The organism is Prauserella sp. PE36, from assembly GCF_003311655.1.
GTDB lineage: Bacteria > Actinomycetota > Actinomycetes > Mycobacteriales > Pseudonocardiaceae > Prauserella_A > Prauserella_A endophytica.
Genome location: NZ_QEQT01000110.1, coordinates 1 through 56,245, shown reverse-complemented (window position 1 = coordinate 56,245; position 56,245 = coordinate 1). Strand labels below are relative to the sequence as shown.

Sequence of the window (56,245 nt, the reverse complement as noted above, 5' to 3'; positions counted from 1 at the left end):
AACGCGGTCGACCACGGCGAGGGCGAACCCGTGCGACTGCGCCTCGTGGCCAGTGACGACGCCGTCGCGCTGACCGTGCGCGACTACGGTGTCGGCCTGCGGGCGGGGGAGGCCGAGCTGGTGTTCAACCGGTTCTGGCGCGCCGACCCCTCGCGCAACCGGCGCACCGGCGGCACCGGGCTGGGCCTTGCCATCAGTCAGGAGGACGCCCGCCTGCACGGCGGCACCCTCGACGCGTGGGGCGAGCTCGACAGGGGCTCTTGCTTCCGGCTCACGCTGCCGAGGCGGGTCGGCGAGCCGCCGGGGGAGAGCCCGCTGCCGCTGCCGCCCGAGGACGCCGCTCCGGCGCGCGCCCCGGAGCCCGTGCAGCGCAACGGGCACGCCGAGCTCACGGTCACGGTCGTGGAACACGAGGAGGTCCGGTGATCCGGGGCAGGTTCCGCGTGCTGCTCGCGGTGCTCGCATGCGTCGTGACCCTCGGCGGGTGCGCGGCCATCCCCGCGGAGTCGCAGCCTGAGGCCATCCCGCGCGAGCGGCTCGGCCAACCGACCCAGGAGGTGCCGGAGCCGACGCCCGACCTCGACCCGCTGTCGGTGGTGCGCGAGTTCGTCCGCGCGAGCGCGCAGCCCACCAACGACCACGCCGCCGCGCGCGCCTACCTCTCCGGCAACACCCGCAGGGAGTGGAAGCCCGACCAGTCGCTGGCGATCATCGAGGACGAGTTCGGCACCGTATACGGGCCCGGCAGCCAGCAGTCGCCCGACGCCGACGAGCGGCTCGTGATGCTGCGCGGCAACTTCGTCGGCAGGCTCGGCTCGGACAGCGCGTTCATCCCCTCCGACGAGCCGGTGCAGGTGCCGGTGCGGTTGCGGCTGCAGGCCGACGGGCAGTGGCGCATCGTCGATCCGCCCGACAGCATCCTGGTGACCTACAGCGACTTCACCGACAGCTACTTCCGCGTGCCGGTGTACTTCTTCGCTCCTGACTCCAGCGCGCTCGTGCCCGACCTGCGTTACGTCGTCGCGCGGCCGCAGTCGGGCCTGCCCGCTCGGGTGATGGACCTGCTGCTCGCCGGGCCGTCGAACGGGCTGAGCGGCGCCGTGCGCAACCCGCTCGGGGAGTCGGCGACGCTCGAGAGCAACGTGACGGGTGCGAACGACGGGGCGCTCGTGGTGCCGCTGAGCGGCGTCGAGGAGCAGAGCGTGCAGGCCAAGGAGCTCATCGCCGCGCAGGTGGTCCGCTCCCTCCAGTACGTGACCACGAGCCGCATCAGACTGCTCTCCGACGGCACAGCGCTCGTACCGGGCCACATCGACTGGCGGCCGAGCGAGGTGCCCGCGTACGAGGCACAGGCCTCCCCCAGCTCGGAGCTGCCGGGGCTGATGGCGGTGGGCGGCCAGCTCCGCTCGCTCGGCACCGGCGCGCCCATCGACGGCCCCGCCGGTGACGGGTCGTACACCGTGGAGAGCGCGGCGCAGTCGATCACCGGCGACCAGCTCGCGGTGGTCGAGCGGGTCGGGCCCGCCGTGCGCCTGCGGGTGGGCGACTACGGAGCCGAGGACCGGATCGTCGACCTGCCCGGCATGACGATGACGCGGCCGAGCTGGCGGCCCGCGACGTCGAGCGGGGGCAAGTCGGGCGAGCTGTGGACCGTCGTCGACGGGTCCAACGTCGTGCGGGTCCTGCGCGGGCCGGACGGTCGGTGGCTTCCGCAGTCGGTGAACGCCTCCGAGGTGCTCGCGGTCGGGCCCATCACGGGCCTGCGGCTGTCCAGGGACGGCTCGCGGGTGGCGATGATCGCGGGCGGGCACGTGGTGGTCGCCTCGGTGGTGCGTGCGCCGGACGGCTCGTCGGTGACCCTGCGCGCGCCGAGGATCCTGCAGGCAGGGGAGCTGCACAGCGTGGTGGACGTCGACTGGATCAGCCAGGACACGCTCATCGTGGCGACGGGTTCCGACTCGATCCCGGTCGCGCGCGTGCCCGTCGACGGCCTACGGCTCGATCAGTTCAACAGCTCCAACCTCACGCCGCCGATGCGGGCCATCACGGCGGCGCCGGGCAGGCCGATCGTGGTGGCCGACGCGAGCGGGTTGTGGACGGCGAGCGACGTGGGTGACGTGTGGCGCCCGCACCCGCACAGCAGGCCGGAGGCGAAGCCCTTCTATCCCGGCTGAACCGGAACTGTCGGTGGTGGCCCGCATGCTGGCGGGCGTGCTCACCCGTCGACTGTCCTCCATGGGCCTGGCCACGCTCGACCTGCTGCTGCCCTCCACCTGCGCGGGCTGCGGGCGGCGGGGCTCCCCGTGCTGCCCGGAGTGCGCCGCCGCGTTCGGCGCGCCCCGGCCCAGAGGTGAGGGCGTCTACGCGCTGGCCGCCTACGACGGCGTGGCCAGGCGGCTCGTGCTCGGCTACAAGGAGCGCGGGCGTCGCGACCTCGCCGAGCCGCTCGGGCGACTGCTCGCCGGTGCCGTGCCATACCTGCCCGGGGCGCGGCCGGACCAGCACGGCACATGGTGGCTCGTGCCGGTGCCCTCCCGCAGGTCGGCCGCTCGAGCGCGGGGCGGGCCGCACGTGCTCGGCCTGGCCAGGTGCTGCGCGGCCGTGCTCGCGCGGGGCGGCCGCCCCGCTGCCGTGGCCCCGGCGCTCGAGCTGGCGCCTGGCGTGCGGGACGCCGTCGGCCTCGATCGCGCGCAGCGCGCCGCCAACCTGGAGGGCAGGCTGCTGCTGCGGTCCGCGGGAGCCCCGCCAGCGGGCGCTCCGATCGTGCTGCTCGACGACGTCGTGACCACGGGGGCCACGCTGGCGGCGGCGCGACGGACGCTGACCCTCGCCGGGTTCGAGGTAGCCGCGGCGCTCACCCTGACGGCGGTCTGATCGGAGGGCTTGTCGGAAACTTTCACTCGATCGGGTGGGTGGGAACCCGGCGGCGGAGCCCGCGCGTTGGAGGGGTATGAGGCGGCCCGCTGTCACCCCGACGCAGGCATGGGTGAGCCGCGCGCGCCTGGGTGATGCCCGCAGGGGCGGTGCGCTGCTCCGAACGGGGCCCGCGTCCGCCCGGGACTCCATGAGTCCATTGCGGATCGTGACCGCCACTCACCGTTCGACGTCCCCCGCCTCGGGGGCTGTTGTAAGTGAGACAAGCGGGCTAACGTGCTCCGCTAACAGCTATCCCGGCACGCAGGGAGGTGACGAGCCGATGCCCCTAGCGCCGGAGGAACCCTGAAGTTCGCGGGAGCGCGCACGAGGAGTCGTGCCGGCGTGATCCCTTGTCCCCCCGGCGCTTTTCGTCCAGAAGGTAACTCGCCGCAATCAGCGAGGGAGGTCGTGTATGGACATCGTCGTCAAGGGTCGCAACGTGGAGGTGCCTGAGCACTACCGGCTCCATGTCAGCGAGAAACTGGCGCGGCTGGAGCGTTACGACAGGAAAGTGATCCGGTACGACGTGGAGCTCTTCCACGAGCCGAACCGGCGGCAGTCCAAGAACTGCCAGCGCGTTGAGATCACCGGCAAGGGCAAGGGCCCCGCCGTCCGGGCCGCTGCCGCTGCGGGCGACTTCTACGCCGCGCTCGACTCCGCCATCAGCAAGCTCGAGAACCGGCTGCGGCGCATGCACGACCGGCGACGGATCCACTACGGTCGCCGCTCCCCTGAGTCCGTCGCGGAGGCCACGTCCGCGGCCGCGATGGCCGCAGGCCCCAGCGGTTCCCCCACGAGCGGGCGGCGCTCCGCCGCGACCGCCGTGATGGAGGCGCCCGCAGAGCCCGCGACGGCAGTGTCCGCCGAGGAGATCGAGCTCCCAGAGCAGCGCTGGGACGACGGTGTGGCCGACCACGAGCCCGGCCGCATCGTGCGCGAGAAGCAGCATTCCGCGGAACCCATGACCGTCGACCAGGCCCTTTACCAAATGGAGCTGGTCGGACACGACTTCTACCTCTTCAACTGCTCGGACACCGGCAAGCCGAGCGTCGTCTACCGCAGGAAGGGCTTCGACTACGGCGTGATCCGCCTGGGCTGACCGCCCGTCCGCGCTTCGACCATTCCGCCCGACGGCCCGTGCGCGTTCCCGCGCACGGGCCGTCGGCCTGCATGGACGTGGGTGGAGTGGGATGCCCGTTCGCGACGCCGTGTGCACGCGGGTCCCGAGATTCCCTACGATGGGGAGTACTGCGTGGTCTCAGGGCCGCGCGTGTCAAGCTGCCCGGCACCCGCTGGGGTGCTGCGACGACGACCACCGGATACAGCTAGCGAGGTCGACCCGGATGCTTCTGAACCGCCTGCTCCGTGCGGGCGAGGGCAAGATGGTGAAGCGGCTGCGCCGCATCGCGGACACCATCAACACCCTCGAAGACGACGTCAAGGACCTCTCGGACGCCGAGCTGCGGGGCAAGACCGCGGAGTTCCGCAAGCGGCACGAGAGCGGCGAATCGCTCGACGACCTGCTCCCCGAGGCCTTCGCCGTCGCGAGGGAGGGCGCCAAGCGGGTGCTCGGCCAGCGACCCTTCGACGTCCAGCTCATGGGCGGTGCCGCCCTGCACCTCGGCCAGGTCGCCGAGATGAAGACCGGTGAGGGCAAGACGCTGACCTCGGTCCTGCCCGCGTACCTCAACGCCATTTCCGGCAAGGGCGTCCACGTCGTCACCACCAACGACTACCTGGCAAAACGTGACGCGGAGTGGATGGGTCGCATCCACCGCTTCCTCGGCCTCGAGGTCGGCTCGATCCTGTCCGACATGCCGCCGTCGGCGCGTCGTGAGGCGTACAAGGCCGACATCACCTACGGCACCAACAACGAGTTCGGCTTCGACTACCTGCGCGACAACATGGCGTGGAGCCTCGACGACTGCGTGCAACGCGGGCACAACTTCGCCATCGTCGACGAGGTCGACTCGATCCTCATCGACGAGGCGCGGACCCCGCTGATCATCTCGGGTCCCGCCGACCAGTCCTCTCGCTGGTACACCGAGTTCGCCAGGATGGCGCCGCTGATGAAGCGCGACGTCCACTACGAGGTGGACGAGCGCAAGCGCGCCGTCGGTGTCACGGAGCAGGGCGTTGAGTTCGTCGAGGACCAGCTCGGCATCGAGAACCTGTACGAGGCGGCCAACACTCCGCTCGTCGGCTTCCTGAACAACGCGCTCAAGGCCAAGGAGCTCTACAACAAGGACAAGGAGTACATCGTCCGCAACGGCGAGGTGCTCATCGTCGACGAGTTCACCGGCCGCATCCTGGCGGGCCGCCGTTTCAACGAGGGCATGCACCAGGCGATCGAGGCCAAGGAAGGCGTCGAGATCAAGGCGGAGAACCAGACGCTCGCCACGATCACGCTGCAGAACTTCTTCCGCCTCTACGAGAAGCTCTCCGGCATGACCGGTACCGCCGAAACCGAGGCGGCGGAGTTCCACCAGACATACAAGCTGGGCGTCGTGCCGATCCCCACCAACCGGCCGATGGTGCGTGCCGACGAGGCCGACCTCATCTACAAGACGGAGCCCGCCAAGTTCGAGGCCGTCGCCGAGGACATCGCGGAGCGCCACGAGAAGGGCCAGCCGGTGCTGGTCGGCACCACGAGCGTCGAGAAGTCGGAGTACCTCTCGAAGCTGCTGCTCAAGCTCGGGGTGCCGCACGAGGTGCTGAACGCGAAGGCGCACCACCGCGAGGCGCTGATCATCGCCAAGGCGGGCCGCAAGGGCGCCGTCACGGTCGCAACGAACATGGCGGGCCGCGGTACCGACATCGTGCTCGGCGGCAACCCCGACATCATCGCCGACGAGGTGCTGCGCGAGCGCGGCCTCGACCCGGTTGAGAACTCGGCCGAGTACGAGGCCGCGTGGCCGAAGGTGCTGGAGGAGGTCAAGGCCGACGTCGCCGAGGAGGCCGAGGCCGTGCGCGAGGCCGGCGGCCTCTACGTGCTGGGCACCGAGCGGCACGAGTCCCGCCGCATCGACAACCAGCTGCGTGGTCGCTCCGGACGTCAGGGCGACCCCGGTGAGTCGCGGTTCTACCTGTCGCTCGGCGACGACCTCATGCGCCGCTTCAACGCGGCCATGGTCGAGCGCGTCATGACCACCATGCGCCTGCCCGACGACGTGCCGATCGAGCACAAGATGGTCAGCCGCGCGATCAAGAGCGCGCAGACCCAGGTCGAGCAGCAGAACATGGAGATCCGCAAGAACGTCCTCAAGTACGACGAGGTCATGAACCGGCAGCGCAAGGTGATCTACGCCGAGCGCCGCCGCGTGCTGGAGGGCGAGGACCTGCGCGAACAGGTCGAGCACATGATCCGCGACGTGGTGAGTGCGTACGTCGACGGAGCGACCGCCGAGGGCTACGCCGAGGACTGGGACCACGAGAAGCTGTGGACCGCCCTCAAGACGCTGTACCCGGTGGGCGTCAAATGGGAGGACATCGCCGAGCAGGAGGACGACCTCGACGCCGAGCGGCTGCGTGAGATCCTGCTCGAGGACGCCACCAAGGCGTACGAGCGGCGTGAGGCCGACATCGACGGCAAGGTCGGCGAGGGCGCCATGCGTGAGCTGGAACGCCGCGTGGTGCTGTCGGTGCTCGACCGCAAGTGGCGTGAGCACCTCTACGAGATGGACTATCTCAAGGAGGGCATCGGCCTGCGCGCGATGGCCCAGCGCGACCCGCTCGTGGAGTACCAGCGCGAGGGCTTCGACATGTTCAACGCGATGCTCGACTCGCTGAAGGAGGAAGCCGTCGGCTTCCTGTTCAATCTCCAGGTCGAGCAGGCCGACCAGCAGCAGGCACAGGCGCAGCCCGCGGCGGCGGCAGCACCGGCCGCCGCGGCCAGTGCGGGCAACGGCCAGCAGGCGGCGACGGGCAGGCACGCCAGGCCGGTGCCGCAGCAGCCGGACACCGGCAGGCCGGCCGGACGCGAGGCCGTTCCGTCCGCGCTTCGGGGCAAGGGTCTCGACGGCGACGGGCAGCAGGCGCTGACCTACTCCGGTCCCGCCGAAGGTGGCGGCGTCGAGAAGCGCGGTTCCGCCGATGGCGAGAAGCGTGCCGCGGGCGCCGGCGGTGGGGGCACCCGGCGGGAGCGCCGTGCCGCCGCGCGTGAGCAGGCGAAGAAGAACAAGAAGGGTGCTCGCCGGTAGTAGCCGGGCGAGGACCGGATTCGGCCCGTGTCGCATTGTGCGGCGCGGGCCGAACCCGTTCCGGGCTACCGGGGCCCGAGCCTGCCCGGCTCCAGCACGGTGAACGACGTGCAGCGCCAGTTGCCGCGGCGATACTCGAACCGGGCGGTCACGGCCAGTACGCGTTCACCGGTGTCGGCGGTGCCGCACACCTCCACCACGCTCTCCGCGGGCCGGCACGTGTACACCTTGTGCAACGTGTAGCGCGGTCCGGTCATCCGAGCGCGTTCCCGCATTCTCCGTTGCAGCGCAGGCGTAAGCCACTGTCCGAGTTGGACAGCGGGTCTGCGCCCGGCGTGGACCTCCAACATCGCGGCCAGCACGCGGTGCAGTTGCCTCCGCTCGAGCAATGGTCGCGGCCGCCCGCCCGCGCGCTGCGCGGGAATGTCGGCGAGCAGGTCGTCGAGCGTGAGCTGGCCCTCCGGCAACTCGGTGCTCGGCGACGCGTCCCGGCCTTTCGCGGGTTCGTACGGATTGAGCGGTAACAGCCCCCGCAAAGGCGAATGAGTAATCATACTTACCCCCTGGATTCCGGTGGAACGGTAATGCGGGATGGCCCCCTCGGCCACCCTGTGGAAATAGAGGTGAAAAAACCGCGATTCGACTCAAAAGTCGCCCGAGGTGGTGAAAGATGCGATTCCGGTTCCGGGTCGCGTCGTGATGCGCTACGGAAGAATGCGTCTCGTGGCGCCAACGGAATTGTCACAACAGCCGAGGAGGGCCGGTGGAGTGGATGCTGCGGGGAATCGTCGTGGACTACGCGGGCGTGCTGACCGACGTGGACGGCCCGCGGCTGCTCGACGTGCTCGACACCGCTCGTGACCAGGGCGTCCGCACGGCACTGCTGTCGAACGCGGCGGGTGGTGGAGCCGTGCGACGGCGGCTCGCTGGCTGGTTCGACACGCTGGTCTTCTCCGGCGAGGTGGGCGTCGCCAAGCCCTCGGAGGAGGTCTTCCGCCTGACGGCCGACCGCCTTGGCGTACCGGTCTCGACGTGCGTGCTGGTGGACGACTCGGCGGTGAACGTGGCCGGAGCGGTGGCCGCGGGCATGGTCGGTGTGCACCACACGTCGATGGCGGACACCCTCGCTGAGCTGGGCGCCCTCTTTCCCGGCATCGTGAGCGAGAACGCCTGACGGGGGCCGGTACGTTCGGCTACGCTCCTGTACCGGATGGTCACGCGCAGCTTGGAGATGGGGATGGCCGAAGAGCTTTCGGGCGAAAAGCGCCTCGACGACGTGTTCGCGGGCGCCGGAAGCGCGCTCGCGGAGGTCCAGAAGGTGTACGGCACCCAGAACTGGGTCCAGACGGCGGTCGACGTGACGGCCGGCAAGTGGACCTTCGACGCGGAGCAGATCGACGCCGTGATCGGCCAGTGGGAGGACCTGCTCGAGGATCTCGCAACCGACCAGACCGCGATCAGGCTCATGGTCGACAGGCTCACGCCGCCTTCAAAGGATGATCCGAGCGGTAACTTCGTTGATGGTCTCCGCGAGGGGGTCAGGTCGCTGGAAGACTCGAACCTCTCCATGATCGCCTACGTCGAGGATTTCCTGGGCCGACTTCGCGAGGCGAAGACGAAGATCGGCACCACCGAGGAGACCAATGCGGCTCCGATGCAGGCGGCGACTGGACAGACGAACTGATGATTTCCGCACGACGCGCGCCCCGTGCGGCAGCTGCTGCGTTGATGGTTGGCCTGCTCGCTGCGGGCTGCGCGACTGAGGAGCCGGGTACGCCGTCGGCCTCGTCGTGGACCTCGAGTGCCGACAACAGCACGTCAGCCTCCGGCGGGGATGTGCCTCAGGTCTCCAGCCCATTGGATGCCTCGGCGTATCTGGACCGCCCGTGCGACCTCGTCCCGCAAAAGGTCATGAACGAACTCTCCTACACCGAGCCCGGCAAGGCGCTCACCGCCGATGAGAACAGCACTGCGGCCCTGTCGGGACCGGGCTGCGGCTGGAACGTGCGTGGGCATGGGCAATCAGTCGTCGTCGGTATCCAGACTGGGAACCAACAGGACGGCATGGGCGGGTTGCAAGGAATCTACGACGGCTACCAGGACGGACAGTTCGAGTACTACGAGCCGACCACCGTGGACGGCTATCCTGCGGCATTCAGCGATATCTCAGACAATCGCGACCGCGGGAGCTGCGCCATGTACGTCGGCATCGCCGATGATCTGACCTATTCGGTCTACGCAGGGCCCTATGGAGACGAGCCCGAGCAAGCCTGTCCTGTCGTCGAGCAGGTGGCCGGCGCGGTGATCGAAACGTTGAAGGGGGGCGCGTGACATGGGTGGCCTGAGTGGTGCGGAGGTCTTCGACAACTTCAAACAGGGCGAGGGCACCTCGTCGCTGCAGTTGATCGCGAACGAGTTGCTCAAGCTGCAGAAGACCTACGGCGACCGCGCGGAGGCGATCGAGGGCATCCAGCAGTCCATGGAGTCGGCGTGGAGTGGGGACGCCAGTACCAGGGCGCGGCAGGGGGCGGCGCCGCTGATGCCCGCGCTCGAGGAGTCCGCCCGGAACATGGACAGCACGGTCAACTCGATGAAGACGCAGGCCGGTGACTGGCACACGGCCGCCAACTCCGTCGAGCCCGTGCCGCCGCTGCCGGACAAGCCGAACCCTTGGACCACCGGTCTGAAGGCCGCCATTCCCGTCGCGGGGCCGTTCATGGCCTCCAGCGACCTGCGGTCGTACCAGGAGGGCGTCGAGGCCCACAACCGTGCCGCTCAGCACAACGTCGACGTGATGTCCGCCTACTCGAACCAGACGAGCAGCAACTCGAACTTCCCCCGCACCTACGGGGTGCTCGAGCCGGGCTCGTCGCCGATCTCGGTCGCCAACAGCTCCACGCCGAGCGCGATCTCCGGTGACCTGCACTCCGACGTCACGCGCAGCTCCACGGTCGCCGCCCCTGTCGGGACCGGTACGCCCACCACGAGCGGGCCGATGACCAGCGCCGTTCCGCAGGTGGGTTCGCCCGTGTCGACCGGAACGGGCGCGCCCAACACCACGCCGGGGCCGATCACCTCCGGGCCCAGCGGTCCTTCGGGTCCGAGTGGGCCGACGACGGGGCTCGCCGCTGCCGGGCCGGTGCCTCCACCCGCCGGCTCGTCTTCCGGCGACCGGGCGCGGCCCGGGTCCACACCGCCCGGGCGCAGCACCTTCGGCACCACCAACCCGACGAAGCCGGGCGCCCCGCGCGGGCTCAACGAGCGCGCGGGCAGCAGGCTCTACGGCCCCGGCGGCGGTTCCAGCAGCGGCCCCGGGGGCACCGTCGGCCGCGGGGTCGGCGGTGGGGGCGTCGGTGGTGGTGTCGGGAGTGGCGGGTCCGCCGGTGACGCGGCTTCCCGCGCACTTGGCGCCGGCAAGGGTACGGGCGCCGGGCTGCCCGGTGGCGCCGCCTCCGCCGCGGAGTCCGCCGCCGCACGGGGCGCCGCGGGCGCCAGGGGCACCGGCATGGGTGCGATGGCGCCGGTCGGAGCGGGCCGGGCGAACCGCGAGGAGGACGAGGAGCACCAGCGCGCCGCGTACCTGCAGGAGAACGACCCCGACGAAGTGTTCATCGGTGACCTCGGCAAGACCACGCCGCCGGTGATCGGCGAGTGAGAGCCAACAGAGTCGAGCTCCCGCTCGGCGTGCTCGCCGGCCTGGTCGAACGCGAACGGGTGGGCACGCTCCACGTCGTTCTGCAGCCCGAGCCGATGTGGTTCCCGGACGAGGAGAAGGCCGCGCTCGACTCGGCGCTGACCAGGAGCCTCACCGAGGCCGGGCTCGTCGACCGGCGTGGCCGCGTCGAGGTGGAGCTGCTCGACTGGTTGCCCCTGCTCACCACCGCCTCGCTGGAGTACTACGGCTGGTTCTCCCACGGCGAGAGCACCTGGGGCGTGCTCGCCGCGGCACGCGGCGTTCAGGGCCTGCTGGCCGTGCGGGCCGGCGACCTGGTGACGCTCACGCCGGTCGGCGTCGTCGAGCTGGCCGACGCCTTCGTCGAGCAGTTGCCCGAGCTCTATCCCGGCGGCGGCACGCAGTGGTCGGTGCGGATCATCGACCTGGAGGAGGCCGCCAGGCGCGGCGGGCCGCGGAACCGGCTGCCCGCCGACGTGCAGGAGATCGTCAAGGTCGTCCAGCGTCCGGTGACGGGCGGCGGCGAGCTGTACGTCGCCGAGCGCGACGAGCTCGGCCGCTACGGCAGGCTCGACTCGCCACTGCACTATGTGGACACCGACTGGGGCCGGTATCTCAACTACACCACGGGATCCGGGGCCGAGGCCGAGATCCACATCGCCCCGGGGAGCCCGTCGGCGATCGCCGCGACGCTCGAGAAGCTGCGCGCGACGCTACCGGGCTGATCACCCTCGCCGCACGACCTCGAAGCACAGCACGGCGGCGGCCGCGGACACGTTGAGCGACTCGACGTCACCCGGCATCGGGATCGACACCCACTCGGCCACGTAGCGGGCGACCTCCTCGCTCACGCCCTGACTCTCGCCGCCGAGGACGAACGCCGCGCGCGATGGCAGGTCGAGGCCGAACAGCGACGCCGAGCCCGAGGCTCCCAGCGCGTAGACGGCGTAGCCGGCCTCGGTGAGCTGCTCCACCGCGTCGAGAGCGGTCACGCAGCGCAGCACGGGAGCCCGGAACGCGACGCCGGCCGATGCCTTCACCACCAGCGGGTCCAGTGTCGCGACCCCGCGCCGGGGGACCACGATGCCGCCGAAGCCCGCCGCCGTCGCCGTGCGCAGGATCATCCCGACGTTCGCGGGCGTGGTGATGCCGTCCAGCACGAGCACCCTCGACGGTGGCCGCTGCTCCGCCAGCGCTGTGGCCAGCGGGCGCATCCTCGGCGCGACGACGTCGGCCAGCACGCCCTGGTCCTGCTTGCCGTTTCCGGCGAGCACCTTCACCCGGTGCGCGCTCGCGCGCTGCACCGGCACCCCGGCGGCCTTGGCCGCGCGCTCGATCTCGGTGACCGCCTGCCCTCTGGCCACGTCGGCGAGTATCACTTTGTCGACATCGAGCGCAGGGTCGGTCAGCGCCTCGAGCACGGGTTTGCGCCCGTAGACGGTCAGGAAGCGGTCCTTCGGGGACACCGCGGAATCGTCACCCACGGCGGGAAGTCTCCCACCTGTGCCAGGATCACCACATGTCCGACCGTCTCTCCGCGCTGGACGCATCGTTCCTGTACGTGGAGGAACCGGCCACCCCGATGCACGTCGGCAGCGTGGCCATCTTCGACCGGCCCAGGACCGGCTTCGACTACGGCGCCCTGCTCGCGCTGGTGAACCACCGCCTCGGCTACCTGCCGCGCTACCGGCAGCGCGCACTGCCTGTGCCGGGGCACCTGGCCAGACCCGTGTGGGTGGACGACGTGGACTTCGACCTCAACTACCACGTCCGCCGCTCGGCACTACCCGCTCCGGGCAGCGACGAGCAGCTGTTCGACCTGGTCGCGCGGCTGATGGCTCGTCAGCTGGATCGGGAACGGCCGCTGTGGGAGGCGTACTTCATCGAGGGGCTCGCCGACAACCGCGTGGCACTGGTCACCAAGACCCACCAGTCGCTGGTGGACGGCCTCGGCACCGTCGACCTCGGCCAGCTCATCCTCGACGCGGGTGCCGCCGAGCGCGATCCCGGCGAGGACACCTGGACGCCGCGCCGCCCGCCCAACCGCGCGCAACTGGTGCTCGACGCCGTGGGCGAGGCCGTGCAGCGGCCCGGCGAGCTCGTCGAGAACGCCCGCTCGGCCGCGCGGGACCTCGCCGCCACGGCCGAGAAGACCATCGGCGCCGTTGGCGGTCTCGCGTCGGCCCTGCGCAGCGTGATCCGGCCCGCGCCGGCGGGGCCACTGAACTGCCACGTCTCCGGGGGCCGCGTCTTCGTCGGCCTGCGCACCAGCCTCGACGATTTCCGCAAGATCCGCGCCCAGCACGGCTGTACCGTCAACGACGCCGTGTTCGCCGTGCTCACCGGTGCGCTGCGGTCTTGGCTGGGCTCGCGCGGCGAGCCGCTCGACGACTCGGCGACCGTTCGCGCGCTTGTGCCGCTCGCGGTGCTGGAACCCGACGCGGCCGAGTTCTCCACGGCAGGCCTGGTCAACAACCGCGTCAAGCCGTACCTGGTCGACCTGCCGGTCGGCGAGTCCGATCCGGTGCTGCGGCTGCAGCACATCGCGCACGCGATGGCCGAGCATCTCGACGCCGAACGTTCGGTCGCCGCACGGGCCATGCTCAAGGTGGGCGGTTTCGCGCCCGCGACCATGCACTCGCTGGCCGCGCGGGCGGCCGGGTCGTTCTCCGGGCGCATCTTTAACGTGCTCATCACCAACTCGCCGGGCCCCCAGGAACCCGTGTACGCCGGGTCGGCGAGGATGGCCGCGATCTATCCGGTGATGCCGCTCGCCCGCGACCAGGCGCTGGCGATCGGGGTGACCTCGTACCACGGCGGTGTCTACTTCGGATTGAACGGCGACCGCAAGGCGTTGTTCGATGTGCGCCTCGTGGCGGAGATGATCGAGGAAGCGCTGGAGGAACTGAAAGGGACGAACTGGTGAGGGTCTACCTGCCCGCGACGATCGGCATTCTGCGGCAACTGGTCGAGGACGGTGAGTTCCGGCCGCTCAGCGGCACCGGCTTCGCGCTCACCCCGGCGCTGCGGGAGTCCTACGTCAGCGGTTCGACGGAGGAGCTGGAGTACGCCGCGCTGCTGGACGCGGCGCGGGCCTCGCTGCGGCTGATCGCGGCCGCGCAGGAGGACGCGCACGACGCCAAGGAGCCGCCGAGGCGGGTGGTGGTGTCCGCCGACGTCGAGGACGTGACGCTGCGGCCCGACCTCGACCACGCGGTGGTGCGCCTCTCGGGGCCGGTGCGGCTCTCCGACGTGGCGGCCGTGCACGTCGACGCCGCGGAGGCCGAGCCCGCCGTGCTGGCCGCCGCCGCCGTGATCGACGCCGCCGATCTCGGGGACCCCGACGCCGAGTTCACCCTCGGGGACGTCGAGGACCACGAGCTCGCCTGGTACGCGCCTCAGGAACTGCCCTTCCTGCTCGAGCTCATGTAACCATGAGGTCAGACCGCCCACGAAGCGGAGCGATTCCGGGAGGCGAGACTGACCCATGGACGCCGTCACATCTGTTCCGGTACCGAAGAACGAGCCGGTGCGCACCTACGCGCCGGGCACCGAGGAGCGCTCGTCGCTGCAACGCAGGCTCGCCGAGCTGAAGGGCGACAAGCACGAGCTGACCCAGACCATCGGCGGCAGGCGCGCGCTCGCGGGCGGAGAGCCGTTCGACGTCGTGCAACCGCATGATCACGGGCACGTGCTCGGGGTGAGCGCGCAGGCGACGCCCGAGGACGTCTCCGAGGCGGTGCGGGCCGCGAAGGCCGCGGCGCCAGAGTGGCGCGAGCTGCCCTTCGACGAGCGCGCCGCCGTGTTCCTGCGCGCGGCCGACCTGCTGGCGGGGCCGTACCGCGACACGATCAACGCGGCGACCATGCTCGGGCAGTCCAAGTCGGTGCAGCAGGCCGAGATCGACGCGGCGTGCGAGCTGATCGACTTCCTGCGTTTCAACGTGAGCTACGCGCGCCGCATCCTCGCCGAGCAGCCCAACTCGGTGCCGGGCGCGTGGAATCGCATGGAGTACCGGCCGCTGGACGGCTTCGTGGTCGCGATCACGCCGTTCAACTTCACCGCGATCGCGGGCAACCTGCCCAGCTCACCCGCGCTGATGGGCAACACGGTGGTGTGGAAGCCGACGCCGTCGCAGCAGCTCGCCGCGCATTTCACGATGCAGGTGTTCGAGGAGGCGGGCCTGCCCCCTGGCGTGATCAACCTGGTGACCGGCGACGGTCACGCGGTCAGCGACGTCGCGCTCGCCGACCCCGGGTTCGCCGGCCTGCACTTCACCGGCTCCACGGCGACGTTCAAGCTGCTGTGGCGAAAGATCGCCGAGAACCTGGACGGCTACGCCTCGTACCCGAGGATCGTCGGCGAGACCGGCGGCAAGGACTTCGTGGTGGCGCACTCCTCGGCGGACCCGGACAAGCTCGTGCCCGCCCTGGTGCGGGGCGCGTTCGAGTACCAGGGCCAGAAGTGCTCGGCGGCGTCGCGGGCGTACCTGCCCCGCTCGCTGTGGGAGGGCGGCGTGCGCGAACGGCTCGCCGACGTCACGAAGAGCGTGAAGTACGGCGACATCTCCGACTTCTCGCTCTTCGGCGGCGCGGTGATCAACGCCAAGGCGTTCGCCAAGCACCGGGAACTGCTGTCGCGTGTGGACGGTGACTCGGCACTGGAGGTGCTGGTCGGCGGCGGTTGCGACGACCAGATCGGCTACTTCGTCGAGCCGACCGTGCTGCTGACCGACGACCCGGCGCACGAGGTGCTCTCCACGGAGTATTTCGGCCCGATCCTGGCCGTGTACGTCTACCCGGACGGCGAGTACGAGCGGGTGCTGGAACTGGTGGACACGAGCGCTCCGTACGCGCTCACGGGCGCGGTGTTCGCCGACGACCGGGCCGCGATCCAGCAGGCGCACCGGGCGTTGCGGTTCACGGCGGGCAACTTCTACGTCAACGACAAGCCGACGGGCTCGATCGTCGGCCAGCAGCCCTTCGGCGGGTCGCGGGCGTCGGGGACCAACGACAAGGCTGGCTCCATGTTCAACCTGCTGCGCTGGACGAGCCCCAGGTCGATCAAGGAGACGTTCGACGCGCCCACCTCGATCGCCTACCCCCACATGGAGTAACGAAAAAGTCCCCCAAGGCCACCTTTGTTGCGTTCAACGCGGCAAAGGTGGCCTTGGGGGACGTTGGCTCAGCTCAGCCGAGGGCGGGCGTCAGCCCATCGGCATCTCGCCGACCTGGTCGGCGGGCGGGGCCTCGACGGTGACCGGGGTGCCCCAGTCGCTGTACTTCATCGTCATCTTGGCCTCCTGACCACCGGCGCCGGCGGCCTCCATCATCTTGCCCATGTCCATGACGACCTGGACCGGCAGGTTGTCGCTGTTCAGCCACAGCTCCATCGGCAGCTTGGCGGGCAGCTGCTCGGCCTGCTCGGGCGTGATGCCGGACGCGGCGCCCATCTCCGAGGCGACCTTCTTGAAGTCCAGCTCGATCGTGTAGTGCGTGACCTCCTGGCCGTCCAGGGTGGTCTTCTCGCTGTTGGTGATCTCGCCGGCTTCCTTGATGTACTCGAGCGTCTTGGTCGGGTCGCTCTGCTCCATCGAGCTGCTCAGCTGCTGCGACATCGGGTCGGTGCCGTCGAGCGAGATCTTCGCCCACGGCTTGCCGCCCGTCTGAGCCTCGAGACCGGCCATCTTCATGTACATCGCCTGGTCGACCAGGCGCATCTCGATGGACTGGCCCATCATCTCCATGTTCATGGACATCTTGGTGTTGGCGCCGTCGTAGAGGCCCGCACCTTCGGCCGTCATCTGCATGCCGGCCATGTTCATGTCCATCGAGAACTTCGACGACTTCGACTCAGCCGTCTTCTCGGAGGCCGCCGCCGCCAGCTGCTGTGGGTCGCTGAAGAAGCTCGAGCCCGCGTCACCGCCCGGGTTGCCCCCGAACGCGTTGCCAGAGTCACCGTCGCTGCCACAGGCGCTGAGCGCGATGACCAGCGCAAAGCCGCTGGCCGCCAGAGCCGTCTTACGCATGAAGATCCCCTTGTGAGTTTGATCGTGTGAGCGGTTCGCCCCTCTTCTGCTCGGACGGGCGATCCCCTATGAGGGTTCCATGCTTACCGGATCGGCTTCACATCGGCTTAACCAACGCGGCGTGTCAGGGCTGCTCGAGACCCGCTCGTGACGCCAGCAGCCTGCGCAGTGACGCGAGCCTGCCCGGTCGCGCCTGCCCGTCCTCGACCACCTCGTCCAGCGCGCAGTCCGGGTCATCCGGCGGGCCGAGGTGCCCGCAGCCGGACGGGCACTCCTCGGCGGCCTCGGCGAACTCGGGGAACGACATGACGATGTCGTCGGCCGTGACATGGGCCAGGCCGAACGAGCGCACCCCGGGAGTGTCGATCACCCAGCCGCCGTCGGGCAGCGGGAGCGCGATCGCGCTGACCGACGTGTGCCTGCCCTTGCCGACCGCGCTCACCTCGCCGGTCGCCAGGCGGGCGTCGGGCACGATTCGGTTGACCAGCGTCGACTTGCCGACGCCGGAATGGCCGACGAGCGCGGACACCCGCCCCTGCAGCTGCTCGCGCAGCCCCTCCGGCTCCTCGTCGTAGCGCGTCACGACGGCGGGCACGTCCAGGTCGGCGTAGGACGCGAGCAGCTCGCCGGGGTCGGCGAGGTCGGCCTTGGTCAGGCAAAGCACCGGTTCGAGGCCGCCCGTGTAGCAGGCGGCGAGACACCGGTCGATGAACCCCGTCCTCGGTGGTGGGTCGGCGAGCGAGGTGACGATGAGCAGCTGCTCGGCGTTGGCGACGACCACACGCTCGTACGGGTCAGTGTCGTCGGCGGTACGCCGCAGCAGGCTCGTCCGCTCCTCGACGCGCACGATCCGCGCGAGCGTGTCGGGTTTGCCGCTGACGTCGCCGACCAGGCCCACCCGGTCGCCGACCACCACCGGTGTCCGGCCCAGCTCGCGGGCCCGCATGGCCGTGACCGCGCGACCGGGATCGGCCTCGACCGCGCAGGTCCAGCGGCCACGGTCGACCGCCGTCACCATGGCGGGTGCGGCGTCGGCGTGTGCCGGCCGGCGCTTGCTCCGTGGACGGGTTCCCTTGCCAGGGCGCACCCTGACGTCGCTCTCGTCGAGCTTGCGCCAGTCACTGCGGGCCAAACCGTCACACCCTCCACTCGCGGGGATACCTGCACTGATGATCCCCCATGGTGCTCGCCAGGGCCCAGCAACCGTGCCACGATGGCGCTCTACAGCCACGAACAAGGGGAGGGCCGATCTCATGTGCGGCCGATACGCCGCCACCAAGGACCCGGCCACGTTGATGAAGGAGTTCGACGCGGCCGACGGCACCGAGGGGCACGCGCCGACCGAGAACTACAACGTCGCGCCGACGAAGAACATCGTCAGCGTCGTCGAGCGGCACCCGCGCGACGAAGAGGGCAAGGTGCAGGAGGACGAGCCCGCGGTTCGCAGCCTGCGCGTCATGCGCTGGGGCCTCGTGCCGTTCTGGGCGAAGGACGCGGGCATCGGCAGTCGCATGATCAACACGCGTGCGGAGACCGCGACCGAGAAGCCGGCGTTCCGCAAGGCGCTGTCGCGGCGCCGCTGCCTGATTCCCGCCGACGGCTGGTACGAGTGGCGGGTCGCCGAGGGCGCGGGCAAGAAGGCGCCGAAGGAACCGTTCTTCATGACCACGCGGGACGGGTCGTCGCTCGCGTTCGCCGGCATCTGGGAGACCTGGCGCGACCCGAAGGGCGAGCCGGACGCGCCGCCCCTGATCACGTGCTCGGTGATCACGACCGACGCGATCGGCCAGCTCACCGACATCCACGACCGCATGCCGCTCGTCATGCCGAAGGAGCGGTGGCAGGACTGGCTGGACCCCGATCGCACCGACGCCTCCGGGCTGCTCGAACCGCCGGGCCTCGAGTGGGCCGACTCGCTCGAGCTGCGGCCGGTCTCCACCAAGGTCAACAGTGTCCGCAACAACGGGCCCGAACTGCTCGAGCGCGTCGAGACCGAGGCGGCGAACCTCGACGAGAGCGGCACCGGCGCCCTGTTCGACCTGCCCAGCCGGAAATGACCAGCAAGCAGATCGACACCCCGCACGGCCCGGCCCGTGCCGAGCTGCACTGCGCAGAGGAGGGCGCGGCGGGGCTGCTGCTCGGGCACGGCGCGGGCGGCGGGATCGAGGCGCCCGACCTGGTGGCCGTCGCCAGGTCGGCGCGCGACGCCGGCGTGCACGTCGCGCTCGTCGAGCAGCCCTATCGGGTCGCGGGCAGGCGCGCCCCCGCGCCCGCGAAGCAACTCGACGCGGCCTGGCTGGCCGTGGCCGAGGACCTTTCCACCACATGGTTCGACGGGCTCCCGCTCGTGTTCGGCGGCCGCTCGTCCGGCGCCAGGGTCGCGTGCCGCACCGCTGCGGAGGGCCAGGCCGTCGCCGTGCTCTGCCTCGCGTTCCCGGAGCACCCGCCGGGCAAGCCGGAACGGACGCGCCAGCCCGAGCTGGACGGCGTCGAGGTGCCGACGCTGGTCGTGCAGGGCGAGAACGACCCCTTCGGCAGGCCGGAGCCGGGACCGCACCACGAGGTCGTGGTGGTGCCCGGCGACCACAGCCTCAAGGCCGACCTCGACGGAGTGTCGCGGGCCGCGGCCGAGTGGCTCGGCCGGGTGCTGCGCCCCCTCGTGACGTGAGCCCGCCGTGAGCCTCAGTCCGCGATGGGCGCCACGGTCGCCGTGGTGAGTGTCACCAGGTCGGCGGGGGCCAGCTCGATCTCCAGCCCGCGTCGCCCGCCCGAGCAGAGCACCGTGTCGAACCGCTGCGCCGACTCGTCCACCACGACGGGCAGGCGCGAGCGCTGGCCGAGCGGGGAGATGCCGCCGAGGACGTAACCGGTGGCCCGCTGCGCGGCCGCCGCGTCCGCCATCTTCGCCCGCTTGCCGCCGACGGCCGCCGCGAGCGCCTTGAGGTCGAGCTGGCCGGTCACGGGCACGACGCCCACGGTGAGCTTGCCGTCGACCTCGGCGACCAGGGTCTTGAACACCTTGGCGGGATCCACCCCGAGGGCCTCGGCGGCCTCGGTTCCGTACGAGTCGTGTCGCGAATCGTGGTCGTACGTGTGCACCGTGTGCGCGATCTTCTTCTTGTTGAGCAACGCCGTTGCGGGAGTGCCTTTACCAGCCACGGCAGCGCATCCTATCCGGCCAGGAATTCGCGACGAGGCCCTCGCGTTACACCCGTCGTGCCGACCACTCTGACCAGACCAGCCAGCCGTTCCCGCGTATCCTTGGAGCCGACGACCGAGCCGTCGGCAGCGGGCACCACACGCCGGCGCCACAGCGCCGATCTGGAAGGGAAAGGTTTGCCGAGCACGCAGAACTCCGCGGAGCCCACGGCCACCCCGGCCGACACAGAGCAGGAGCAGGAGCGAGCCGAGCGCTTCGAACGCGACGCGATGCCCCTGCTCGACCAGCTCTACTCGGCGGCGTTGCGCATGACCCGTAACCCCGCCGATGCCGAGGACCTGGTGCAGGAGACCTACCTCAAGGCCTATGCGGCGTTCGCGTCCTTCAAGAAGGGCACGAACCTCAAGGCCTGGATGTACCGGATCCTCACCAACACCTATATCAACGGCTACCGCAAGCGGCAGCGTCAGCCCCTCCAGCAACCCACGGAGGAGATCACCGACTGGCAGCTGGCCCAGGCGGAGAGCCACACGTCGAGCGGCCTTCGCTCGGCCGAGGTCGAGGCCATGGACAACCTGCCGGATGTCGACGTGAAGGCGGCGCTGCAGCAGCTGCCCGAGGAATTCCGGCTCGCCGTGTACCTCGCCGACGTCGAGGGCTTCGCCTACAAGGAAATCGCAGAGATCATGGATACGCCGATCGGCACGGTGATGTCGCGCCTGCACCGGGGCCGTAGCCAGCTGCGCGGCCTGCTCGCCGACGTTGCCAGGGAGCGCGGGTTCATCCGTTCCGCCCAGCAGGAGGTGGCCGGGCGATGAGCACTCACGGTTCCGGCAAGTCCGACAAGGTCCATTGCGAAGAGGCGCTCGCCGAGATCTTCCTGCTGCTGGACAAGGAGTGCAGTCCCGAGCGGGACGCCGAGCTGCGCAGGCACATCGATGACTGCCCGCCGTGCCTCGAGGAGTACGGCATCGACGAGCAGCTCAAGCAGCTGCTGGCCCGCAAGTGCGGCGGCGACCACGCTCCGGCCGAGCTCAAGAACCGGTTGCGGGCCTCGATCCGCAAGACCGTGGAGGAGCACGGCGGGCTGCGGATCTCCGAGACCGAGGTGACCGTGGAACGCGTCACCGAAGGCAGCGACTGACGCCACCCGAACAGCGGCCCCGGCACCATTCCGGTGCCGGGGCCGCTGTTCGTCGCCTCGCCTGCTCAGGCGTTGGGCTTCTTGCCGTGGTTCGCGCCGTTCTTCTTCCGGTCGCGACGCTTACGGGCACGCTTCGACATGTTCACTCCTCCATGACTGGCTCCATCTAGTGTGTCATGGGGAGTGACGCTGCCCGCCAGAGGTGTGCCGAGGGCACCACGCTCTGGTTGTATTGCGGACGGCGGTGCGTGGCCTGCGCACCGTGATCGAGGATGACGTTCGGTGGTCGAATAAGCCATGTCCACGCTAGCCGAGCTGCTCGCGGAGAACACCGGACTGCCTGGTGAGGCGGTCGACCATCTGCAGATGGTCGTGGCCGAATGGCAGCTGCTGGCCGATCTCTCCTTCGCGGACTTCCTGATGTGGGTGCCAGTCGAGGAGGGCGAGGGCGACTTCGTCTGTGTCGCGCAGGTGCGCCCGACGACCGGCCCGACCGCTCATCCAGAGGACGTCGTTGGCACGCGGTTCACGAACGGGGAGCACCCGCAGCTCGGCAGGGCAATGCGGGAGGTTCGGCTCTGCCGCGAGGAGGACCCGCATTGGTACCGCGACCTGCCGATGCGCAGGGAGGCCGTGCCGGTCAAGTTCGGCGAGCGCGTGATCGCGGTACTCAGCCGGGAGACCAACCTCGCGTCGCCGAGGGTGCCGAGCCCGCTGGAGATCGCCTACCTGGGCAGCGCGGCGGACCTGTGCCAGATGATGGCCGACGGCACGTTCCCGAGCCCCGACGGCGGCACCGACGTGCACACCAGCCCCCGCGTCGGCGACGGGCTCATCCGGCTCGACCAGAGCGGCACGGTGGTGTTCGCGAGCCCCAACGGGCAGTCGGCCTACCACCGCATGGGCTACGAGTCGGACCTCATCGGCACGCGCCTCGCGCCGCTCACGCGGTCGCTGATCCGCGACCCGTTCGACGCCACCGAGGTCTCGCACCGCATCCTCGACGCGCTCGACGGCAAGCCCGGCAGCCGGACGGAGGTGGAGTCGCGGCGAGGGGCGGTGGTCCTGTTCCGGGCGCTGCCGTTGCGGCCCGCGGGGCGCCCGGCCGGCGCGCTGGTGCTGGCACGCGACGTCACGGAGGTGAAGCGGCGCGATCGGGCGCTGCTGTCGAAGGACGCGACGATCCGGGAGATCCACCACCGGGTCAAGAACAACCTGCAGACGGTGGCCGCGCTGCTGCGGCTCCAGTCGCGGCGCACGCAGAGCAACGAGGCGCGGCAGGCCCTGAGCGAGTCCGTGCGGCGCGTGTCGTCGATCGCGATGGTGCACGAGGCGCTGTCGATGTCCGTCGACGAGCGCGTGGACCTCGACAAGCTGCTCGACAACGTGCTGCCGATGGTGGGCGAGGTCGCGACCGCCGAGGCGCACGTGAAGCTCACCCGCTCCGGCTCCTTCGGCGTCGTCGTGGCGGAGATCGCCACGCCACTGGTGATGGTGGTCGCCGAGCTCGTGCAGAACGCCGTGGGTCACGCCTTCGTGCCGGGACGGCCAGGGCAGGTCGAGATTCGGGTGACCCGCTCGGCGCGCTGGCTCGACATCATCGTGCGCGACGACGGCAAGGGCCTGCCCGCCGGTTTCTCGCTGGAGCGGGCCGATGGTCTCGGACTGCAGATCGCGCGGACCCTGGTGGAGTCGGAACTGCGGGGGTCCCTGTCGCTGCGCGGCGTGCGGGACGGCGACTCCTCCGGCCGCCGGTCCGGCGGCACCGAGGCCGCGTTGCGCATTCCACTGAGCCGCCGAGTCTGACGCCCGGCCCCGGAGCCTCGCCGACCGCAGTGAAGGCCACCTTCACTGCGCCCGCCCGTCTCCCCCCACCGCCCAAACGGAGACGCTGACGCGCCGCTGTGCCTGATCAACCCGTCTCCCTCCACCACCCAAACGGAGACGCTGACGCGGCGCTGGGCCTGATTCCACGCGGGCATGGTGGCCTTCACTGCGGTAGGGGTGCGCGTTGCGGCAGGGGTGCCGCGCATTAACGGCGACCAAACAACCGCACACACGCTTGAGGGCCGGCACCCGAGACGGATGCCGGCCCTCAAACCTTTTGCCGCTGTTTGAATTGCGTTAAAGCGTTACGTGGCAAAAGGCATTCGCTTGAGTGCGATCAGAAGTTGCTGCGCGTGCCGATCTGGGCACGGCGACGCTTGAGCGCGCGCCGCTCGTCCTCGCTCATGCCGCCCCACACGCCGGCGTCCTGGCCGCTGGCCAGTGCCCAGGCCAGGCAGTCGGAAGCGACGGTGCAGCGGTGGCACACGGACTTCGCCGCGGTGATCTGCGACAGAGCAGGACCACTGGTCCCCACAGGGAAGAAGAGTTCCGGGTCCTCGTCTCGGCAGGCCGCGCGGTGGCGCCAGTCCATTTCCTTGAGCTCCTTTTAAGGGCGCGGCGTTCCGCGCCAGTCGTCATGGCGGTCGTTTCTTGGGGTGCTTGTGAATGCTTTCACGAGTCACCGAGTTCGACAAGTGTTTTCTGGCAATCGGTGAGTCAGCTCACCCGCGCGAGCGACTAGCCTGACCTGCGGATATGCGCTTGTCAGTTCCGCCCGTCGCGCAACGTCTTGCGGTGAACGGAGCTTCTCCGTCGCTGAGCGGCACCATGGAGTTTGCCGGAGGCGATCAGTCGATGTTGCTGACCGACCGCAACCACTCATAACGCAACCGTGAGCGCCCTCGGCACGCTGATGAACTCCACCCGGGTCCGCTGCCCGACCAGATCGCCATCGACCTGCAAGTTTACCGGGACTTCAGACGTCACGCTGACTATCGGCAGATCGTCGTGACGCAGTAACTGCCTGCCACGGTGCCTGCTGCGGCTGCGCAGAGCCTGGCGGACGTGCCGCAGCACCGTGGCGAGCCCCATGCCCCGCAGCGCGAACAGGCCGAGTCCGGTGTCGAACGAGCACTCCGTGTTGAGATGCACCGGCCGCGAGCCCAGATAGCTCCACGGGTCCGTATTGGACACGAACGCGGTGTGAACCTCGACCGGCTCCTCGCCGGGCATCCGGACCGTCAGGGCCGGCCTGCCGTTCGGCGGCCGCAGGTAGCAGCGCACGGCCGTCCGCAGGTAGAGCGAGGGACTCGTTCGTTTGCCGCGCCGCTTCTCGACCTCGCCGACCACGTCGGCGTCCCAGCCCATCCCGGCGTTGAAGGTGAACCAGCGGTCGCCGGCGAGGCCGAGGCCGACCTGTCTGCCGCTCTTCTCCTCGAGCCCGTGCAGCAGCCGGTGCGTGGCCTCCACCGGATCGCTCGGCAGCCCGAGGGCCCGCGCGAAGACGTTCGCCGAACCGCCCGGCACGACGCCGAGCATCGGCACCGGGCCGTACCTGCCGGGCTTGCCGTCGGTGTCGGCCAGCAGGCCGTTGACGACCTCGTTGACCGTGCCGTCCCCGCCGTGCGCGACCACCAGGTCGACCTGGTCCCGCGCCGCGGCGTGCGCGACGGCCATCGCGTGACCGCGGTAGTCGGTCTCGACGACGTCCAGTTTCACCTGGCTGGCCAGCGCGTGCGCGAGCACGTCGCGACCACCGGGAGTGGTAGCGGTTGCCTGCGGATTCACGACGAGAACTGCACGCACTACCGCAGAGTAGGTGAGTTCACGCGTCACGCGGCCCGGTTGCCCGAACTAATACTTGCGAAACTCGTCACTGCGCCGCGAGCTGTCGTGAGCGGTCGTGGACCCGCGATCCCGTTTGCCTCAGCCGGTCGCTGCCCTCCGTTCGTCCTACCCCGAACGACAACTTCCGCCGTGACGAGTGCACCCCGGCCGACCGCCGGCTCATCGACGACAACCAGATCTTTGCTCGTGGCCCGGCCGCCCGAAAACGGCCGTCCGGGTGGCATACCATCGAAAGTGTTCACGCACGGTCATCTGACGGGAAGGCGTCCCGTGTCGCTCGCCGACAAGTTCTCCCCGGCGCCGCGCGAGGTGCGCCTCGCCGGTGCCCTCACCGCGCTGCCAGGACTGGCGCTGCTCGCGATCGGCGTGGTGCTGGTCGTGGAGTTCCTCGGACAGGCGCCCGTGGCGGGCAACAACGTCTACGCCGAGGTCGCCTACTACCTCGTGCTCGGGTTCGGTGTGCTGGCGTGCGCCGGGGGGCTGCTGCTCGGCAAGACGTGGGCGCGCTCGCCCGCGCTGGTCATCAGCCTGGTGCTCGTCGGCGTGGGGTGGTACGCCGCCGGGCCGTCCAGTCAGCCGGGCTTCGGTGTGCCGATCATGATCGCCGGGGCGGCGGTGGTGGTGCTGCTCTTCCGCAGGCCCTCGCGCGCGTGGGTGCTCGGTCAGCAGGAGGGTGAGACCGAGGAGGAGGCCGCGCGGCGCGGCGGCCTCGAGGGCCGCGCCGCCCAGCGCGAACCCGACCAGGACTAGGCCGCCCTGCGAGGGCCTTGTCCCGCCTGGCGAGGCACCACGCTGACCCCGCTCGCCGGCAGAGGATCGTCAGGCATGGCTTCGCTCTTCGCCAGTGTGCGCAGCGGCTCGTCGGTGAGGCGGTAGACCGGCCACTCGTCCCGCGGCCTCGCGCGAGCACGCCGACCTTCCGGCGCTAACGCGGGTGTGGGCCGAGCAACCCGTTGACGATCAGATCCGCGAGTTCCCGCGCGGTGCGTGTCTGGCTTTCCCTGGTGACCGGTTCGGCCCGGCCGAGCCGATGTGCGAGCGGCAGTTGCACCAGGCCGGCAACCGGGCTGATCACGGCGAAGAACAGCACATCCATGGGCACGGTGGGCAGGCGGCCCGCCGCCATGAGCCGTTCGACGGCCGGAACCAGCGGCCCCAGCGTCGGCGCCACATACCTCTCGTACAGGTAGTCCAGGCGCTCTGACTCGCGGGAGAACTCGTCGGCGAGCAAGCGGCCGAGCAGCGGCGCCTCGACGGCGGCCTGATAGAAGTGGACGATCACAGCACGAACCCGCTCGGCGTCGTCGACGTCGGCTTCGAGTAGCCGCTGACGTTCCCGCTGGTCGCGTTCGAGGAGCGAATCCACCACGGTCCGCCAGAAGTTGGCCTTGGATCCGTAGCGGTCGTTGATGAAGTTGTGGCTGACGCCGAGGCGTCTCGCGAGCTCTCTGGCCGAGGTTCGGTCGTAGCCGAGTTCGGCGAAGGCCTCCATCCCCCGTCGAAGGATCTCGGCCTCGTCGGGCACCGGACGCGCGCCCGCCCCGGGTCGCCCCGGTCCTCGCGCCGCGCCGGTCACCGACTCCTCTGCCGCCATGCGGTCATTCTCCCCACGACTCCGGCTCACCCACCCGGGGACAACGCTTGACACTTGTCAGAATACACCTAATCTGACAGGTGTCAGGCAGTGTCCGGATGGACTTGCCATGGTCAGGGCAGTGCCCGGCGTGAAGCAGTGGGAATGGCCGACCGCCCACGACTCGAGGCCGGGCATCCCCGCCCGGTTCGGAGGCAAGTCCGGCCTCGAACTCCGAGCCACCACGGACGACGCCAACCGGCAGGAGGAAGAACGATGGCAAAGACCACGCCGGACATCCCGGTTCCCGATCTCACCGGCAAGCTCGCGGTGGTCACCGGAGCAAGTGACGGCGTCGGCCTTGGCCTGGCTACCCGGCTCGCCGCAGCAGGTGCGGAGATCATCATGCCGGTCCGCAACCCGCGCAAGGGCGAGGCCGCGATCGCGAAGATCCGCCGTGAGCACCCCGACGCCAGGATCTCCCTGCGTGACCTGGATCTGTCCTCGCTGGCGTCCGTCGCCGCGGTGGCGGACCGGCTCACCGAGGAGGGACGGCCGATCCACATCCTCGTGAACAACGCCGGAGTGATGACGCCGCCCGATCGGCAGACTACAAAGGACGGTTTCGAGCTGCAGTTCGGCACCAACCACCTCGGGCATTTCGCCCTGGTAGCCCGGCTGCTTCCGCTGCTGCGCGCGGGTAAGGCCCGGATCACCTCGCAGATCAGCATCGCCGCCAACCAGCACTCCATCAACTGGGACGATCTCCAGTGGAAAGGGAAGTACAACGGCAACCAGGCCTACAGCCAGTCGAAGATCGCGTTCGGCCTGTTCGGCCTCGAGCTCGACCGGCGCAGCCGGGACGGCGACTGGGGCATCACGAGCAACCTCTCCCATCCCGGGGTGACCCCCACCAATCTTCTCGCCGCGCGGCCGGAGGTCGGCCGCGAACGCGATACCACGCTGGTGCGGTTCATCCGCGCACTGTCCGCGCGCGGCATCCTGTTCGGGAAGGTGGAGACGGCGCTGTTGCCCGCGCTCTACGCCGCGACGTCACCCAGCGCCCAAGGCGGCCTTCTCTACGGGCCCAGCGGCTTCCGGCACCTCTCCGGCCCTCCGGCCGAACAGAAGCTGTACTCGCGCTTGCGCAGCGCGGACGACGCCCGCCGGATCTGGAAGGTCTCCGAGGAATTGGTCGGCTTTCGCTTCCCGGCTGGGCGCGCCCAAGCACCGGCCTGAGGCAGGACAGGGTCAAGTGAGGTTCGTCGTCAGGACGGCGGGACGTTCAGGTGCTGGATCTGGGGGCGGCCGCGCTCGTCGCCGAGCACCGTGATGCTCGCCGGATCGAACTTGAAATGGACGCCCGCGCTCGCTTCGAGGCCGAGCCAGCGGGCGATCAGCACACGGCTGAAGTGCCCGTGCCCGACAAGTACGACGTCGCCGCCCGCAAGCGCGGTCCGGACGCGATCGAGGACCTTGTCGGCCCGCGCGGTGACCTGCGCCGCGCTCTCTCCGCCGGGCATCGGGTGCGACCACACGGTCCACCCCGGCACGGTTTCGCGGATCCGCGGCGTGGTGAGGCCTTCGTAGTCGCCGTAGTCCCATTCGGCGAGGTCCTCGGTGGTCTCGTCGACGGCGAGCCCGGCCAGCTCGGCCGTGCGTACGGCCCGCGTGCGGGGGCTGCTCAGCACGAGCGCCGGTGACGTGCCGCCGTGCATGAGCGCGTAGGTGCGGCCCGCCGCGTGCGCCTGGCGTTCCCCGACGGCCGTGAGCGGAAGGTCGGTGCGGCCGGTGTGCCTGCCCGCGGCGGACCACTCGGTCTGGCCGTGACGGAGAAGGAGGAGCACATGCTGGTCCACGCCTGCGAATATAGCGGCGCCCCCGACCGGTTACTCATGAGTAATATGGCGCCCATGACGACTTCGAACTCGACATACGCGGCGTGGCGCAAGCTTTCCGGGACCACGGCGGGCCGGGCGCTCTTCTCCGCCGCGGTGTGCCTGCGTGCCCCGTACTTCCGCACCGTGCTGCCGTACGTACGCGACCTGCGGCCCGGTCGCGCGGAGGTGAGCGCGCCCAAGTGGTGGGGTGTGCACAACCACATCGGGACCTTCCATGCCATCGCCGCGTGCAACCTCGCCGAGGCCGCGTTGGGCATGCTCGCCGAGGCCACGGTGCCCTCGACGCACCGGTGGATCCCGAAGGGCATGACGGTGTCCTACCTCGCGAAGGCCGAGACGTCGCTGGTGGCGGTGGCGGAGCTGGCCGAGCCGCTCGACGTCGGCGGCGCCGGTCACGAGGGTGTCGAGGTTCCGGTCCCGGTGACGGTCACCGACCGCCGCGGCAAGGCCGTGGTGACGGCGACCATCACGATCTGGGTCACACCCAGAAGGAGTCAGCGCTGACTCCTCCAGGCGAGTGAAACTTAACGGTGTTTACCCAGTTGACGTGAACGCCGCTCGGGTTTGAGCTTGTGGGGGTGATGGCGTGCCCGGCAGCATGCGCGCCATGCCTTCCCCGCTGTCCCGCAGGCGCTTCCTCGGGCTGAGCGCGCTGAGCTCCGCCGCCGCGTTCGGGCTCACCACGATCTCCGCGAACGGCGCGTCCGCATCGCAGCGGCGCACCGACTTCTCCCCGGCCGTCGTCATCGGCACCGGCTACGGAGCCGCCGTGACGGCGCTGCGCCTCGGCGAGGCGGGTGTCCCGACGCTCGTGCTCGAGATGGGCAGGCTGTGGGACACGCCCGCCGACGACGGCAACGTCTTCAGCGGCATGCTCAGGCCCGACAAGCGCTCCATGTGGCTCAAGACGCGCACGGAGGCTCCGCTCGCGTCGTTCCTGTGGATCGACGTCGTCAACCGCGACATCGAGCGCTACACCGGTGTGCTCGACCGCGTCGACCACGGTGACATGTCGGTCTACGTCGGCCGCGGCGTCGGCGGCGGCTCACTGGTCAACGGCGCCATGGCGGTGACCCCCAAGCGGCACTACTTCGAGGAGATCCTGCCCTCGGTCGACGCCGACGAGATGTACGGGAAGTACTTCCCGAGGGCCAACGCCGCGCTGGGCGTGAACCACATCGACCCGGCGTGGTTCGAGACGTGCCGTTCGTACAAGTACGCGCGCCTTTCGCGCAAGCATGCCGACAAGGCCGGGCTGACCACGACGTTCGTGCCGAGCGTCTACGACTTCGACTACATGCGCCTCGAGGAGGCGAAGGAAGTTCCGCGCTCCGCGCTGGCCTCCGAGGTCATCTACGGAAACAACCACGGCAAGCGCTCGCTCGACAAGACCTACCTGCCCGCGGCGCTGGGCACCGGCAACGTCACGATCAGGACGTTGACCGAGGTGCGGGCCATCCACCGCCAGTCCGACGGGACCTACCGGCTCACCGTGCGCGAGCTCGACGAGGTCGGCAACGTGGTGGCGACCAGGGAGATCGGCACCCGCTACCTCTTCCTCGGCGCGGGCAGCCTCGGGTCCACCGAGCTGCTGCTGCGGGCCCGCGAGACGGGTGCGCTGCCGGAGCTGAGCGGCGAGGTCGGGCAGTGCTGGGGCACCAACGGCAACGTCATGCTGGGCAGGGCCAACCACATGTGGGACACCACCGGCACCGTGCAGTCGGGCATGCCCGCGCTCGGCATCGACGCGTGGGACGACCCCGAGCACCCGGTGTTCGCCGAGATCGCGCCCATGCCGGCGGGGCTGGAGCTCTGGGTGAGCCTGTACCTGGCGATCACGAAGAACCCCGAGCGCGGGCACTTCACCTACGACGCCACGAGCGACTCGGCCAGGCTCAACTGGACCGCCGACCAGGGGCAACCGACGATCGACGCCGCGAAGGCGCTGTTCGACCGGGTCAACAGGGCCAACGGCACGATCTACCGGCACGACCTGTTCGGCGACACGCGCCCGTTCGAGAACCGGTTCACCTACCACCCGCTCGGCGGGCTGGTGCTGGGCAGGGCGACCGACCTCTACGGCCGGGTGCGCGGCTACCCGAACCTCTACGTCAACGACGGCTCGCTCATCCCGGGCAGCACCGGCGTGAACCCGTTCGTGACGATCACGGCGCTGGCCGAGCGCAACATCGAGCGGGTGCTCGCGGAGGACCTCCGCCAGCGAGGGTGACCGCAGTGAAGGCCACCTTCACTGCGTTCAACGCAGTGAAGGTGGCCTTCACTGCGGGTGGGTCTAGCCGTTCGCGCGCAGCTGGGCGTAGCGGGCTCGGCAGGCGGAGTAGTCCGGAAGCAGTCCCGCGTCCCTGGCCTCGGCCAGCGTGGGCGCGCTGGAGTCCTTTTCGGACAGAATGAACTCGAGCTCGGCGGGCCACGGCAGGCCCAGCTCAGGGTCGAGCGGCGTGATGCCGTGCTCGCCCCCCGGGTTGTAGCCGGTCGAGCACAGGTACGCCATGGCCGTGTCGTCCTCGAGCGCGACGAAGCCGTGGCCGAGGCCCTCGGCGACGTAGACGGCGTGGAACCCGGTGCTGTCGAGGCGGACGGCGTCCCACTGCCCGAACGTGGGCGAGCCCACCCGCAGGTCGACGATCACGTCGAGCAGCGAGCCCCTCGGGCAGTAGACGTACTTGGCCTGACCCGGCGGTGTGTCGGCGAAGTGGATTCCCCTGATCGTGCCCTTCCTGGACACGCTGTGGTTGGTCTGCGCCACCGTGAGCGGGTGCCCGACGGCCTTGAGGAACGCGGGCTCCTGGAACGGCGCGACGAAAAGTCCGCGTTGATCAGGAAAACGAGGGGGGACGAACTCGTAGGCGTCCCGCACCGCCAGCTCGCGCACATCCATGCCGCGCAGCTTAGCCGCCACATCCCAAGCCGGACGGTCGTCTTGCTATTACCCGTCTGACCAGGGCAGATCCGGCAAATTCTGTGATCTAAACCGCACCCCTGCGCCCATGACCCGGTCCGGCCTGTCACACTGAGCGAACCGCCGCGTCCGCGGCACAGCCTCGACCACGGGCCTCGACGGACGCCTCGCCCGGAAAGGCGGCGCTACCGCGCCGGTCAGCCGGGACCGAGGAGCCCAACACAGCTGGGGACGCCGTGCGGCGATCCCCTGAATTTTCAGCCCTGGAGATTGACGTGTCCCAAGCTCAGGTGAGCGACGACGAGATCTTCGGTGGTCACGAGGGCGGCAAGCTCTCGGTGACCACCACCCGACCCATCACGCAAGCGCGTGACCTCTCCATCGCCTACACCCCCGGAGTAGCCAAGGTCAGCCGCGCGATCGCGGAGGACGCCGCGCTCGCGAAGCGCTACACGTGGGCCGACCGGCTCGTCGCGGTGGTCAGCGACGGCACCGCGGTACTCGGCCTCGGCGACATCGGGCCGAGCGCGTCGCTGCCGGTGATGGAGGGCAAGTCGGTGCTCTTCAAGACCTTCGCCGGGCTGGACTCGATCCCGCTGGTGCTCGACACCACCGACGTCGACGAGATCGTCGAGACGCTCGTGCGCCTGCGTCCTTCGTTCGGCGCGGTGAACCTGGAGGACGTCTCGGCCCCTCGCTGCTTCGAGCTGGAGGACAAGCTCAAGGCCGCGCTCGACTGCCCGGTGATGCACGACGACCAGCACGGGACCGCGATCGTGGTGCTGGCCGCGCTGCGCGGCGCGAACATGGTGCTCGACCGCGCGATTGCCGACCAGCGCGTGGTGATCTCCGGCGCGGGCGCCGCAGGGGTGGCGTGCACCCGGATCCTGCAGGCCGCCGGTGTCGGCGACGTCACGGTGCTGGACTCGAAGGGCATCGTCCACGCGGGCCGGGGCGGGCTGAACCCGATCAAGGAGCAGCTCGCGGAGACCACGAACGCCGCCGGGCTGCGCGGTGGCCTCGCCGAGGCGCTCGAGGGCGCCGACGTGTTCATCGGCCTCTCCAGCTCGACCATCGACGAGAGCCTGCTCGCCACGATGGCAGGCGACTCGGTCGTGTTCGCACTGTCCAATCCGGACCCGGAGGTGCACCCGGACGTCGCCGCGAAGTACGCGTCGGTCGTGGCGACCGGGCGCAGCGACTTCCCGAACCAGATCAACAACGTGCTGGCGTTCCCCGGCGTGTTCAAGGGCGCGCTCGACTCCGGTGCGCGGTCGATCACGGAGAACATGAAGCTCGCCGCGGCCGACGCGATCGCGTCGGTGGCCGCCGACAAGCTCGCCGCCGACCACATCGTGCCGAGCCCGCTCGACCCGAGGGTCGCCGCCGAGGTGGCCGCCGCGGTGGCCAAGGCCGCGGAGTCGGACGGTGTGACGGCGTGACCCTCAGCCCAGTGCCGCCCGGATCTCCGCGATCCGGTGCCTGGGCAGGTCGATGAGCCGCAGGTCCGCGATGTCGGCGGGTGCCTGCGGCCAGAGGTTGCCGACGCGGCCGTGTGCGCGGGTCCAGACCGCGCGCACGGCCGCGTTCGCGTTCCCGGGCTCCGCGTCGGCGACCACCACGGCGTGCTTGTTGTCGGGCGTGCTGCGCAGCAGGCGCAGCCGGTACTTCGGCGCGACCAGGTCCGTGAGCGCCCGCTGTGAGCGGGCGTCGCCGAGGTCGGGGTGCGCGTTCGGCACCAGGAGCGCGACGCGTTCGGCGTTCACGGCCAGCAGTACGCGGGCGAGCCACGGACCGGGGTCGGCGGTGAGGTCCACGGCCACGGCAGTGCCGTCGGGCACGGTGGCCGGCCTCGTCCAGTCGGCGTCGCGAACGGTCACGTCCTGGCCGGTCTCGGCCGCGAGCGCGACGAGCGCGTCCAGCAACGCCGCCGGGGTTCTGCGCGCCTCCACCGACTGCGGGCCGTGCGTGTAGATGCCCTGCTGTTTGCCCTTGCCCTTCTTGCGGGCCCGCGCGGTGGGCTGGCAGACGTAGAGGTCCGCCGCGCTGCCGATCGCCTGTGCGCCCGCGTACCGATGGAACGCGGGGACGATCGCCTCGAACGCGAGCCCGAGCGAGAGCAGCGCCCGCTGCGCCTGGTGCCCGAGGGCCGGGTGCCGAGGGCTGTAGCCGTAGGCGAGCACCAGACGTCCCTCCGGCGGGTCGGCGAGGCACTCGATGCCACGGGCGGCGAACAGGCCCATGCCCTCCGGCGTGTAGGGCGGATCGCTGAACACGACGTCCGCCATCCCGGCCACCGCGAGCGGCAGGCCGAATCTCAGGTCCGTGTGCACCGTGCGAATGGAGCGCTCGCTGCGCCGGTCGAGGTATTCGAGGATCCGGTCATCGACGTCGACCACCGTCAGCCGGGCCTCGGGGCGCAGCGTGTGCACCGCCAGTGACGTGAGGTCGTGGTCGCCGACGAACGTCAGGCGAGTGCGGCGCAGGTCGTACTGCTCGTCGAGCCAGCGGGCCCTCGCCACCACGGTCTCGGGCGTCGCCTGCACGTGGTCGAGCGCGGGCAACGGCGGCGGCACGTCCGAGATCGCCGCCTCCATGGCGACGAGCAGGTCGCCCGGCTCCGCGGGCTCACCGGCCAGCTCCCGGTAGCGCGGCACCGCATCGGGTCGCAGCCGCACGGCGGTGCCCTCGCGTTCGAGGTCGCCGCCGAACGCGGCCAGCAGCTCCTCCACGCCGCGCCTCGGCTCCGCCGTCGCACGCACCAGCTCGTCGAACTCCTGCCAGCCGTGCGCGAGGAGGGAGACGGCGAGCCGGAGCGGCCTGGCCTGCACGCCGAAGGCGTCGAGCGGGGAAGTCACGAGGTCAGCCTAGATGCTGGAACGCCGTGCCTTCGCGGCCGATCTCGACTACGGTCGGGCGGGTCCGTCCAGAGGGGAGTGGGCTATGGGAATCGAGTTCCGCGGCGTCACGAAGAAATACCCGGACGGCACCGTTGCCGTCGACGATCTGAACCTGACCATCGAGGACGGCACCATCACCGTCTTCGTCGGTCCTTCCGGCTGTGGCAAGACCACCTCCCTGCGGATGATCAACCGGATGGTGGAGCCGACGTCCGGCACGATCCTGCTTGACGGCGCCGATGTCCGCGACTCCGACCCTGCGCTGCTGCGCCGGGGCATCGGCTACGTCATCCAGCACGCCGGCCTCTTTCCACATCGGACGGTGCTGAGCAACGTCGCCACGGTGCCGCTGCTTTCCGGCTGGGAGAAGCGAAAGGCGCGCGAGCGGGCCGCCGAGCTGCTGGAGACCGTCGGCCTTCCGGCCGAGCTCGGCAAGCGCTACCCCGCACAGCTCTCCGGCGGGCAGCAGCAGCGCGTCGGCGTCGCCCGCGCGCTCGCGGCCGACTCGCCCGTGCTGCTCATGGACGAGCCGTTCTCGGCCGTCGACCCGGTGGTGCGCGAGGGTCTGCAGGACGAGCTGCTGCGCCTTCAGTCGCAGCTCGGCAAGACGATCGTGTTCGTCACCCACGACATCGACGAGGCGGTGCGGCTCGGCGACAAGGTGGCCGTGCTGCGCGTCGGCGGCAGGCTCGCGCAGTACGGCACCCCGGCCGACGTGCTGCGGCACCCCGTCGACGACTTCGTCGCCGGGTTCGTCGGCAAGGACCGCGGCTACCGCGGCCTGTCGTTCCTTTCCGCGGGCGACGTGCTCGTCGAGGACGTGCCGACCGTGCGGGTCGGCGGCACGCCGGGGGAGAGCACGGACTGGCGGCTCGCCGTGAACGACGCGGGTGAGCCGCGCGGCTGGCTGCCGCCGTCGTCCACAGTGGATGGTGATCTCTCCGAATCGGACCTGTTGGCGGGTGGATCGCTGTACCAGCAGGGAACTCCGATCCGCGGCGCGCTCGACGCGGCGCTGTCGTCGCCCGCGAGCCTCGGTGTGGTGGTGGACGCCGACGGCAAGGCGATCGGCGTGGTCACCGCGAGGCAGGTGCTCGACGTGATCGAGAACCATCCGCAGGGGGTGACGCGGTGAGCTTCTTCGACGAGCTCGGGCAGTACCTCGGCAGCGCCAACAACCGCGAGCAGATCCTCGACACCCTCGCCGAGCACTGCTACCTCGCGCTGCTGCCGCTCGTGCTCGGAATCGTCCTCGCGATCGCCATCGGCTGGCTCGGCCGGGCCTGGCCGCGCGCGAGGGGCGTCATCCTCGTGCTGGCGAACCTCGTCTACACCATTCCCTCGCTCGCGCTGTTCGTCATGATCCCCAGCCTCATCGGCACGAAGATGCTCGACAGCATCAACGTCGTCGTGGCGCTGACCCTCTACACCGCTGCGCTGCTCGTCCGGCCCGTGCTCGACGCGCTGGACGCCGTGCCGCCCGCCGTCATCGCCTCGGCGACCGCGATGGGCTACCGGCCCGCGCGGCGGTTCCTGACCGTCGAGCTGCCGCTCGCGGTACCGGTGCTCGCGGCCGGGGTGCGCGTCGCGAGCGTGAGCAACATCAGCCTCGTCAGCGTCGGCGCGCTGATCGGCGTCGGCGGGCTCGGCGTGCTGTTCACCGACGGATTCCAGCGGGAGTACTTCTCGCCGATCGTGGTCGGGATCGTGCTTACGCTGCTGCTGGCTCTGGTCGTTGACCTGCTGCTGGTGCTGTCGCGTCGGCTGCTGACCCCGTGGGACCGCACGGCGGCCCCGGTGAGGACGGAGGTGGCCGTGTGATCGGCGAGATCATCGACTGGTTCACCAGCTCGGCCAACTGGCAGGGCGCGGACGGCGTGCCGACCCGGGTGCTCCAGCACCTCGGCTACGTGCTCCTCGCGCTCGTCCTCGCTTCGGTCATCGCCGTACCGATCGGGCTCTACGTCGGCCACACCGGACGCGGCGGGGTGCTGCTCGTCGGCAGCGGCAACGTCATCCGCGCCCTGCCGACGCTGGGTCTGGTGACCTTTCTCTTCCTGTTGTTCACCGACAGCGACGTCGCCGCGATCATCGGGCTCGTCGTGCTCGCGATCCCGCCGATCCTCGCCGGCACCTACGCCGGGCTGCAGGCGGTGGACCGCGCGGTGGTCGACGCCGCCGAGGGCATGGGCATGCGCGGCGGGCAGCGGCTGTGGCAGATCGAGGTGCCGATCGCGCTGCCGCTCGTGCTCGGCGGTGTGCGCAACGCCGTGCTCCAGCTCGTGGCCACGGCGGCGGTCGCGGCGTATGTGGGCCTCGGCGGCCTCGGCCGGTACCTGCTCGACGGACTGGCCATTCTGGACTACGGCGAGGTCGCGGCGGGCGCCATTCTCACCGCGCTGCTCGCGATCGTGCTCGACGTCGTGCTCGCCGCCGTCCAGCGGGCGCTGGTGCCCCGGGGCGTTCGGCTCGCCGAGGCGGGCACGAAGAAGGAGGTGTCGGCATGAGGCGGCGACTGCTCGCGATGGTCGCGGCGGTCGGCCTGCTGGCAACCGCGTGCGGCAACCCACTGGAGGGCGGCGCCGAGGGCGGGCCAAGCGGAGAGATCATCATCGGCGCCTCGGACGTCGGGGAGAGCCTGCTGCTCGCCCAGATCTACGCGGGTGCCCTGCGCAACGCCGGAGCCGAGAACGTCACCGTGCGTCCGCCGGTCGGTGGGCGCGAGGTGGTGGTCAAGGCGCTCGAGGACCGCTCACTGTCGCTCGTGCCCGAGTACAGCGGCAACCTGCTGCAGTACTTCGACGAGAACAGCCAGGCGACCACGCCCGAGGAGGTGCACGCCGAGCTGCGGCAGAAGCTGCCGGAGCAGTTCGAGGTGCTCGAGGCGGCCCCGGCCGAGAACAGCGACGAGATGGTGGTCCGTAGGGAACTGGCCGACCAGGGCATCCGCACGGTCTCCGACCTCGCGCCCCGCTGCGGCGAGCTGGTGTTCGGCGGGCCGGGGCAGTGGGCCGACCGCTGGCAGGCCAAGATCAAGGAACTCTACGGCTGCGAGTTCAAGGAGATCCGCACCACCGACACGGGCGGCCCGGTGACCGTCGAGGCGCTGCGCTCGGACGAGGTGCAGGTGGCCGACCTGTTCAGCACCTCGTCGACGATCCGCAGCAACGGCTTCGTGACGCTCGAGGACGACAAGGACATGTTCCCCGCGCAGAACATCGTGCCGTTCGTCGCGAAGGGCACGCTCAGCGAGCGCGAGGTGCGGGCGCTCAACGCGGTGTCGGCCGCGCTGACCACCGAGAAGCTGACCGACCTCAACGTCGAGTTCACCGAACAGAAGCGCAACCCGCTCGACATCGCCGAGGACTTCCTCGCCGAGAACGGTCTCGCCTAGCCGGATGCAGTGAAGGCCACCTTCACTGCGCCCACCCGTCTCCCACCACCACCCAAACGGAGACGCTGCGCGCCGCTGCGTTGGTTCAACGCAGGCAAGGTGGCCTTCACTGCAGTCTGATCGTGACGGGTCGGCTTACTCGAAGGCCTTCGCGATGAGGGCCTTCTGCTCCACCTCGTGGACCTTCGACGAGCCCGCGGACGGGGCCGCCATCGGGCGCCGCGCCACGACCTGCAGGTTCGAGAACGCCTCAGGCAGCTTGCGCGGCAGGTTCAGCCCGAAGAACGGCCAGCCACCCTGGTTCTCCGGCTCCTCCTGCACCCACACGACCTGCTTGGCGGCCGTGTAGCGCTCCAGCGCGGCGAGGAGCTTCTTCTTCGGCAGCGGGTAGTACTGCTCGATCCGCACGATCGCGATGTCGTCGATGCCCTGCTTCTCGCGCTCGACGAACAGCTCCCAGTACATCTTCCCGGACGTCAGCAGCACCTTGCGGGCCTTGGCCGGATCGACGCCGCCGTCGTCGATCACCGAGAGGAACTTCGACTGGTCGGTGAACTCCTCGATGCCCGACTTCACGTTCTTGTCGCGCAGCAGGCGCTTCGGGGTGAAGACGATCAGCGGCCGGTTGACGCCGTCGAGGGCGTGGCGGCGCAGCAGGTGGAAGTAGTTGGCCGGGGTGGACGGCACCGCCACGGTCATCGAGCCCTCCGCGCACAGCTGCAGGAAGCGTTCGATGCGGCCCGAGGTGTGGTCCGGCCCTTGGCCCTCGTGGCCGTGCGGCAGGAGCAGCACGACGTCGGAGAGCTGGCCCCACTTGGCCTCACCGGAGGAGATGTACTCGTCGATCACGGTCTGCGCGCCGTTGACGAAGTCGCCGAACTGCGCTTCCCACATCACGAGCGCCTCGGAGTTGGCCACCGAGTAGCCGTACTCGAAGCCCACCGCCGCGTACTCGGACAGCGCCGAGTCGTAGATCATCACGCGGCCCTGCTGGTCGGCCAGGTTCTGCAGCGGCGAGTACTCCTGACCGGTCTTGCGGTCGATCAGCACCGAGTGCCGTTGCGTGAACGTGCCGCGCCGGGAGTCCTGGCCGGACAGGCGCACCAGCCTGCCCTCGAGCGCCAGCGAGCCGAAAGCGAGCAGCTCACCGAACGCCCAGTCGACACCGCCCTCGCGCGACATCTTGTGCCGCCGCTCCATGACCGGCTTGACGCGCGGGTGCGGCGTGAAGCCCTCCGGGACGTTGACGAACGCGTCCCCGATCCGCTCGATCACCTCGCGGGAGACCGCGGTCGGCACCTTGGCGGGCACCTGCTGCTCCTCCTCGACCGAGGGGCTCGGGGCAATCGGGTGCTTCTCCAGCTCACGGACCTCGTTGAAGACGTGCTCCAGCTGGCTGGAGAAGTCCCGCAGCGCGGCCTCGGCCTCGTCCATGGAGATGTCGCCACGGCCGATGAGCGCCTCGGTGTAGGTCTTCCGCACGCTGCGCTTCGTGTCGATGATGTCGTACATCGCCGGCTGGGTCATCGAGGGGTCGTCGCCCTCGTTGTGGCCGCGCCGCCGGTAGCAGATCATGTCGATCACGACGTCCTTGTTGAACGCCTGGCGGTAGTCGACGGCCAGCCGCGCAACCCAGTAGGCGGCCTCGGGGTCGTCGCCGTTCACGTGGAAGATCGGGGCGCCGATCATCTTCGCGACGTCGGTGGCGTACTGCGACGAGCGGGCGTGCTCGGGCGCCGTGGTGAAGCCGACCTGGTTGTTGATGATCACGTGCACGGTGCCGCCGGTGCGGTAGCCGCGCAGCAGCGCGAGGTTCAGCGTCTCGGCCACCACGCCCTGGCCCGCGAAGGCAGCGTCGCCGTGCAGCAGCACGGGCAGCACGGTGAAGCCGCCGGAGGCGCGGTCGCCCTTGTCGAGGATGTCCTGCTTGGCGCGGACGATGCCCTCGAGCACCGGGTCGACGGTCTCCAGGTGCGACGGGTTGGCGGTGAGTGAGACCTTCGTCTCACCGTCGCCGAACATGCGGAAGTACTTGCCCTCGGCGCCGAGGTGGTACTTCACGTCACCGGAGCCGTGCGCCTGGCCAGGGTCGAGGTTGCCCTCGAACTCCTGGAAGATCTGCGAGATCGGCTTGCCGACGATGTTGGCGAGCACGTTCAGGCGACCGCGGTGCGGCATGCCGATGACGACCTCGTCGAGCTCGTGCTCGGCGGCCTTGTCCAGCACCGTGTCCAGCAGCGGGATCACGGTCTCGCCGCCCTCGAGCGAGAACCGCTTCTGGCCGACGTACTTGGTCTGCAGGAACGTCTCGAACGCCTCGGCCGCGTTGAGCTTCGACAGCACGTACTTCTGCACCGAGGGCTCGGGCTTCTCGTGCGGGACCTCCACGCGCTCCTGGATCCAGCGGCGCTCGTCGGGGTCGAGGATATGGGTGTACTCGACGCCGACCGTGCGGCAGTAGGAGTCGCGCAGCACGCCGAGGACGTCGCGCAGCTTCATGCGCTGCTGGCCCGCGAAGCCGCCGACCGCGAACTCGCGGTCAAGGTCCCACAGGGTCAGGCCGTGGCTGAGGATGTCCAGGTCCTCATGCCTGCGCTGGCGGTAGTTCAGCGGGTCGGTGTCGGCCATCAGGTGGCCGCGCATCCGGTAGGCGTCGATCAGCTCCAGCACCCGGGCGGTCTTGTCGATCTCGCCCTCGGGGATGTCCTCGACCCAGCGCACCGGCTCGTACGGCAGGCGCAGCGACGTGAAGATGTCGTCGTAGAACCCGTCGCCGCCGAGCAGCAGCTCGTGGATGCGCTTGAGGAACTCGCCCGACTCGGCGCCCTGGATGATGCGGTGGTCGTAGGTCGACGTCAGCGTCATGATCTTGCTGACGCCGAGGCCGACGAGGGTCTGCTCGCTGGTGCCCTCGAAGTGGGCCGGGTACTGCATCGCGCCGACGCCGATGATCGCGCCCTGACCGGCCTGCAGCCTCGGCACTGAGTGGTTGGTGCCGATGCCGCCCGGGTTGGTCAGCGAGATCGTGGTGCCGGAGAAGTCGTCGGCGGTGAGCTTGTTGTTCCTGGCCTTCTTGACGATGTCCTCGTAGGCCTGCCAGAACTGCAGGAACGTCATGTTCTCGGTGCCCTTGATGGACGCGACGACGAGCGTGCGGCCGCCGTCCTTGCCCTTCATGTCGATGGCGAGGCCGAGGTTGACGTGCTCCGGTGTGACGGCGTGCGGCTTGCCGTCGACCAGCGCGTAGTGCCGGTTCATGTTCGGGAAGTCGTGCAGCGCCCGCACCATCGCGTAGCCGATGAGGTGCGTGAACGAGATCTTCCCGCCGCGGGTGCGCTTGAGGTGGTTGTTGATGACGATGCGGTTGTCGGCCATCAGCTTGGCCGGGACCGCGCGCACGCTCGTGGCGGTGGGGACGCTCAGCGAGGCGTCCATGTTCTTGGCGATCGCCGCGGCGGCGCCGCGCAGCGGCTTGCTCTCCGGCTCCTCGGCCTTGGCGGGGGCGGCCGGTGCGGACTTGGCGGCGGCGGGAGTCGTCGGGGTCGCCTTGGCGGGCGCGGCTTGCTTCGACTCCGTCTTCGCGGACGCGGGCTGTTTCGGCTCCGCCTTGGGGGCGGCGGCCTTGGGCGCGGGCTGGGCGGCGGGCTTCGCCTCGGCCGGTGCCTGCTGCGGCTTGGCGGGGGCCTTCGGGGTGGCCTGGCCGTTGGCGGCGGACGTCCGCTCGGCGGTGGCCGTGTCCGGCTTCGGCTGCGCCTGGGTGGGCTTGAAATCAGCAAAGAAGTCATGCCACGCGGCGTCTACTGAGGAGGGGTCGGCGAGGAACTGGTCGTACATTTCCTCGACGAGCCACTCGTTGGGGCCGAACTGTGACGCAGGGCTGCTGGACACGGCTTGGACTCGCCTCTATCCGTCTCGATCTGGTTGTCCGATTACGCGCCTACCAGGCTAACCCCCTCGCCCGTCGCGCCGTCATCGAAGTCCGTCAACGGAGCCCTCACGACGTTGGCATTTCTCACTGGATCGATCACGGCGCTCGAACACCCGTTCGCGAGTCCCCCCGTCCTGCCCGCGAGTCCCCCGTTCCCGACGCCGAGTTGCCCGTTCCCGACGTCGAGTCCCCCGTTCCCGACGTCGAGTTGCCCGTTCCCGACGTCGAGTTGCCCGTTCCCGACGCCGAGTGCGGCGCTCGAATGCGGAACTCGCGGACCGGAGCGGGGGACTCGCGGGCTGGAGCGGGGGACTCGCGGGCTGGAGCGGGGGACTCGCGGGCGGGTCAGGTGGGCGGCTCTCCGAGGCGCCACAGGTGGGCGTAGTGGCCGCCGGCCGCGAGCAGGTCCTCGTGGGTTCCCTGTTCGACGATCTTGCCGTGGTCGAGCACGACGATGAGGTCCGCCCTCGCGGCCGTGGCCAGGCGGTGGGCCACCACGAAGGTGGTCCGTTTCTTGGCGATGGCCTCGGTGGCCTTCAGCACAGCGGTCTCGGTCGCCGGGTCCAGCGCGGCGGTGGCCTCGTCGAGCAGCAGGACGTCCGGGTCCACCAACTCCGCGCGGGCGAGCGCGACGAGCTGGCGCTGCCCCGCCGAGAGAGCACGCCCGCGCTCGCCGACCGGCTGGTGGAACCCGGCCGGCAGCGCGGCCACACCCTCGATCGCTCCCACCGACCGCACCGCGGCCTCCACCTCGGCGTCGGTGGCCGAAGGGCGGCCGTAGCGGACGTTGTCGGCGACCGTGCCCGAGAACAGGTGCGCCTCCTGCGGCACCACGCCGAGCCTGCCGCGCAGGCCCGGCAGGTCGTAGCCGCGCACGTCGACGCCGTCGATGCGCACCACCCCGCCGGTGACGTCGTAGAAGCGGGCCACCAGTTTGACCACAGTGGACTTCCCGGCCCCGGTCGCACCCACCAGCGCCACCGTGGTGCCCGCCGGGACGTGCAGTGACACGTCGTCGAGCGCGAGCGCGTCGGTGCCGGGGTAGGCGAACCGCACGCCGTCCAGCTCCACCTCGCCGCGCAGCCGCTCGGGCACGGCGACGGGCCGTTCGGCCGGCGGCACCGACGTCGGCGTGCGCAGCAGCTCGCCGATCCGGCCGAGGCCGACCTTGGCCTGCTGGTAGCCGTCGAACACCGACGACAGCTGCTGAACCGGCGAGAAGAACGACTCCAGGTAGAGCAGGAACGCCAGCAGCACCCCGACCGAGAGAGTGCCGTCGGCGACCCGGTTGGCGCCCGCGACCAGCACGATCGCCGCCGCGGTCCCGGAAAGCAGGGTGACGAACGGAAAGTAGGTCGCCACGTACCGCTGAGCCCGCAGGCGCGAGCGCCGGTAGGCGTCGCTGCGCGAGGCGAAGTCCCGCGCCGAACGCTCCTCGCGCGTGTACGCCTGCGCGACCCGCAGCCCGGTGACGTTCTCCTGCATGTCCGCGTTCACCGCGCTGACGCGCTCCCGCGCCTCGTTGTACGCGGCCGAGGCGAGCCTGCGGAAGATCACCGTCGCCACCGCGAGCACCGGCAGCACCGAGAAGGCGTAGAGCGCGAGGCCCGCGTCCGTGATCACCAGCGCGCCCCCGATGCCGACGAGCGTGAGCACGCTGACCACGGCCGTCGCCAGCCCGGTCTGCAGGAACGTCGACAGCGCGTCCACGTCGGTGGTCATCCTGGTCATGATCCGGCCGGCCAGCTCGCGCTCGTAGTAGTCGAGCCCCAGCCGTTGCAGGTGCGAGTAGCTGCGCACGCGCAGCAGGTACAGCACGGACTCGCCGGTGCGGGCGGTGAGCCTGGTCTGCAGTGCGATCACGAGCCAGTCGAGTGCGATCACGAGCGCGCCGACGGCCGCCGCGATCAGCACCGCGGATTCCGCTCCCGCCCGCACGCCGTCGTCGACACCCCGTTGGTACAGGGCGGGCACGGCGATGGTGGCGAGCGCGTCGAGCGCCACGAGCGTGATCACCGCGGCCAGCAGGGCGCGGACGGGCCGCAGCAGCCTGCCAAGCCGGAACGCGGGATCGGGTGCCCTCGGATCGGACTCGCCGAGCCTCGGCTCACCGGTGGCGGGCGGCAGCTCCCGCACCCGCCGCAGCAGCTCGGGCGTCGGCGGGAGGTCGAGCGACGCCCGCGAACCGGGGCCGCCGGTGCTCGCCGCCTGCGTTGTCCGGACCGAGGCCGACTCCGCGAGCGCGTCGACATCGTCGTGTGCGGCTGGGCCGGGCCACAGCTGCGGCGTGACGCCCGACTCGTCGCGCACGAGCACGTCCTGCCTGTGCACCTCCTCGACGTCCTCGCCGGGGCCGCCCACGAGGTCGCGGAACAGCGCGCACCGCCCTTCCAGCTCCTCGGCCGTCCCGACGTCCACCACCCTGCCCGCGTCGAGCACGGCGATGCGGTCGGCGAGCGACAGCGTGGAACGCCGGTGGGCGATGAGCAGGGTGGTGCGGGTGCGCGTCACCGCACGCAGCGTTTCGTGGATCGCGGCCTCGGTCGCGGTGTCGACGGCCGAGGTCGCGTCGTCGAGCACCAGCACCCTGGGGTCGGTGAGCAGCGCCCTGGCGAGGCCAAGGCGCTGCCGCTGCCCTCCCGAGAGCGTCAGGCCGCGCTCGCCGACCTGCGTGTGGTAGCCGTCGGGCAGCGCGCTGATGAACTCGTGCGCCTCGGCGGCCTTCGCGGCGGCCACCACCTCCTCGTCGCTCGCGTCCGGCCTGCCGTAGGCGATGTTGTCGCGCACCGTGGTGGAGAAGAGGAACGCCTCCTCGAACACCACGCCGATCGCGCGGCGCAGCTCGGTGAGCCGCGCGTCGCGCACGTCTACCCCGCCGACGTGGACGGAGCCCGAGTGCACGTCGTAGAAGCGGGGCAGCAGCAGCGAGATCGTGGACTTGCCCGAGCCCGCGGTGCCGACGAGCGCGAGGGTTTCCCCAGGCCTGGCGTGCAGAGAGAGGCCGTCGAGCACCGGCTCGCTGCGCGTGTAGCCGAAGCGGACACCGTCGAGGCGCACGTCGAGCGGGCCGTCGGGTAGTTGCCGGGGGTCCGGGCGCTCGCGCACCTCCGGCTGCGCGTCGATGAGCTCGTGCACGCGCTCGGCGCCCGCGCGGGTGAGCTGCGCCTGCACCACGAGGCTCGCCAGCATCCGTGCGGGACCGATGAGCGCGGAGACGTAGGTGGCGAACGCGAGGAACGTGCCGAGGCTGATCTGCCCGTGCAGCGCCATGATCCCGCCCGCGCCGAGCACGGCGATCTGGCCCGCGGCGGGCAGCGCCGAGGTGGTGGCGGTGGGCACCGCGGCGAGCTTCGCGGCGCGCACACGTTCGCGGTACAAGGTGCGGGCGGTGTCGGAGAGCTTGCCGATCTCCCGGTCCTCCTGGCCGAAGCCCTTCACCACGCGCACGCCGGTGACGGTCTCCTCCACCTGCTGCGCCACGTCGGCCGCGCGCTGCTGCGCCGACCAGGTCGCGGGGAAGAGCCTGCGCCTGCTGACCGTGATCACGATCGCGACGGCCGGCGCCACGACGAGCGCGATGAGCGTGAGCAGCGGGGAGAGCACGAGCATCGAGCCGAGCGCGAGCACCGCGAAGATCACCGAGCCCGCCGAGAGCGGCACCTGCATGAGCACGCCCGTCACGAGCTGGAGGTCGGTGATGGCGCGCGAGACGATCTGGCCGGTGCGCAGCGAGTCCTGCTTGCCCCCGTCGAGGCGGGACACCGCGCCGAACACGGCCTGGCGCAGGTCGTGCTGGACGTCGAGGGCGAGCCGTCCGCCGAGGTAGCGCCGGGCGAAGGCGCTGCCGAACGTCAGCAGCTGCAGGCCGATGAGCGCGGCGGCGAGCCAGCCGAGCCTGCCGGTCTCACCCGCGACCGCGTCGTCGACGGCGACCTTGACGAACAACGGGCTCGCCGCCTGCAGACCGACGCCGAGCATGGCCGCGCCGAGCGAGAGCACCACCAGCACCGGGTGCCGCCAGCATGCCGCGGCGAGCCTGCGGATCCACCCGGCCTTGCGGTCGGGAGCGTCCAGCGTTGTCGCCGCTCTGCCGGACACTCCCGACCTCCTTCGTTCCTTAGGTGATGTCCCTGCGCTGGTTGGCGGCCCAGCCGCCGATGAAGAACAGCATCGTCCAGGCGAGGAAGATCAACGCCGCGGCCCACCACGAGAACGCGCCGGGAGCGCCCGCCGTGTACTGCAGGAGCCATTGCAGGTCCTCGTCGAGCTCGCCGGGCACCGAGAGCCCGGCCGCGCCGAACGCCTCGGCGCCGATCGCGCCCACGATGCCGTTCAGGGTGCCGTTCGGCAGCACGCCGCCGAGCCAGGTGATCCCGAACCAGCCGAACGACACGAACACGAGGACGTTCTCGACGACGAGCATCCAGATCGTCAGCGTGATCGTGGCGCCGGTGACACTGTTCCACACGGCACCGACACCGATGCCGAACAGCGTGGCCAGCGTCGTAGCGAGGATGCCGGCGCCCAGCACGCCGAGCCACTGGCTCGCGGTCGGCAGCCCGGGGCCGTCCACCGTCAGCACGGTGGCGAGGCTCGCGAAGGCGACGATGAGGATGCCGTAAGCGACGCCCCAGCCGATGTAGGTGAACATCTTCGCGCTCAGCGCCGACATGCGGTTGGGCGCGGTGAGGAACGTCGTGGTGATCGTCTTCTTGCTGTACTCGCCGGCCAGCGCGAAGACACCGAAGATCACCGGGAACATCGTGCCGATGTTGATGCCGTGTGCCAGCGAGAGCAGCCCGACCGGCAGCTCGCCGAGCTGCACGCCCAGCAGGCCGGCCAGCTCCTCGGCGTCGGAGCTGCCGAGGAAGTCGTTGAGGTCGTTGGTGATCGCGCCCCAGCCGAGCGCGAACAGGAACGCGAAGACCGCCGCGGGGATCATGAGGCCCCACCAGCTCTTGGTGCTCAGCGTCTTGCGGATCTCGGCCTTGATCAGGTTGCCCATCACTGCTGACCTCCCCAGCCCTGCTGCTGCCCCGGCTGCTGACCTGGTTGCTGTCCCGGCTGCTGGAAGCCGGGCGGCGGGGTCTGCTGGTACGGCTGCTGCGGTGGTTGACCCGGTTGCTGGTAGCCGGGCGGCGGCGCGTTCCACCCCTGTTGCTGCTGGTACGGCTGCTGTTGCGGGTAGGCCGTCGCGCCCGCGCCGTACTGCGGGCTGGTGAGCTGGAAGAAGAGCTGCTCGAGGTCGGCCTTCTCCTCCTGCATGCCGTACACGGCGATGCCCGCCTTCGCGGCGATGTCACCGATCTGCTGCACGGTCGCGCCGGACACGGCGACGCGGCCGTCCTGCGTCGGCTCGACCTGGTTGAGCCCCGCCTCCTGCAGCGCCGTGACGAGACCGTTCGCGTCGGCCGGCTGCACGAGCACCCGCGAGCGCTGGCTCGCGCGCAGCTGGTCCAGCGGGCCGTAGTACCGCGTCATGCCCGCGCTGACGATCACGACCTGGTCGATCGTCTGCTCGACCTCGGAGAGCAGGTGGCTCGACACCAGCACGGTGCGCCCCTGCTGGGCGAACGAGCGCAGGAACGAGCGCAGCCACGCGATGCCCTCGGGGTCGAGTCCGTTCGACGGCTCGTCGAGCACGAGCACCTGCGGGTCGCCGAGCAGCGCCGTCGCGAGCGCGAGCCGCTGGCGCATACCGAGCGAGAACCCGCCCGCCTTGCGGTCGGCGGCGGGCGAGAGGCCCACGAGCCCGAGCATCTCGTCCACGCGCTGGTCGGGCACCCCGATCGCCGCCGCGTACACGCGGAGGTGGTTGCGGGCGGTGCGCTTGGGGTGGAAGCCCTCGTTCTCCAGCACCGCGCCGACCACTCTGGCGGGGTTGCCGAGCTGGTGGTGCGGCCTGCCGTTGATCGTCGCCGCGCCCGCGGTGGGCGTCACCAGACCGAGCAGCATGCGCAACGTCGTCGTCTTGCCTGCCCCGTTCGGGCCGAGGAACCCGGTGACCGACCCGGGCTCAACCGTGAAGCTGAGGTTCTGTACCGCGGTCACGGCCCCGAACTGTTTGGTGAGGTTCTGTACCGCGATGCGGCCGCTGCCATCGTGCATGCTGCCTCTCGTTTCCCCTCGTCGTCTGCGCTGTGGCGGTGGTCATCCTGCCGTACGGCCAGGTTGGACGATCACGCGAGGTCCACCGGTTCCTGGTGCGGCCGCACTCGGCCGGTGTGCGGTCGAAAAGGCCAGGTCGGCAACCCGTGTGGGAGGTGCACCGAAGCCGGAACGCCTGATTGAAGGAAACAACTCGGCCAAGTTATGCCCCCCCGGGGAGCGAACCCTGGAGTTATTCCTTAAGCTTGTAGGTGGCGGCCCGCTCCCGGTGACCCCCAGGCTGGTTGAGCGGGCCGCCCCTTCTTGTGCTCTCGTCCCGATCTCGGTGAACCGGTTGCCGGTTCACCGTCCCCCTGGTTACCGTTTGCCCGGTTCGGGATCGACTGGGGGTTCCATGGACGGTTACGGCGTGGACCCGCGGAGCCTGGTGGCCGCGGGAGAGCGATTCGTCGAACTCGCCGACGAGGCGGGCGAGGCCACGGCGAAGTTCCTCGGCGGAATCGAACCGCACGCGGGAGCCAACCAGGGCTTCGCGACCACGGGCAAGGCCGGTGCGCTGGCCTCGCTGTGGGAGTCGCAGCTCGACGACCTGGGCAAGCGAACGGCCATGGCGGGCGGGCTGCTGCGCGAGTCCGCGGACGGCTACGAGCGGATGGAGCACGCGGTGGTCGAGTCGCTGCCTCCGCTGAGCTCGGCGAACTGAACCGCCGTGGTGTCCTTCCGCCAGCTCCGGGAGGCCGACGCCGCCGCGTTCGACGACATCGCCGACAGCTGGGCCCGGCTCGCCGGACAGCTCGCCGCCACCGCGGGCGACGTCAAGGCCGCGCTCGGCGAGCTCGACGGCTGGCGCGGTGACGCCGCCGACGTGGCCCGCGCCCACTTCGATGATGTCCGTGCCGGCTATGAGAAGGCGGGCGAGTACATCGAGCGGATACCGCCCAAGCTGCGCGAGCTCTCCGACACGATCACCGAGACCCAGCGCACGGTGAACGGTGTGGTCGAGACCGTCGAGTCGAACTACGTCCTCTCGATCGACCCGGAGTCCGGCGAGGTCCGTGCCGGGTTCGGCGGGCCTGGCGACAGCCGCACCGATGACGAGAAGGAACGGGACCGGCGGACGGCGGCCGAGCTGACCGGCGTCGTCCGCGACGCGCTCGCGCTGGTCGCCGAGGCCGACCAGGTGGCGTCGGCGGCGCTGGACGAGGCCATGCCGTCCGCGGCCGGGCTCGAGCTCGAAGCCGTCGGCAGCGGCAACGTGATCACCCCGGGCGACCTTCCCGGTGACAACGCGTCTCCCGAGGAGATCAAGCGCTGGTGGGACGGGCTGACGCCGATGGAACAGGAATCGGCCATCCACACGCACGGCGACGTGATCGGAGGCATGGACGGCATCCCGGTGGAGGATCGGGACCGTGCCAACCGGCTCCGCTTCGCCGAGGAGTACGCCGAGCTCGACGCGCGCCGCTCCGAACTCGAGACACTCGGGGGCGACCGCAGCGCGGACCAGCAACGGGAGTACGAACGGCTGGACCGGACGCTGGGCGGCATGGACGCGATCAACGAGCGGCTCGACCGTGAGCCGGACCCGAACCGGCCGGCGTCGTACCTCATCGACTTCTCCACCGAGGGCAACGGCCGCGGCATCGTGGCGACCGGGAATCCGGACACCGCGGACAACGTGGTGACGTCCGTGCCCGGGACCGGTTCGAACCTCGCGGGCATCGGCGGGCAACTGGACCGCGGAGAACTGATTCTCGACGAGGCCCGTCGGCAGTCCCACAGAAGCGAGACCGCGGCCGTGACGTGGGTCGGCTACGACGCGCCGCAGGACCTCGGTCAGGCGACCAACAGGCACTACGCCGAGGACGCGGCGGCCGACCTGCGCGGCTTCCAGGACGGTCTGCGCGCCACGCACGAGGGCGGCGGGTCGAACAACACGGTGATCGGACACAGCTACGGTTCGACCGTCATCGGCCACGCGGCGCAGGGAGACGGTGTGAAGCTGGACGTCGACAACGTCGTGCTCATCGGCAGCCCCGGCGTCGGAGTGGACCACGCCTCGGAGCTGCGGGTGCCGGACGACGCCAACATCTACGCCAGTACCGCGGAGAACGACATGATCGGCCTCACTCCGTCGCTGATCCACGGCCCCGATCCGGTCGACGAGGACTTCGGCGCGCAGGTCTTCACCTCCGACCCCGGAACCGAAGGTGAGTGGTACACCGGCGGAAACTCGATGGCAGCCCACTCGGAGTACTGGAACCCGGACTCCGCCTCCCTGCGGAACATGGGCACCATCGTGGTCGGCGGGCAACCGTACTGATCGGCATTGGCTCAGGAGGTGTGCGGGTTGATCCGGAGGATGGCCGTTCTGGCGTGCCTGCTGTTGCTCGCGGCGTGTGGAGACGGCGGCGACGACAATGAGGGCCGGTCGACTACGGAGCGGCCGTCGCCGGGAAATGGGGACGAGATGCGAACGATGACCGGAGAGCAGGCCGCGCGGCGGGCGCAGGAACACATCGATCGTGCGGTCGCGGCCCTGCCGGTGCGGCCAACACTGGAGGTGCTCCGTGACGATTCCGCCGAGTGCCTCGATCCCACTGACAACGGCCCACTCGGCCGGTACGAGGTCGGCAAGACCTACTGGCTCGACGGCCTGCCCTCGGAGCGGAACGCCGAGTTCGTCGACGCTCTGTACGACCACTGGAACGCCAGCGGGTACCGCGTGCTCACCGACAAGCGGTCGGCGCCGGACAGGTTCGTTTCCGTCGAGAACAACGACGACGCGTTCCGGATGTCGGTGCAGCAGAGTGTCGAGGGTGACCTGTCGCTGGGCGCCTCTTCGCCGTGCGTCTGGCCGGACGGGGTGCCGCCCGCCGACAGCGATCAGAGTTCCGCCGGCTGATACTCCAGGCCGTGCGCCGTGGCGACGGGTTCGTTGGTGAGCGCTCCCGCGTGGGCGTTGAGGCCCTTCGCCAGCGTGTCGTCGGCCCGCAGCGCGGCGCGCCACCCGTGCTCGGCCAGGCGGATCGCGTAGGGCAGGGTCACGTTGGTGAGGCCGTAGGTCGAGGTCCTCGGCACCGCGCCCGGCATGTTGGCGACGCAGTAGAACACCGAGTCGTGCACCTGGTAGGTCGGCGCGTCGTGCGTGGTGGGCCGCGAGTCGGCGAAGCAGCCGCCCTGGTCGATCGAGATGTCGACGAGCACGCTGCCCGCCTTCATGCGCGAGACCAGCTCGTTGGACACGAGCTTCGGCGCCTTCGCTCCGGGCACGAGCACCGCGCCCACCACCAGGTCGGCCTCCACCACCGCCTGCTCCAGCGACAGCGCGTTCGAGGTGACCGTGCGGATCCGGCCGCCGAAGTCGTGGTCGATCTGGCGCAGCCGGTCGACGTTGGTGTCCAGCACCTCCACGTCGGCGCCGAGTCCGAGCGCGACGCGCGCGGCGTTGAGACCGGCGACGCCGCCGCCGATCACGACCACCCGAGCCGGGTGCACGCCGGGGATCCCGCCGGGCAGCACGCCCCGCCCGCCGCTCGGCTTCATCAGTGAGTGGGCGCCGACCTGCGGCGCGAGCCTGCCCGCGACCTCCGACATCGGCGCGAGCAGCGGCAGCGCGCCGTCGGGCGCCTGCACGGTCTCGTACGCGATCGCCGTGGTGCCCGCCGCGAGCAGTGCCTCGGTCAGCGGACGGTCGGCGGCGAGGTGGAGGTAGGTGAACAGCACCTGGTCGGAGCGCAGGCGGCCGTACTCCTCTGCGACGGGCTCCTTGACCTTGAGCACCAGCTCGCCCTCTGCCCAGGTGTCCTCCGCCGTCGCGAGGATCTTCGCCCCCGCGGCGAGGTACTCCTCGTCGGTGATGGCGGACCCGAGGCCGGCGTCGGCCTCGATGAACACCTCGTGGCCGCGCTGGGTGAGTTCGTGGACGCCGGCGGGGGTCACCGCGACGCGGTACTCGTGCTTCTTGACCTCTCGGGGGACGGCGATGCGCACGGCTTCCTCCTGCGTTCGGTGCGGTGTTGCTGCCCACGGTGAACCAACCGGACGGCGGTGTCATCGTGGGCGCACAACAATGCTGGTCCCCCATGGTGGTTGCCGCAGCACAAGGGCTTGACCTCCAGCTAAGTCGAGGTCGCAGGCTGGGCACACACGGAAGGGGTGTCATGAGAGCGGTCTGGCTGAAGGAGTTCGGCGAGCCACAGGTGCTGGTCGCGGGGGAGGCCCCCGACCCGGAGCCGGGGCCGGGGCAGGTGCTGATCGAGGTGGCGTTCGCGAACATCACGTTCGTCGAGACCCAGTTCCGCCGTAACGGTTTCGGCCCGTTCCGGATCGAGCCGCCCGTGATTCCCGGCAACGGCGTCGGCGGGGTGATCAGCAGGGTCGGAGAGGGCGTCGATCCCGGGCTGGCGGGCAGGCGGGTGGTGAGCTCGCTCGGCGGGCACGGGGGTTACGCCGAACGGGCGGTCGCCGACGCGGCGATGGTGGTGGAGGTGCCGGAGGGGCTCGAGCTCGACGACGCGGTGGCGCTGCTGGCCGACGGGCGCACGGCGGTGATGCTCACGCACGGCGCCGGGCTGCGGCCGGGCGAGCGGGTGCTCGTCGAGGCCGCGGGCGGCGGGGTGGGCAGCCTGCTGGTCCAGCTCGCCAACAACGCGGGCGCGCTCGTTGTCGCCGCTGCGGGCGGGGACCGCAAGCTCGAGCTGGCCTGGGAAATCGGCGCGGAGTTCACCGTTGACTACCGCAAGCCGGACTGGGCGGACCGCGTGCGCGAGGCCGTCGGGGGTGTCGACGTCGTCTTCGACGCGGTGGGCGGCGACGTCGGCGGGGCGGCGTTCGAACTGGTCGAGCGCGGCGGCCGCATGGTCACGTTCGGCGCGGCCAGCGGGGCTCCGACCGAGATCGCCGAGGAGCTCGCAGCCGAGCGTGGGGTGTCGGTGGGGTGGGGAATCGGCGGGACGCCGCAGGAGCTGCGGGGGTTCGCAGTCACGGCGCTGGCCGAGGCCGCGGCGGGCCGCTTGCGCCCGGTGATTGGGCAGCGGTTCCCGCTGGCGCGCGCGGCCGAGGCGCACGCGGCGATCGAGTCGCGCGACACGATCGGCAAGACCCTGCTCGAAGTCGCCTGACCCGGAACCGACCGCAGTGAAGGCCACCTTGCCTGCGCCCGCCCGTCTCCCAGGGTCGATTCGACGCAGTGAGGGTGGCCTTCACTGCAGCGGAGGGGCGGCGAGGGCAGCTGGGTCACGCCCAGTGCAGTGCCGTCAGCTGGGCGAGCAGGGCCAGCCGCACGTCGGGGTCGTCGAGGTCCAGCGGAACCAGTTCGAGCAGCTTGCGCATGCGGTAGCGCAGGGTGTTGGGGTGGATCCGCAGTGCCGTGGCCGCCGTGCGCGGGTCGCCGGGATGGCGCAGCCATTCGTACAGCGTCGCCACGTACTCCGTGCCGTTGGCGGCGTCGTACGCGCGGACCGTCCCCAGTGGACCCAGCTCGGTCACGCGCGCGCCGCTCGACGCCGTCGCCGCGCGGTGCAGGGCCAGCGCGGTCCACACGTCGTCGAAGCACACCACCCGGCCCGCCAGCACACCCGCGCGCAGCAGCCCCAGGGTCTCCTCGGCCTCCGCGCGGGACCGCGAGAGGTCGGTGAGGTCCCGTGCGCCGCCTGCCGCGGCCCGCAGTTCGCCGCTGTCCTTCCCCGCTGGAGTCTCGGCGAGCGCGGAGCGGATCTCCGGCCACGTACCAGGGCCCTCGCCGTCCGGGACGACGGCGTAGAGCAGCCCGGCCTCCTCGGCGGCTACGGGCCTGCGCCCGATGCCCTGCGAGATCCGTTCCAGCAGCGCGAGCCGCAGTCCCTCGCCGTCGAGCGTGTCGCCGCCGGGCGTCTCCACCACGACGACGCGGTGCGGCTCGTCGGTGAGGTCCAGCTCGGCGACGGCCTTGCGCGGACTCACCTCCCCGCGCAGCAGGGCCCGCAACAGCTCGGCCGACGCCCGGCGCTGGACGTCGGCGTGCGCGCGGCGGCGCAGCAGGTGGAGCGCGACGACGGGTGCGGTGTCGGCGAACGCGGCCGCCCGCTCGTCCGGCACGGGCCCCGGCACCACGGCCCACATGGAGCCGAGCAGCTCGCCGCCCATGCGGATGGGCACGATCAGCCGCGGCAGCGTGCCGTCCCGCTGGCCTGGCACGAAGATCGTCTGCCTGCCCCTGGTCAGCTCGCGGAACACCCCGCGCGAGCGGAACCGGGCGAGCACGTCGTCCGGGATCCGCCTGCCCATGATCGTCGCGACGCGCGCGGGGTCGGTGACGTCCTGTCGCGCCGAGTAGGCGAGCACGCGGGAGTTGGTGTCCTCGATGGTCACCGGAGCGTCCACAACGGACGCCACGGCGTCGGCGAGGCGGAACAGGTCGCTCGTGCCGGCGTCGTCGCCGTTCTCCAGCGTGTCGGACTCGTCGGCGATCGCGTCGAGCACGGTGCGCAGCAGCCACACGAGCTGTGCCCACGACGTGGCGGCGTGCACCTCGATGAGCCCGATCTCCGCCCGCTTGGCGGCTCGCCGGATCGCCGGTTTGCCGGCCAGCGGCGGTTTGACGAGCACCGCGGCGGCGTCGTGCTCGGCGCTGTCGCGGATCAGCTCGATCGCTCCGGCGACGTCCGCCACGGCGACGGCGAGCACCAGGTCACCGGCGGCCAGGTTGGCGGCCGACCCCGGTTCGGCGATCACGACGTCGGAGACGGCGGGACAGCCGGGCGGCACGTGGACCGCCTGCAGCAGGGTCGGACCCACGCGGTCCACGACGGTGCGAACGGAGACCATCAGACACCCGGCGGGGTACGGGCGTCGATGTCCTCGGGCGTGAACTGCTCGCGCTTGGTGGTGAGCGCCCAGCGGTGCCCGTCGGGGTCCACCACGCGGCCGTAGCGCTCGCCGAAGAACATCTCCTCGATGGGCGCCTCCACCGTGGCGCCCGCGAACACGGCGCGGCGGAACAGGTCGTCGGGGTCCTCGGTCTCGAGCGTCAGCAGCATCGGGGTGCCGCCGAGCGTCGCGGGGGCGAGTGCGTCGAGCTGGGGGATCTCCTGGCTCACCAACAGGCGCGTCTCGCCGATGGCCACCTCGACGAACAGCACCGTGCCGTCGGGCAGCCGGTTGCGGAACAGCTCGACCGCGCCGAACGCCTTGCCGTAGAAGGACAACGCCGTGTCGACGTCCTTGACGAAGAGGTGCGGCACGAGCCCGAGTGCCCGGCTGGGCCCGGTCATGCCGAGCGCTCCTGCCTGCCGAGCAGGCCCGCCTCGGCGGCGGCGCCCGCGAGCCGCCGGATCAGCTCGGCCTCGCGTGCGGCGGCCTCCCAGCCCCGTGCGGTGAGCTGGTAGTAGCGGCGACGCGCGTCGTGCGGCTGGTCCTCGCTCATGTCCGGAGCCTCCTCGACGAGGCCGTCGACCGCCAGCCGGGAGAGTGTGCGGTAGAGGGTGCCGGGGCTGAGCTGCACGGAGCCGTCGGTGAGCTCGCTGACGAAGTTCATGATCCCGTAGCCGTGCGCGCGCCCGCGTGCGAGCGCCAGCAGTACCTGGAACGCCGCCGGGGTGATGGGCGGCGGGTTGCCCTTCGGCATGGAGGGAGCATACACTCCAGTCTCGTTGTATCCGTTGTGGATATATTCGAATTGGAGTCATGATGGCCATTCGAGGCGTGCGCAAGGTCGTCATCGGCGTGCGCGATCAGCAGCGGGCGAAGCGGTTCTGGACGGAGACGCTGGGCTTCACGGTCGCCATCGACGAGCCATACGACGACAAGGGCAACCGCTGGCTCGAGGTCACCCCCCCCGGACGGGCAGACCACGCTGGTGCTGAGCGCCGACCCGCAGGACGCCTTTCGCGCCCCGGCGAGAGACGACCTGCCCACCGCGAACTTCTTCTTCTACGCCGACGACATCGAGCGGACCTACGAGGAACTCTCGGCCAAGGGCGTCGAGTTCCCCGCGAAGCCGGTGAAGCAGCCGTGGGGCTGGTGGTCGATGTTCCTCGATTCCGAGGGCAACCGCTTCGCACTCCAGCAACGCTGAGCCCTCAGCGAGCGAGCCTCGCGCGGTACCACGGCGTTCTGCCTCCCGGCGTGAACACCGAGAGCAGCGTGGCGACGAGCAGCAGCACCAGTCCCGCCGTCATGGCGGTGATCAGCATCGTGCTTGCGTCGCCCGGCTGGCCGCCGCTCGCCACGGCCTCACCCGCCGCGACGAAACGGGGGACCACGAACATGTTCCCGCCGACGTACAGTGCGATCGTGAGCACCAGCTTCGCGACCACCCAGTGGTAACGCAGCAGGCCCCACTTCGTGCCGATGCCCAGCAACAGCCCGCTGATCAGCGCGACCAGGCTCACGGGGAAGTAGAAGGTCCCACCGAGCACGCCCGCGATCACGGACGAGCCGGTGACGACCGCAGGGTCGGTGCTGGACACGCCCACGACCCCGAGGGCCAGCAGGCACGCCTCGACGCCGATCCAGCCCACCGAGCTGACGACGTGCACGAACAGCAGCCACTTGCGGCCGCCGCGGCCGAGCTTCACACGCGGTTCGATCCGGGTCTTGGTAGCCATGCGAACGAGCGTCGCGAACCGCGGCCGTAGCGTCGTCGGCCGGCAATCGACACCTGCGCCTACGTACGGTGCGGTACCCGGGCCCATCCGCAGTGAAGGCCACCTTCACTGCGTTCAACGCAGTGAAGGTGGCCTTCA

53 protein-coding genes and 1 pseudogene (1 of these 54 cut by a window edge) are annotated in these 56,245 nt (G+C 70.5%); 33 read left to right on the top strand and 21 right to left on the bottom strand.

The window, feature by feature from the left end:
* The 5 genes from mtrB to secA all read left to right on the top strand — a co-directional run.
* Positions 1–426: the final stretch of an MtrAB system histidine kinase MtrB gene (gene mtrB, locus DI005_RS35545; RefSeq protein ID WP_113644967.1), read on the top strand. It extends 1,272 nt beyond the left edge of the window; the window shows 426 of its 1,698 coding nt (coding positions 1,273–1,698); the start codon falls outside the window, past its left edge; the stop codon is at positions 424–426.
* Complete coding sequence (locus DI005_RS35540; RefSeq protein WP_112270944.1) at positions 423–2,174, top strand: LpqB family beta-propeller domain-containing protein; 1,752 nt, start codon at positions 423–425, stop codon at positions 2,172–2,174. The genes mtrB and DI005_RS35540 overlap by 4 nt, the downstream gene beginning before the upstream one ends.
* 25 nt (positions 2,175–2,199) lie before the next feature.
* Positions 2,200–2,874 (top strand): ComF family protein, encoded by a 675-nt coding sequence (locus tag DI005_RS35535; RefSeq protein WP_233520432.1) that lies wholly within the window; start codon positions 2,200–2,202, stop codon positions 2,872–2,874.
* Between the two features lie 454 nt (positions 2,875–3,328).
* Positions 3,329–4,015, top strand: a complete 687-nt coding sequence (gene hpf / locus DI005_RS35530) for a ribosome hibernation-promoting factor, HPF/YfiA family (RefSeq protein ID WP_112270946.1) — start codon at positions 3,329–3,331, stop codon at positions 4,013–4,015.
* Between the two features lie 244 nt (positions 4,016–4,259).
* Positions 4,260–7,115: a preprotein translocase subunit SecA gene (secA, locus tag DI005_RS35525; RefSeq protein WP_113644966.1), complete on the top strand. Its 2,856-nt coding sequence runs from the start codon at positions 4,260–4,262 to the stop codon at positions 7,113–7,115.
* Positions 7,116–7,180: 65 nt separating this feature from the next.
* On the opposite strand, the gene DI005_RS35520 is transcribed toward secA, so the two are convergent.
* On the bottom strand, positions 7,181–7,669 hold the full coding sequence (locus DI005_RS35520) for an Rv3235 family protein (RefSeq protein WP_112270949.1): 489 nt from the start codon (positions 7,667–7,669) through the stop codon (positions 7,181–7,183).
* A 218-nt stretch (positions 7,670–7,887) separates the two neighbouring features.
* On the opposite strand from DI005_RS35520, the gene DI005_RS35515 reads away from it, so the two are divergent.
* Genes DI005_RS35515 through DI005_RS35495 form a run of 5 tightly spaced genes read left to right on the top strand, consistent with a single transcriptional unit; the run spans position 7,888 to position 11,513 of the window.
* Positions 7,888–8,289: an HAD family hydrolase gene (locus DI005_RS35515; protein WP_113645068.1), complete on the top strand. Its 402-nt coding sequence runs from the start codon at positions 7,888–7,890 to the stop codon at positions 8,287–8,289.
* Positions 8,290–8,325: 36 nt separating this feature from the next.
* The gene (locus tag DI005_RS35510) at positions 8,326–8,799 is read left to right on the top strand and encodes a hypothetical protein (RefSeq protein WP_137097257.1); all 474 of its coding nucleotides are present in this window, start codon (positions 8,326–8,328) and stop codon (positions 8,797–8,799) included.
* Positions 8,799–9,446 (top strand): DUF3558 domain-containing protein, encoded by a 648-nt coding sequence (locus DI005_RS35505; protein ID WP_113644964.1) that lies wholly within the window; start codon positions 8,799–8,801, stop codon positions 9,444–9,446. Before DI005_RS35510 ends, DI005_RS35505 begins: the two co-directional genes overlap by 1 nt.
* A gap of 1 nt (position 9,447) precedes the next feature.
* Positions 9,448–10,770, top strand: coding sequence for a WXG100 family type VII secretion target (locus DI005_RS35500; protein WP_112270955.1), 1,323 nt, complete (start codon positions 9,448–9,450; stop codon positions 10,768–10,770).
* The gene (locus DI005_RS35495) at positions 10,767–11,513 is read left to right on the top strand and encodes an ESX secretion-associated protein EspG (protein ID WP_113644963.1); all 747 of its coding nucleotides are present in this window, start codon (positions 10,767–10,769) and stop codon (positions 11,511–11,513) included. The genes DI005_RS35500 and DI005_RS35495 overlap by 4 nt, the downstream gene beginning before the upstream one ends.
* On the opposite strand, the gene DI005_RS35490 is transcribed toward DI005_RS35495, so the two are convergent.
* On the bottom strand, positions 11,514–12,272 hold the full coding sequence (locus tag DI005_RS35490; RefSeq protein WP_113644962.1) for an RNA methyltransferase: 759 nt from the start codon (positions 12,270–12,272) through the stop codon (positions 11,514–11,516). It abuts the gene before it with no gap.
* A gap of 35 nt (positions 12,273–12,307) precedes the next feature.
* Here DI005_RS35490 and DI005_RS35485 point away from each other — a divergent pair, with 35 nt between their 5' ends.
* From DI005_RS35485 to pruA, 3 genes are read left to right on the top strand one after another with little or no spacing between them, the layout of a single operon-like run.
* On the top strand, positions 12,308–13,714 hold the full coding sequence (locus DI005_RS35485; protein ID WP_113644961.1) for a wax ester/triacylglycerol synthase family O-acyltransferase: 1,407 nt from the start codon (positions 12,308–12,310) through the stop codon (positions 13,712–13,714).
* Positions 13,711–14,220, top strand: coding sequence for a hypothetical protein (locus DI005_RS35480; RefSeq protein WP_112270962.1), 510 nt, complete (start codon positions 13,711–13,713; stop codon positions 14,218–14,220). Before DI005_RS35485 ends, DI005_RS35480 begins: the two co-directional genes overlap by 4 nt.
* A 55-nt stretch (positions 14,221–14,275) precedes the next feature.
* On the top strand, positions 14,276–15,904 hold the full coding sequence (gene pruA / locus DI005_RS35475; protein ID WP_112270964.1) for an L-glutamate gamma-semialdehyde dehydrogenase: 1,629 nt from the start codon (positions 14,276–14,278) through the stop codon (positions 15,902–15,904).
* 90 nt (positions 15,905–15,994) lie between these two features.
* Here the strand turns inward: pruA and DI005_RS35470 are convergent, their stop codons facing one another.
* Both DI005_RS35470 and rsgA read right to left on the bottom strand, forming a co-directional pair.
* A complete protein-coding gene (locus DI005_RS35470; protein WP_112270966.1) occupies positions 15,995–16,816 on the bottom strand; it encodes a hypothetical protein in 822 nt (273 codons plus the stop codon).
* Between the two features lie 124 nt (positions 16,817–16,940).
* Positions 16,941–17,948 carry a ribosome small subunit-dependent GTPase A gene (rsgA, locus tag DI005_RS35465; protein ID WP_113644960.1) on the bottom strand — a complete coding sequence of 336 codons (1,008 nt, stop codon included), beginning with the start codon at positions 17,946–17,948 and terminating at the stop codon, positions 16,941–16,943.
* Between the two features lie 121 nt (positions 17,949–18,069).
* Between rsgA and DI005_RS35460 the strand changes: the two genes are divergently transcribed.
* Both DI005_RS35460 and DI005_RS35455 read left to right on the top strand, forming a co-directional pair.
* The gene (locus DI005_RS35460) at positions 18,070–18,873 is read left to right on the top strand and encodes an SOS response-associated peptidase (RefSeq protein ID WP_113644959.1); all 804 of its coding nucleotides are present in this window, start codon (positions 18,070–18,072) and stop codon (positions 18,871–18,873) included.
* Complete coding sequence (locus DI005_RS35455) at positions 18,870–19,484, top strand: alpha/beta family hydrolase (protein WP_112270971.1); 615 nt, start codon at positions 18,870–18,872, stop codon at positions 19,482–19,484. The genes DI005_RS35460 and DI005_RS35455 overlap by 4 nt, the downstream gene beginning before the upstream one ends.
* Positions 19,485–19,498: 14 nt before the next feature.
* Here DI005_RS35455 and ybaK read toward each other — a convergent pair whose 3' ends face one another.
* The gene (gene ybaK, locus DI005_RS35450; RefSeq protein ID WP_113644958.1) at positions 19,499–19,975 is read right to left on the bottom strand and encodes a Cys-tRNA(Pro) deacylase; all 477 of its coding nucleotides are present in this window, start codon (positions 19,973–19,975) and stop codon (positions 19,499–19,501) included.
* Positions 19,976–20,152: 177 nt separating this feature from the next.
* On the opposite strand from ybaK, the gene DI005_RS35445 reads away from it, so the two are divergent.
* Both DI005_RS35445 and rsrA read left to right on the top strand, forming a co-directional pair.
* Complete coding sequence (locus DI005_RS35445; protein ID WP_110337654.1) at positions 20,153–20,794, top strand: sigma-70 family RNA polymerase sigma factor; 642 nt, start codon at positions 20,153–20,155, stop codon at positions 20,792–20,794.
* Entirely contained in the window at positions 20,791–21,120 is a 330-nt protein-coding gene (gene rsrA / locus DI005_RS35440) for a mycothiol system anti-sigma-R factor (RefSeq protein ID WP_112270975.1), read from the top strand. The genes DI005_RS35445 and rsrA overlap by 4 nt, the downstream gene beginning before the upstream one ends.
* A gap of 65 nt (positions 21,121–21,185) precedes the next feature.
* Here the strand turns inward: rsrA and DI005_RS39840 are convergent, their stop codons facing one another.
* A complete protein-coding gene (locus tag DI005_RS39840) occupies positions 21,186–21,260 on the bottom strand; it encodes a 50S ribosomal protein bL37 (RefSeq protein ID WP_098515123.1) in 75 nt (24 codons plus the stop codon).
* 157 nt (positions 21,261–21,417) lie between these two features.
* Here DI005_RS39840 and DI005_RS35435 point away from each other — a divergent pair, with 157 nt between their 5' ends.
* Positions 21,418–22,926, top strand: coding sequence for a sensor histidine kinase (locus DI005_RS35435; protein WP_112270977.1), 1,509 nt, complete (start codon positions 21,418–21,420; stop codon positions 22,924–22,926).
* A gap of 358 nt (positions 22,927–23,284) precedes the next feature.
* Here DI005_RS35435 and DI005_RS35430 read toward each other — a convergent pair whose 3' ends face one another.
* Together DI005_RS35430 and DI005_RS35425 are read right to left on the bottom strand one after the other, a co-directional pair.
* On the bottom strand, positions 23,285–23,539 hold the full coding sequence (locus DI005_RS35430; RefSeq protein WP_110337660.1) for a WhiB family transcriptional regulator: 255 nt from the start codon (positions 23,537–23,539) through the stop codon (positions 23,285–23,287).
* 287 nt (positions 23,540–23,826) lie between these two features.
* The gene (locus DI005_RS35425) at positions 23,827–24,753 is read right to left on the bottom strand and encodes a diacylglycerol kinase family protein (protein ID WP_113645067.1); all 927 of its coding nucleotides are present in this window, start codon (positions 24,751–24,753) and stop codon (positions 23,827–23,829) included.
* Between the two features lie 312 nt (positions 24,754–25,065).
* Here DI005_RS35425 and DI005_RS35420 point away from each other — a divergent pair, with 312 nt between their 5' ends.
* Positions 25,066–25,545, top strand: coding sequence for a hypothetical protein (locus DI005_RS35420; protein WP_113644957.1), 480 nt, complete (start codon positions 25,066–25,068; stop codon positions 25,543–25,545).
* Positions 25,546–25,720: 175 nt separating this feature from the next.
* Here DI005_RS35420 and DI005_RS35415 read toward each other — a convergent pair whose 3' ends face one another.
* Positions 25,721–26,389 carry a TetR/AcrR family transcriptional regulator gene (locus tag DI005_RS35415; protein WP_113644956.1) on the bottom strand — a complete coding sequence of 223 codons (669 nt, stop codon included), beginning with the start codon at positions 26,387–26,389 and terminating at the stop codon, positions 25,721–25,723.
* A 255-nt stretch (positions 26,390–26,644) separates the two neighbouring features.
* Between DI005_RS35415 and DI005_RS35410 the strand changes: the two genes are divergently transcribed.
* Entirely contained in the window at positions 26,645–27,607 is a 963-nt protein-coding gene (locus tag DI005_RS35410; RefSeq protein ID WP_113644955.1) for an SDR family oxidoreductase, read from the top strand.
* Positions 27,608–27,636: 29 nt separating this feature from the next.
* Here DI005_RS35410 and DI005_RS35405 read toward each other — a convergent pair whose 3' ends face one another.
* Positions 27,637–28,227, bottom strand: a complete 591-nt coding sequence (locus DI005_RS35405) for an acid phosphatase (protein ID WP_112270985.1) — start codon at positions 28,225–28,227, stop codon at positions 27,637–27,639.
* Between the two features lie 54 nt (positions 28,228–28,281).
* Here DI005_RS35405 and DI005_RS35400 point away from each other — a divergent pair, with 54 nt between their 5' ends.
* Both DI005_RS35400 and DI005_RS35395 read left to right on the top strand, forming a co-directional pair.
* A complete protein-coding gene (locus tag DI005_RS35400) occupies positions 28,282–28,773 on the top strand; it encodes a hotdog fold domain-containing protein (RefSeq protein WP_113645066.1) in 492 nt (163 codons plus the stop codon).
* A 94-nt stretch (positions 28,774–28,867) separates the two neighbouring features.
* Positions 28,868–30,499 (top strand): GMC oxidoreductase, encoded by a 1,632-nt coding sequence (locus DI005_RS35395; protein ID WP_199543520.1) that lies wholly within the window; start codon positions 28,868–28,870, stop codon positions 30,497–30,499.
* 63 nt (positions 30,500–30,562) lie between these two features.
* Here the strand turns inward: DI005_RS35395 and DI005_RS35390 are convergent, their stop codons facing one another.
* Entirely contained in the window at positions 30,563–31,168 is a 606-nt protein-coding gene (locus DI005_RS35390) for a dTDP-4-dehydrorhamnose 3,5-epimerase family protein (RefSeq protein WP_113644954.1), read from the bottom strand.
* A gap of 296 nt (positions 31,169–31,464) precedes the next feature.
* Between DI005_RS35390 and DI005_RS35385 the strand changes: the two genes are divergently transcribed.
* The gene (locus tag DI005_RS35385; protein WP_199543500.1) at positions 31,465–32,631 is read left to right on the top strand and encodes an NADP-dependent malic enzyme; all 1,167 of its coding nucleotides are present in this window, start codon (positions 31,465–31,467) and stop codon (positions 32,629–32,631) included.
* A gap of 3 nt (positions 32,632–32,634) precedes the next feature.
* Here DI005_RS35385 and DI005_RS35380 read toward each other — a convergent pair whose 3' ends face one another.
* Entirely contained in the window at positions 32,635–34,047 is a 1,413-nt protein-coding gene (locus DI005_RS35380; protein WP_233520431.1) for a bis-aminopropyl spermidine synthase family protein, read from the bottom strand.
* A gap of 85 nt (positions 34,048–34,132) precedes the next feature.
* Between DI005_RS35380 and DI005_RS35375 the strand changes: the two genes are divergently transcribed.
* Genes DI005_RS35375 through DI005_RS35360 form a run of 4 tightly spaced genes read left to right on the top strand, consistent with a single transcriptional unit; the run spans position 34,133 to position 37,483 of the window.
* Positions 34,133–35,224 carry an ABC transporter ATP-binding protein gene (locus DI005_RS35375; RefSeq protein WP_113644953.1) on the top strand — a complete coding sequence of 364 codons (1,092 nt, stop codon included), beginning with the start codon at positions 34,133–34,135 and terminating at the stop codon, positions 35,222–35,224.
* On the top strand, positions 35,221–35,910 hold the full coding sequence (locus DI005_RS35370) for an ABC transporter permease (RefSeq protein WP_112270993.1): 690 nt from the start codon (positions 35,221–35,223) through the stop codon (positions 35,908–35,910). The genes DI005_RS35375 and DI005_RS35370 overlap by 4 nt, the downstream gene beginning before the upstream one ends.
* A complete protein-coding gene (locus DI005_RS35365) occupies positions 35,907–36,596 on the top strand; it encodes an ABC transporter permease (protein ID WP_113644952.1) in 690 nt (229 codons plus the stop codon). Before DI005_RS35370 ends, DI005_RS35365 begins: the two co-directional genes overlap by 4 nt.
* The gene (locus DI005_RS35360) at positions 36,593–37,483 is read left to right on the top strand and encodes an ABC transporter substrate-binding protein (protein ID WP_199543499.1); all 891 of its coding nucleotides are present in this window, start codon (positions 36,593–36,595) and stop codon (positions 37,481–37,483) included. The genes DI005_RS35365 and DI005_RS35360 overlap by 4 nt, the downstream gene beginning before the upstream one ends.
* A gap of 135 nt (positions 37,484–37,618) precedes the next feature.
* Here the strand turns inward: DI005_RS35360 and DI005_RS35355 are convergent, their stop codons facing one another.
* The 4 genes from DI005_RS35355 to DI005_RS35330 form a co-directional block, all read right to left on the bottom strand.
* The gene (locus DI005_RS35355; RefSeq protein ID WP_233520443.1) at positions 37,619–41,317 is read right to left on the bottom strand and encodes a multifunctional oxoglutarate decarboxylase/oxoglutarate dehydrogenase thiamine pyrophosphate-binding subunit/dihydrolipoyllysine-residue succinyltransferase subunit; all 3,699 of its coding nucleotides are present in this window, start codon (positions 41,315–41,317) and stop codon (positions 37,619–37,621) included.
* A 439-nt stretch (positions 41,318–41,756) separates the two neighbouring features.
* Positions 41,757–45,509, bottom strand: a complete 3,753-nt coding sequence (locus tag DI005_RS35340) for an ABC transporter ATP-binding protein (RefSeq protein WP_199543498.1) — start codon at positions 45,507–45,509, stop codon at positions 41,757–41,759.
* A gap of 19 nt (positions 45,510–45,528) precedes the next feature.
* Positions 45,529–46,416 (bottom strand): ABC transporter permease subunit, encoded by an 888-nt coding sequence (locus DI005_RS35335; protein WP_112271000.1) that lies wholly within the window; start codon positions 46,414–46,416, stop codon positions 45,529–45,531.
* Complete coding sequence (locus DI005_RS35330) at positions 46,416–47,519, bottom strand: ABC transporter ATP-binding protein (RefSeq protein WP_113644950.1); 1,104 nt, start codon at positions 47,517–47,519, stop codon at positions 46,416–46,418. Before DI005_RS35330 ends, DI005_RS35335 begins: the two co-directional genes overlap by 1 nt.
* 409 nt (positions 47,520–47,928) lie before the next feature.
* Here DI005_RS35330 and DI005_RS35325 point away from each other — a divergent pair, with 409 nt between their 5' ends.
* The 3 genes from DI005_RS35325 to DI005_RS35315 are packed head-to-tail and all read left to right on the top strand — an operon-like array spanning position 47,929 to position 50,424.
* Positions 47,929–48,222: a hypothetical protein gene (locus tag DI005_RS35325; RefSeq protein ID WP_228714192.1), complete on the top strand. Its 294-nt coding sequence runs from the start codon at positions 47,929–47,931 to the stop codon at positions 48,220–48,222.
* A gap of 6 nt (positions 48,223–48,228) precedes the next feature.
* Positions 48,229–49,842 (top strand): alpha/beta hydrolase, encoded by a 1,614-nt coding sequence (locus DI005_RS35320; protein WP_113644949.1) that lies wholly within the window; start codon positions 48,229–48,231, stop codon positions 49,840–49,842.
* 27 nt (positions 49,843–49,869) lie between these two features.
* Complete coding sequence (locus tag DI005_RS35315) at positions 49,870–50,424, top strand: hypothetical protein (RefSeq protein ID WP_112271004.1); 555 nt, start codon at positions 49,870–49,872, stop codon at positions 50,422–50,424.
* On the opposite strand, the gene ald is transcribed toward DI005_RS35315, so the two are convergent.
* Positions 50,406–51,512 carry an alanine dehydrogenase gene (gene ald / locus DI005_RS35310; protein ID WP_112271005.1) on the bottom strand — a complete coding sequence of 369 codons (1,107 nt, stop codon included), beginning with the start codon at positions 51,510–51,512 and terminating at the stop codon, positions 50,406–50,408. The genes DI005_RS35315 and ald overlap by 19 nt on opposite strands.
* A 170-nt stretch (positions 51,513–51,682) precedes the next feature.
* Here ald and DI005_RS35305 point away from each other — a divergent pair, with 170 nt between their 5' ends.
* Entirely contained in the window at positions 51,683–52,642 is a 960-nt protein-coding gene (locus DI005_RS35305) for a zinc-binding dehydrogenase (protein WP_113644948.1), read from the top strand.
* Between the two features lie 115 nt (positions 52,643–52,757).
* On the opposite strand, the gene DI005_RS35300 is transcribed toward DI005_RS35305, so the two are convergent.
* The 3 genes from DI005_RS35300 to DI005_RS35290 are packed head-to-tail and all read right to left on the bottom strand — an operon-like array spanning position 52,758 to position 55,125.
* Entirely contained in the window at positions 52,758–54,326 is a 1,569-nt protein-coding gene (locus DI005_RS35300; RefSeq protein WP_112271007.1) for a CdaR family transcriptional regulator, read from the bottom strand.
* Complete coding sequence (locus DI005_RS35295) at positions 54,326–54,772, bottom strand: VOC family protein (protein WP_112271008.1); 447 nt, start codon at positions 54,770–54,772, stop codon at positions 54,326–54,328. Before DI005_RS35295 ends, DI005_RS35300 begins: the two co-directional genes overlap by 1 nt.
* Positions 54,769–55,125, bottom strand: a complete 357-nt coding sequence (locus DI005_RS35290) for a PadR family transcriptional regulator (protein WP_112271009.1) — start codon at positions 55,123–55,125, stop codon at positions 54,769–54,771. Before DI005_RS35290 ends, DI005_RS35295 begins: the two co-directional genes overlap by 4 nt.
* Positions 55,126–55,184: 59 nt before the next feature.
* Between DI005_RS35290 and DI005_RS39835 the strand changes: the two are divergent.
* Positions 55,185–55,307 (top strand): annotated as a pseudogene (locus DI005_RS39835) (VOC family protein); the annotation flags it as partial.
* 49 nt (positions 55,308–55,356) lie between these two features.
* Complete coding sequence (locus tag DI005_RS39830; protein WP_369973656.1) at positions 55,357–55,575, top strand: VOC family protein; 219 nt, start codon at positions 55,357–55,359, stop codon at positions 55,573–55,575.
* A gap of 4 nt (positions 55,576–55,579) precedes the next feature.
* Here the strand turns inward: DI005_RS39830 and DI005_RS35280 are convergent, their stop codons facing one another.
* Complete coding sequence (locus tag DI005_RS35280; protein ID WP_113644947.1) at positions 55,580–56,107, bottom strand: hypothetical protein; 528 nt, start codon at positions 56,105–56,107, stop codon at positions 55,580–55,582.
* Positions 56,108–56,245: the final 138 nt, after the last annotated feature.

Bases quoted from the DNA above. Each gene is read 5' to 3' on its own strand.
- DI005_RS35510 (WP_137097257.1), top strand. From the start codon at position 8,326: ATGGTCACGCGCAGCTTGGAGATGGGGATGGCCGAAGAGCTTTCGGGC.
- rsrA (WP_112270975.1), top strand. From the start codon at position 20,791: ATGAGCACTCACGGTTCCGGCAAGTCCGACAAGGTCCATTGCGAAGAG.
- secA (WP_113644966.1), top strand. From the start codon at position 4,260: ATGCTTCTGAACCGCCTGCTCCGTGCGGGCGAGGGCAAGATGGTGAAG.
- DI005_RS35410 (WP_113644955.1), top strand. From the start codon at position 26,645: ATGGCAAAGACCACGCCGGACATCCCGGTTCCCGATCTCACCGGCAAG.
- hpf (WP_112270946.1), top strand. From the start codon at position 3,329: ATGGACATCGTCGTCAAGGGTCGCAACGTGGAGGTGCCTGAGCACTAC.
- DI005_RS35400 (WP_113645066.1), top strand. From the start codon at position 28,282: ATGACGACTTCGAACTCGACATACGCGGCGTGGCGCAAGCTTTCCGGG.
- DI005_RS35470 (WP_112270966.1), bottom strand. From the start codon at position 16,816: ATGCGTAAGACGGCTCTGGCGGCCAGCGGCTTTGCGCTGGTCATCGCG.
- DI005_RS35360 (WP_199543499.1), top strand. From the start codon at position 36,593: ATGAGGCGGCGACTGCTCGCGATGGTCGCGGCGGTCGGCCTGCTGGCA.
- DI005_RS35520 (WP_112270949.1), bottom strand. From the start codon at position 7,669: ATGATTACTCATTCGCCTTTGCGGGGGCTGTTACCGCTCAATCCGTAC.
- DI005_RS35505 (WP_113644964.1), top strand. From the start codon at position 8,799: ATGATTTCCGCACGACGCGCGCCCCGTGCGGCAGCTGCTGCGTTGATG.
- DI005_RS35460 (WP_113644959.1), top strand. From the start codon at position 18,070: ATGTGCGGCCGATACGCCGCCACCAAGGACCCGGCCACGTTGATGAAG.
- DI005_RS35300 (WP_112271007.1), bottom strand. From the start codon at position 54,326: ATGGTCTCCGTTCGCACCGTCGTGGACCGCGTGGGTCCGACCCTGCTG.
- DI005_RS35515 (WP_113645068.1), top strand. From the start codon at position 7,888: ATGCTGCGGGGAATCGTCGTGGACTACGCGGGCGTGCTGACCGACGTG.
- DI005_RS35290 (WP_112271009.1), bottom strand. From the start codon at position 55,125: ATGCCGAAGGGCAACCCGCCGCCCATCACCCCGGCGGCGTTCCAGGTA.
- DI005_RS35395 (WP_199543520.1), top strand. From the start codon at position 28,868: ATGCGCGCCATGCCTTCCCCGCTGTCCCGCAGGCGCTTCCTCGGGCTG.
- DI005_RS35435 (WP_112270977.1), top strand. From the start codon at position 21,418: ATGTCCACGCTAGCCGAGCTGCTCGCGGAGAACACCGGACTGCCTGGT.
- DI005_RS35305 (WP_113644948.1), top strand. From the start codon at position 51,683: ATGAGAGCGGTCTGGCTGAAGGAGTTCGGCGAGCCACAGGTGCTGGTC.
- DI005_RS35485 (WP_113644961.1), top strand. From the start codon at position 12,308: ATGTCCGACCGTCTCTCCGCGCTGGACGCATCGTTCCTGTACGTGGAG.
- DI005_RS35430 (WP_110337660.1), bottom strand. From the start codon at position 23,539: ATGGACTGGCGCCACCGCGCGGCCTGCCGAGACGAGGACCCGGAACTC.
- DI005_RS35390 (WP_113644954.1), bottom strand. From the start codon at position 31,168: ATGGATGTGCGCGAGCTGGCGGTGCGGGACGCCTACGAGTTCGTCCCC.
- pruA (WP_112270964.1), top strand. From the start codon at position 14,276: ATGGACGCCGTCACATCTGTTCCGGTACCGAAGAACGAGCCGGTGCGC.
- DI005_RS35500 (WP_112270955.1), top strand. From the start codon at position 9,448: ATGGGTGGCCTGAGTGGTGCGGAGGTCTTCGACAACTTCAAACAGGGC.
- DI005_RS35295 (WP_112271008.1), bottom strand. From the start codon at position 54,772: ATGACCGGGCCCAGCCGGGCACTCGGGCTCGTGCCGCACCTCTTCGTC.
- DI005_RS35535 (WP_233520432.1), top strand. From the start codon at position 2,200: ATGCTGGCGGGCGTGCTCACCCGTCGACTGTCCTCCATGGGCCTGGCC.
- DI005_RS35330 (WP_113644950.1), bottom strand. From the start codon at position 47,519: ATGCACGATGGCAGCGGCCGCATCGCGGTACAGAACCTCACCAAACAG.
- DI005_RS35455 (WP_112270971.1), top strand. From the start codon at position 18,870: ATGACCAGCAAGCAGATCGACACCCCGCACGGCCCGGCCCGTGCCGAG.
- DI005_RS35415 (WP_113644956.1), bottom strand. From the start codon at position 26,389: ATGGCGGCAGAGGAGTCGGTGACCGGCGCGGCGCGAGGACCGGGGCGA.
- DI005_RS35335 (WP_112271000.1), bottom strand. From the start codon at position 46,416: ATGGGCAACCTGATCAAGGCCGAGATCCGCAAGACGCTGAGCACCAAG.
- DI005_RS35375 (WP_113644953.1), top strand. From the start codon at position 34,133: ATGGGAATCGAGTTCCGCGGCGTCACGAAGAAATACCCGGACGGCACC.
- DI005_RS35280 (WP_113644947.1), bottom strand. From the start codon at position 56,107: ATGGCTACCAAGACCCGGATCGAACCGCGTGTGAAGCTCGGCCGCGGC.
- DI005_RS35355 (WP_233520443.1), bottom strand. From the start codon at position 41,317: ATGTACGACCAGTTCCTCGCCGACCCCTCCTCAGTAGACGCCGCGTGG.